The organism is Streptomyces sp. 796.1 (assembly GCF_047525675.1).
In the GTDB taxonomy this organism is placed as follows: Bacteria; Actinomycetota; Actinomycetes; order Streptomycetales; family Streptomycetaceae; genus Streptomyces.
In genome coordinates this window covers 62361-120031 of sequence record NZ_JBLIWA010000014.1, presented here as the reverse complement: position 1 = coordinate 120031, position 57671 = coordinate 62361, and the positions used below count along the sequence as shown (strand labels likewise).

Here is a 57671-nt window from a genome sequence, read left to right as displayed (position 1 = left end):
ATCGCGCCGCCACCTGCCAGCTTGCGGAGAGCCTTGCTGCGCAGGGCGACGACCTTCGCACCGTCTTCCAGCGACAGCGCGCCGGCGACGACGGCTGCGGCGATCTCACCTTGGCTGTGTCCGACGACCGCGGCCGGTGTCACACCCTGATCCGCCCACACCGCAGCCAGCGACACCATCACCGCCCACAACACCGGCTGCACCACATCAACCCGACCAAGGTCAGCAGCATCTACACCACCGCTCAGGACGTCGGTCAGCGACCAGTCCACGTACGGCGCGAGCGCCCGCTCACACTCGGCAACCCGTGCCGCGAAGACGGGTGAGGCTTCGAGCAACCCTGCGCCCATCCCCACCCACTGCGACCCCTGACCAGGGAAGACGAGTACGGGGCCGTGGTCGGTGGGGGTGGGGGTGGTGTCGGGGGTGGTGAGGTGGGGGTGGGGTTGGTCGGTGGCGAGGGCTTTGAGTGCGGTGGGGAGTTCGTCGGGGTGGGTGGTGGTGATGAGGGCACGGTGGTCGAAGGTGGTGCGGGTGGTGGCCAGGGACCAGCCCACGTCCAGGGGTGAGAGGTGGGGGTGGCGGGTGAGGTGGTCAGCCAGGGCCTGCGCCTGGGCCCGTAGCGCCTGGGGCGTACGGGCCGACAGCACCCACGGCAACAGCCGACCCGCGACCACGGCGGAGCCCTGCGGCGCGGCTTCCCCTTCCGGAGACGTTCCGGGCGCCTGAGCTGCTTCGAGAGCCTCGGGTGTCTCGGGTGCCTCTTCCACGATCACGTGCGCGTTCGTCCCCGAGATCCCGAACGCGGAGACACCCGCCCGGCGCGGCCCGTCGGCCCGCTGCCACGGCACCTGTTCGGTCAACAACCGTACGTCGCCGGCGCTCCAGTCCACGTGCGGGCTGGGTGCGTCGATGTGCAGCGACTCGGGCAGCACGCCGTGCCGCATGGCCATCACCATCTTGATGATGCTGGCCGCGCCGGCCGCCGCCTGGGTGTGTCCGATGTTGGACTTGATGGAACCCAGCCACAGGGGCCGTCCTTCGGGCCGCCCCTGACCGTAGGTGGCGAGCAGGGCCTGCGCCTCGATCGGGTCACCCAACGTGGTGCCGGTGCCGTGCCCCTCGACCACGTCCACCTCGGCCGTGGACAGCTTCGCGTTGGCGAGTGCCTGGCGGATGACGCGCTGCTGGGAGGGGCCGTTGGGGGCGGTGAGGCCGTTGCTCGCGCCGTCCTGGTTGATCGCCGAACCCCGGATGACGGCCAGCACGTGGCGACCGTTGCGGCGTGCGTCGGACAGCCGCTCCAGCACGATGAGCCCCGCACCCTCACCCCAGCCGGTGCCGTCGGCAGCCGCCGCGAACGGCTTGCACCGCCCGTTGGGTGCGATGCCGCGCTGCCGGGAGAACTCGATGAACGCACCCGGCGTGGCCATCACCGCGACGCCACCGGCCAGCGCCAGATCGCATTCGCCGTGCCGCAGCGCCTGACTGGCCAGGTGCAGCGCCACCAGCGACGACGAGCAGGCGGTGTCCACCGTGACCGCCGGGCCCTCAAGCCCCAGCGTGTACGCCACCCGGCCGGAGACCACACTGCCGAGGTTGCCGGCGCCGACGTAACCCTCCACGTCGCTGGTGATGTTCCCGATGACCGACAGGTAGTCGTGGGCACCCACACCGGCGAAGACCCCGGTGTTGCTGCCGCTCAGCGCGTCACGGCTGAGCCCGGCCCGCTCGAACGCCTCCCAGGCTGTCTCAAGGAGCAGTCGCTGCTGGGGGTCCATGGCCAGCGCCTCGCGCGGGCTGATGTCGAAGAACGCCGCATCGAACGCGACCGCGTCGTAACAGAAGCTGCCCTGGTCCACATAGGTCTTCCCGTACTGCTCCGGGTCCGGGTCGAACAGTTCCTCGGTGTTCCAACCCCGGTCGGTCGGGAAGTCGGAGATGGTGTCGCCGCCGTCGCGTACGAGCTCCCACAGGTCCTCCGGCGACCGTACGCCGCCCGGGTAGCGGCACGCCATGCCCACGATGGCGATCGGCTCAGGCTCGGCCGACTCGGCGGCACGCAGCCGCTGCCGCGTCTCGCGCAGTTCGGCGGTCACCCACTTGAGGTGATCGAGCAGCTTCTCTTCATTGGACATCTGGCTCAGGCTCCTTGGCACGGCACGGAGGGTGGGAACATCGGGCTCAGGACTTTCCGAACTCGTCGGAGATGAGGTCGAAAATGTCTTCCGCGGTCGCGGTCTCCAGGTCGCTGTGAGCCGTCGTGCGTGGGGTGTGGGATTCCGGCTCGCTCCACTTCGCCAGCAGCAGTTGGAGGCGCCCGGTGATGCGCCGCCTGGCCGCCTCGTCCACCTCGGCCGAGGCCGACGCCGCGTCCCACCGGTCCAGCTCCGACAACAGCCGGCCCTCCGACGCCACCTCCTCGTCGACGAGTTGCTCGCGTACGAAGTCGGCCAGCTCCTTCGGCGTGGGGTGGTCGAAGATGAGCGCCGGTGACAGGTCGAGGCCGGTGGAGGTGGCCAACTGGTTCCGGAACTCGACCGCGGTCAACGAGTCGAACCCGAGCTCCTGGAAGGGCTGGCTGGCCGGTACGGCATCGACGCCGGCATGGCCGAGCACCTGCGCCGCAGTGGTCTGGATGTGGTGCAGCACGATGTGGTGGTGCTGGCCCGGCGAACTCTCGGCGAGCTGCTGCCGCAGCGCGTTGTCGACCGCCCCGGGCTCCGCCCCGCCGTCGCTGTCGGGCGTGGTGGGTGTGAGGTCGGCGAGGAGGGGGCTGGGACGGTGTGCGGTGAAGCTGGCCGGGAACTTCGCCCAGTCGATGTCCGCGACGGCCAGGTTCGTATCACCCTGGCTGAGCGCCTGCTGGAGGGACCGCACGGCCAGCTCCGGATCGAGCGGGTTCATGCCGCGCCGGTTGTAGTACGTACGCGCCGCTTCGTCCGCGGCCATGCCCGTCTCACCCCACGGGGCCCAGGCGATGCTGGTGGCGGGGAGGCCGAGGGCGCGGCGGTGTTCGGCGAGTGCGTCGAGGTAGGTGTTGGCGGCGGCGTAGGCGCCTTGGTGGCTGCCGCCCCAGGTGGCGGCGCCGGAGGAGAAGAGGACGAACGCGCTGAGATCCAGGTCCTTCGTCAACTCGTGCAGGTGGTACGCGGACAGCGCCTTCGACCGCAACACCTCGTCCATGTGCGGCAGGTCCAACTCGGTGAACGGCGTGTTCTCCGCGATACCGGCGGCGTGGATGATGGTGGTGAGGGGGGTGTGGGTGGGGATGGTGTGGAGGAGGTTTTGGAGTTGTTGGGGGTTGCTGGTGTCGCAGGCGGTGATGGTGAGGGTGGTGCCGAGTTGGTTGAGTTCTTGGGTGAGTTGTTGGGTGCCGGGTGTGTTGGGTCCGGTGCGGCTGGTGAGGTGGATGTGGGGGGCGCCTTGGTGGGCGAGCCAGCGGGCGATGTGGGTGCCGAGTGCTCCGGTGCCGCCGGTGATGAGGGTGGTTCCGGTGGGTTTCCAGGGTGTGGTGTGGGGTGTGGTGGGGGTGTGGTGGAGGCGTCGGGTGTGGGGGGTGGTGCGGATTGCTGTTTGGTCCTCGGGTTGGTGGGGGTTGAGGAGGGTGGCGAGGTGGTGGGTGGTGTGGTGGTTGGGTGTGGTGGGGAGGTCGATGAGTCCGCCCCAGCGGTGGGGGTGTTCGAGGGCGGCGACGCGTCCGAGGCCCCAGATGGGTGTTTGTTGGGGGTGGGGGAGTGGTTCGTTGGGGTGGGTGGTGATGGCGCCTTGGGTGAGGCACCACAGGGGTGCGTTGGTGTTGGTGTCGCCGAGGGCTTGGATCAACGCGGTGGTCCCCGCCAACCCCACCGAAACAGCCTCGTACGTGGGGTGCGGCTCCATGGCCAGGGCCAACAGGCTCACCACGCCGTCCCACTCGGCAGCCGTCTCCGTCGCCTCCTGCAACTGACGGGCCAGGTCACGCCTGCCCACCGTGGAGCCGTCCACCACCACGTCGGTACGCAGCGCACCGTGGCCGTCCAGGGCCTCGCTCGCCATCAGCACCGCGGGGTGCTCCTCGTGCCCGCTCGGCACCACCAACAGCCAGTTGCCGGCCAGCACCGGGGCGGCGGCCTCCGGGAGCGGCACCCAGTCGATCCCGTACCGCCAGGAGTCGATGACCGACTGTTCCCGGTTGGCCCGCCGCCAGTCGGACAGCACGGGCAGCGCCGGCAACAGCGCCGCGAGGCTCTCGCTGTCCCGCTCCACGTTCAACGCCGAGCTCACCGCGTCGACGTCGAGCTCCTCGATCGCCTGCCACAGCCGGTCGTCGGCACCGCCCGAACCCTGCCCCGCACCGGCCCGTACGGCCGGCGGCTCCACCCAGAAGCGCTGCCGCCGGAAGGCGTACGTCGGCAGCTTCACCACCTGCGGCTTGGGTGCCGCCGGGAACCAACCCGTCCAGTCCACCTGAGCCTCGGCCCGGTACAACTGCCCCAACGCAAGCCCGAACGCTTGGTTGTCGGGTCGTTTGCGGGTGAGGGTGGGGATGGTGTGGGGGGTGGGTTGGGTGTCGGTTTCGGGTTGGGTGTTGTTGTGGGTGGTGGTGTGGTGGTGGAGGGTGTGTTGAGTGGCGGTGGTGAGGGTGGGGTCGGGTCCGAGTTCGAGGTAGGTGTGGGTGGTGGGTGTGGTGTGGGTGATGGCGGGGTGGAAGTGGACGGGTTGGCGGATGTGCTCAGCCCAGTAGGTGGGGGTGGTGATGTGGTCGGGGTCGGCGGGTTGTCCGGTGAGGTTGCTGATGAGGGGGATAGAAGGCTGGTGGTAGGTGAGATGGCTGATGGCCTCGGTGAACGGTGCCAGGATCGAGTCCATCAGCGGTGAGTGGAAAGCATGGCTGACCGTAAGAGAGCGTGTTTTGCGTCCCTGGTCTGCCCAGTGTGCGCGGATGGTTTCTACGCGGTCGGCTGGGCCGGAGATGACCGTGTTGCCGGGGGTGTTGAGTGCGGCGATGCTCACGTACCCGTCATGGGCTGCGAGATCGTCTGCCAACTCTTCGGGGGTGACGGCGAGTGTCGCCATGGCACCCCCGGTGGGCAGGCTTCCCATCAGGGTGGCGCGGTGGGCGACGAGGTGGCAGGCGTCGGGGAGGGAGAAGACGCCCGCGATATGGGCGGCGGCGATCTCGCCGATGGAGTGCCCGATCACCGCGTCCGGTCGTACTCCGAGGGAGTCGAGGAGTCGTGCCATCGCGACCTGCAACGCGAAGAGGCCGGCTTGTGCATAGGTGGTGTGGTCGAGAAGCCCATCCGGCCCGCCAGTGAAGACAACTTCGCGTAGGGGGTGGTCGAGGTGGGGGTCGAGGAGTGAGCAGATCTGGTCGAAGGCTTCCGCGTAGACGGGGAAGCGTTCGTACAACTCGCGCCCCATACCGGCCCGTTGGCTGCCTTGGCCGCTGAAGAGGAAGACCGTGTCGCCGCCGGTGGGGGCTTCTGTGGTGCTGGGGCTCACCAGCGTGGGGTGGGTGTCGCCGGTGGCGAGGGCGGTGAGGCCGGCGATCAGTTCTTCGCGGTCGTTGCCGACGACCACGGCCCGCTGCTCGAAGTGGGTGCGGGTGGTGAGGAGGGACCAGCCGAGGTCGGTGGGGGAGAGTTCGGGGTCGGTCGTGACCCGTTCCACCAGGGACCGTGCCTGGGCCCGCAACGCCTCACCACTACGCGCCGACACCAACCACGGCACGGCTCCGTCGTCGTGCGATGGACCGAGCGGTGCGGGAGGCTGCGGTGCCTGCTCAAGCACGAGGTGGGCGTTGGTGCCGCTGATGCCGAACGAGGAGACGGCTGCCCGACGCGGTCGGTCCGCCGCCGGCCACGCGGTCGGTTCGGACAACAGGCGGATCTCTCCGGACGCCCAGTCGATCTTCGACGAGGGTGTGTCGATGTGCAGCGAGGCGGGCAGCAGACCGTGCTGCATGGCCAGCACCATCTTGATGACGCTGGCCACGCCGGCCGCGGCCTGGGTGTGTCCGATATTGGACTTGATGGAACCCAGCCACAGCGGTCGGCCTTCGGGTCGGTCCTGGCCGTAGGTGGCGAGCAGGGCCTGTGCCTCGATCGGGTCACCCAGGGTCGTACCGGTGCCGTGCGCTTCGACGGCGTCGACCTCGGCCGGGGTGAGGTGGGCGTTGGCGAGTGCCTGGCCGATGACCCGCTGCTGCGAAGGCCCGTTCGGCGCGGACAGGCCGTTGCTCGTACCGTCCTGGTTGACGGCCGAACCTCGGAGGACCGCGAGCACCTGGTGCCCGTTCTTCCGCGCGTCCGACAGGCGCTCCAGCAGGACGAGACCGGCCCCCTCGCCCCACACCATGCCGTCGGCGGCATCCGCGAACGGCTTGCACCGGGCATCCGGTGCGAGCCCGCGCTGTCGTGAGAACTCCACGAAGGCACCCGGTGTGGCCATCACGGTGACACCGCCGGCCAGCGCCAGACTGCACTCACCCTGGCGCAGCGCCTGGGCCGCCAGGTGCATCGCCACCAGCGACGACGAGCAGGCCGTGTCCACCGTCACCGCCGGGCCCTCAAGCCCGAAGGAGTACGCGATGCGCCCGGTGACCACGCTGCCGATGTTCCCGGTGGCTACGTAACCCTCGACGTCGCTGGCCGTGTCGCCGGTGAGCGACAGGTAGTCCTGCGAGGTGACGCCGGCGAACACACCCGTGTTGCTGCCGTGCAGCGCCTCGCGGTCCAGGCCGGCGTTCTCGAAGGTCTCCCAGGCCGTCTCCAGGAGGAGTCGCTGTTGGGGGTCCATGGCCAGCGCCTCGCGCGGGCTGATCCCGAAGAACCCGGCGTCGAACTCGGCCGCGTCGTGGAGGAACCCACCCTCACGGACATAGCTGGTGCCGTGGTGCTCGGGGTCGGGGTGGTAGAGCGCGGTCAGGTCCCAGTTCCGGTTGGTGGGCATCTCGCTGATCGCGTCCCGCTGGGCCACCACCAGGTCCCACAACTCCTCCGGGGAACCCACGTCACCCGGGTAGCGGCAGGCCATGCCCACGATCGCGATCGGCTCGTCATGGGCCGCCGCGCTGGCCACCGGGGTGGCGGTGGCGCCCTGCTGGCCGGTGAGCTCACCGCGGAGGAAGCGCGCCAGTGCGGTCGGCGTGGGGTGGTCGAAGATGAGTGCCGGTGACAGGTCGAGGCCGGTGGAGGCGGCCAACTGGTTCCGCAGTTCGACCGCGGTCAGCGAGTCGAAGCCCATCTCCTGGAACGGCTGGGCCGCCGGGATCGACTCCGGGTTCGCATGTCCCAAGATGGCCGCGGCCAGCGTCTGGACGTGCTCCACGACCACCGCGACCTGGGCCGTCGGATCGGCGCCGGCGAGTCGCTGCCGCAGCGCGTTGGTCGCCCCTGACGTCTCAGGGCCCGCCTGCGGTGCGGCGGCGGCCGGCGTGAGGTCGGCGAGGAGGGGGCTGGGGCGGTGTGCGGTGAAGCTGGCCGGGAACTTCTCCCAGTCGATGTCCGCGATGGTCACCGTGGCGTCGTCCTGCCCGAGCGCGTGCTGGAGCGCCTTGACGGCCAGCTCCGGGTCGAGCGGTGTCATGCCGCGCCGGCGGTAGAAGTCGACGGCCGTCTCGTCCGCCGCCATGCCCGCATCGGCCCATGGACCCCAGGCGATGCTGGTGGCGGGGAGGCCGAGGGCGCGGCGGTGTTCGGCGAGTGCGTCGAGGTAGGTGTTGGCGGCGGCGTAGGCGCCTTGGTGGCTGCCGCCCCAGGTGGCGGCGCCGGAGGAGAAGAGGACGAACGCGCTGAGATCCAGGTCCTTCGTCAACTCGTGCAGGTGGTACGCGGACAGCGCCTTCGACCGAAGGACGTGCTGGAGCCGGTCCGGGCCCAACCCTTCGATGTACTCGGTGTCCGTCGTCCCGGCGGCGTGGATGATGGTGGTGAGGGGGGTGTGGGTGGGGATGGTGTGGAGGAGGTTTTGGAGTTGTTGGGGGTTGCTGGTGTCGCAGGCGGTGATGGTGAGGGTGGTGCCGAGTTGGTTGAGTTCTTGGGTGAGTTGTTGGGTGCCGGGTGTGTTGGGTCCGGTGCGGCTGGTGAGGTGGATGTGGGGGGCGCCTTGGTGGGCGAGCCAGCGGGCGATGTGGGTGCCGAGTGCTCCGGTGCCGCCGGTGATGAGGGTGGTTCCGGTGGGTTTCCAGGGTGTGGTGTGAGGTGTGGTGGGGGTGTGGTGGAGGCGTCGGGTGTGGGGGGTGGTGCGGATTGCTGTTTGGTCCTCGGGTTGGTGGGGGTTGAGGAGGGTGGCGAGGTGGTGGGTGGTGTGGTGGTTGGGTGTGGTGGGGAGGTCGATGAGTCCGCCCCAGCGGTGGGGGTGTTCGAGGGCGGCGACGCGTCCGAGGCCCCAGATGGGTGTTTGTTGGGGGTGGGGGAGTGGTTCGTTGGGGTGGGTGGTGATGGCGCCTTGGGTGAGGCACCACAGGGGTGCGTTGGTGTTGGTGTCGCCGAGGGCTTGGATCAACGCGGTGGTCCCCGCCAACCCCACCGACACGGCGTGGTAATCCGGATGCGGCTCCTCGGCCAGCGCCAACAGGCTCACCACACCCGAAAGAGGTGAACCGGCCGTCAACTCGGCTAGTGCATCAGCTAGTTCGCCGCGTTCTCCCTCCCCAGCACCAACGACCTGCCGCACCACCGACACACCCTGCTCGGCCAACGCCTGCGCCGCGATGTGTACGGCAGGGTGATCCGTGAACCCGTCGGGAACCACGAGCAGCCAGGTCCCGGTCAACCCCGTCGGCGCCGGCTCGACCGTCAATGGCGGCCAGACGACCTGGTACCGCCAGGAGTCGATGACCGACTGTTCCCGGTTGGCCCGCCGCCAAGCGGACAGCGTGGGAAGCACCGCCCCGAGCATCGACTGCTGCTCCTCGGGGGAGTCCAGCGTACGGGCCAACGCCGCCAGGTCCTCACGCTCCACGGCGTCCCACAACTCGGCCTCGGCCGCATCGTGCCCACCCTCGGCACTGGACCCGGAGACCTCCGCCGGCGCCAACCAGAACCGCTGGTGCTGGAAGGCGTACGTCGGCAGCTCCACCACCGTCGGCCGCGGGCTCGTCGGGAACCAGCCCGTCCAGTCCACCCGTACGCCGTGCACATGCAGCTTCCCCAACGCCTGAGCGAACGCCTGTGCCTCGGGCTGCTTCCGGCTCAACGCCGCCACCACCACGGGCGCCACCGCGTCCACGGTCGCGGTTGTTTCGTCTTGGGTGGTGTGGTGGTGGAGGGTGTGTTGGGTGGCGGTGGTGAGGGTGGGGTCGGGTCCGAGTTCGAGGTAGGTGTGGGTGGTGGGTGTGGTGTGGGTGATGGCGGGGTGGAAGTGGACGGGTTGGCGGATGTGCTCAGCCCAGTAGGCGGGCGTGGTGATGTGGTCGGGGTCGGCGGGTTGTCCGGTGAGGTTGCTGATGAGGGGGATAGAAGGTTGGTGGTAGGTGAGATGGCTGATGGCCTCGGTGAACGGTGCCAGGATCGGGTCCATCAGCGGTGAGTGGAACGCGTGGCTGACCGTAAGAGAGCGTGTCTTACGTCCCTGGTCTGCCCAGTGTGTGCGGATGGTTTCTACGCGGTCGGTTGGGCCGGAGATGACGGTGTTGCCGGGGGTGTTGAGTGCGGCGATGCTTACGTACCCGTCATGGGTTGCGAGGTCGTCTGTCAACTCTTCGGGGGTGACGGCGAGTGTGGCCATGGCGCCGCCGGTGGGGAGGTTGCCCATCAGGGTGGCGCGGTGGGCGACGAGGTGGCAGGCGTCGGGGAGGGAGAAGACGCCCGCGATATGGGCGGCGGCGATCTCGCCGATGGAGTGCCCGATCACCGCATCCGGTCGTACTCCGAGGGAGTCGAGGAGTCGTGCCATGGCGATCTGCAAGGCGAAGAGGCCGGCTTGTGCGTAGGTGGTGTGGTCGAGGAGGCCATCTGGTCCGCCGGTGAAGACGACTTCGCGTAGGGGGTGGTCGAGGTGGGGGTCGAGAAGAGCGCAGACCTGGTCGAAGGCTTCGGCGTAGACGGGGAAGCGTTCGTACAACTCCCGCCCCATACCGGCCCGTTGGCTGCCCTGGCCGCTGAAGAGGAAGACCGTGTCGCCGCCGGTGGGGGGTTCTGTGGTGCTGGGGCTGACCAGTGCGGGGTGGGTTTCGCCGGTGGCGAGGGCGGTGAGGCCGGCGATCAGTTCTTCGCGGTCGTTGCCGACGACCACGGCCCGCTGCTCGAACTGAGTACGGGTGGTGAGGAGGGACCAGCCGAGGTCGGTGGGGGAGAGTTCGGGATCGGTCGTGACCCGTTCCACCAGGGACCGTGCCTGGGCCCGCAACGCCTCACCGCTACGCGCCGACACCAACCACGGCAGCACCTGGGCCGGCGGGGTGGTGGCGGTCGCGTCCTGCTCCGCGTTCCGCTCCGGCGTGCTCGCCGCGACCGACACCGGTGCCGGGGCGGGTGCCTGTTCCAGGATGATGTGGGCGTTGGTGCCGCTGATGCCGAACGAGGAGACGGCCGCCCGACGCGGCCGGTCCGCCGCCGGCCACGCGGCCCGCTCCGTGAGCAGCCGTACCTCCCCCGACGCCCAGTCGACGTGCGGCGTCGGCTCGTCGATGTGCAGCGAGGCGGGCAGTACGCCGTGCCGCATCGCCAGCACCATCTTGATCACACCCGCCACACCCGAAGCCGCCTGGGTGTGTCCGATGTTGGACTTGATGGAACCCAGCCACAGCGGTCGGCCTTCGGGTCGGTCCTGGCCGTAGGTGGCGAGCAGGGCCTGTGCCTCGATCGGGTCACCCAGGGTCGTACCGGTGCCGTGCGCTTCGACGGCGTCGACCTCGGCCGGGGTGAGGTGTGCGTTGGCGAGTGCCTGGCCGATGACCCGCTGCTGCGAAGGCCCGTTCGGGGCCGTCAGGCCATTGCTCGTACCGTCCTGGTTGATCGCCGAACCTCGGAGGACGGCGAGCACCTGGTGCCCGTTGCGCTGGGCGTCGGACAGCCGCTCCAGCAGGATGAGGCCCGCTCCCTCGCCCCAACCGGTGCCGTCGGCAGCCGCAGCGAACGGCTTGCACCGGCCGTCGGGCGCCAGCCCGCGCTGCCGCGAAAACTCCACGAACGTGGTGGGCGTGGCCATCACGGTGACACCACCGGCCAGCGCCAGACTGCACTCACCCTGGCGCAGCGCCTGGGCCGCCAGGTGCATCGCCACCAGCGACGACGAGCAGGCCGTGTCCACCGTCACCGCCGGGCCCTCAAGCCCGAAGGAGTACGCCAGCCGCCCCGACATCACGCTCGGCGTGCCACCTGCCAACAGGTAACCCTCGACCTCCTGCGCGGACGCCGTACCCGTCGCCCCGTAACCCTGGAACGTACCGCCGGCGAACACACCCGTGTTGCTGCCGTGCAGCGCCTCGCGGTCCAGGCCGGCGTTCTCGAAGGTCTCCCAGGCCGTCTCCAGGAGGAGTCGCTGTTGGGGGTCCATGGCCAGCGCCTCGCGCGGGCTGATCCCGAAGAACCCGGCGTCGAACTCGGCCGCGTCGTAGAGGAACCCGCCCTCGCTCGCGTAACTGGTGCCCAGGTGCTCCGGGTCCGGGTGGAACAGGGTCGCCAGGTCCCAGTTCCGGTCAATGGGCATCTCGGCGACGGCGTCCCTGCCGTCGGCGACCAGCTCCCACAGGTCCTGCGGCGTCCGGACACCGCCGGGGTAGCGGCAGGCCATGCCGACGATGGCGATCGGCTCGTCGCTGCCGACCGCACTCGCCGTCTGCGCGGCGACCGCGACCCGCTGCCCGGTGAGCTGACTCCGCAGGTGGCTGGCGACCGCCTGGGGCGTCGGGTGGTCGAACACCAGCGTCGGCGCGATGGCGATGCCCGTACTGTTGGCCAACTGATTGCGCAGCTCAACCGCGGTGATCGAGTCGAACCCGAGCTCTTGGAAGGGCTGGCTGGGCGACACGGAATCCGGCGACGGGTGCCCGAGGATCGTCGCGGCGTGCCGCTGTACGAGCTCAAGCAGGAACCGCTGCTGCTCGGCGGGCGTTCCCTGCGCGAGCTGCTGCCGCAGCGGGCTGCCGGCCGCCTCCTCCGCTCCGCCGCCGGACCCCGCGGCGACCGGAGCCACCTCGCTCAACAGCGGGCTCGGCCGCTGCGCCGTGAACCCGGTACGGAACTTCTCCCAGTCGACGTCCGCCACCGTGACGACCGTGTCACCCTGCTCCAGGGCAGCCTGGAGCGACTTGATGCCCAGCTCGGGGGCGAGCGGGGCGAGCCCGCGGCGCTTGAGGTAGGCGAGTCCGGCATCGTCGGCGGCCATCCCGGCGCCACCCCACGGGCCCCAGGCGATGCTGGTGGCGGGCAGGCCGAGGGCGCGGCGGTGTTCGGCGAGCGCGTCGAGATAGGTGTTGGCCGCGGCGTAGCCGGCCTGGTGACCACTGCCCCAGGTGGCCGCGTTCGACGAGAACAGGACGAACGCGCTCAGCCCCAGACCGCGCGTCAACTCGTGCAGATGGGAAGCGGACACCGCCTTGGACCGCAGCATCCGGTCCAGGTCCGCCAGGTCGAGCTCGGCCAGGGTGCCCGCCGCCAGCACGCCGGCCGTGTGGACCACCGCGGTCAGCGGCTGCTCGTCCGGTACGTCCGCGAGCAGCCGGGCCACCTGGTCCCGATCGGCGACGTCACAGGAGACCACGCTGACCGCGGTCCCCAGAGCGGTCAGCTCGTCGGCCAGCTCCGTCGCCCCGGACGCCTGCGGCCCGCTCCGGCTGGCCAGCAGCAGCCGCGGGGCGCCCGCGCGCGCCAACCAGCGTGCCACCTCCGCACCCAACCCGCCGGTGCCACCCGTGATGAGGGTGGTGCCGGACGGCGCCCAGGAGGCACCGCCGGACGTGCCCGACGCCTGCCGTAGCCGCCTGGTGAACAATCCTCCACGGACGGCCACCTGGTCCTCGCCCGCCTCGGCGGCCAGTGCCGCCGCGACGCGTTCCGCCGTGTGGTGGTCGATGGCCGTGGGCAGGTCGACCAGCCCGCCCCAGCGGTGCGGGTGCTCCAGCGCGGCGACCCGACCCAGACCCCACACCTGTGCCTGATCGGGATGGGGCAGCGGATCGGCAGCCGAGGCGGCCACCGCCCCCTGGGTCAGGCACCACAGCGGTGCCGCCACCTCCGCATCACCCAACGCCTGCACCAGCCCGACGGTGGCAGCGAGCCCAGCCGAAACACCCGAATGAACCGGATGGGCCGCCCCGTCCAGCGCCAACAGGCTGACCACACCGGAAACCCCGACGTCCCCGATGCGCTCCAGCAGACCCGAGGCAAGCGCCGCCCGCTCCACGCCGCCCGCCGCCACCACCTGGTCGATGACCGTGGCACCGTGCCCGGACAGCGCCTGTACGACGGTGTCCACGGCCGGGTGATCCGTGAACCCGGCGGGCACCACCACCAGCCAGCTACCGCTCAGCACCGGCCTGGCCGGATCGGCGAGCCGCTGCCAGGTCGCCTCGTACCGCCAGGAGTCCACCACCGACTGCTCACGGTGCCCCCGCCGCCAGGCGGAGAGCACGGGCAGGGCGGGCAACAGCGCATCGAAGCCCGGGCTCTCCCGATCCAACCCCAGGGTGCTGGAGAGCGCATCGACGTCGAGCTCCTCGATGGCGTGCCAGAGCTGCTGCTCGGTTGCGTCCAGCAGCTCCGTACCCCCCACGACCCGCGGCGCCGGCGCGTCCAACCAGAACCGCTGGTGCTGGAAGGCGTACGTGGGAAGCTTCACCACCTGCGGCTTGGGTGCCGCCGGGAACCAGCCCGCCCAGTCCACCGACACACCCACCGCGTGCAGACCGGCCAGGGCATGGGTGAACCCTTGGTTGTCGGGTCGTTTGCGGGTGAGGGTGGGGATGGTGTGGGGGGTGGGTTGGGTGTCGGTTTCGGGTTCGGTGTTGTTGTGGGTGGTGGTGTGGTGGTGGAGGGTGTGTTGGGTGGCGGTGGTGAGGGTGGGGTCGGGGCCGAGTTCGAGGTAGGTGTGGGTGGTGGGTGTGGTGTGGGTGATGGCGGGGTGGAAGTGGACGGGTTGGCGGATGTGCTCAGCCCAGTAGGTGGGGGTGGTGATGTGGGTGGGGTCGGCGGGTTGTCCGGTGAGGTTGCTGATGAGGGGGATAGAAGGCTGGTGGTAGGTGAGATGGCTGATGGCCTCGGTGAACGGTGCCAGGATCGAGTCCATCAGCGGTGAGTGGAACGCGTGGCTGACCGTAAGAGAGCGTGTCTTACGTCCCCGATCTGCCCAGTGTGCGCGGATGGTTTCTACGCGATCGGCTGGGCCGGAGATGACGGTGTTGCCGGGGGTGTTGAGTGCGGCGATGCTCACGTACCCGTCATGGGCCGCGAGGTCGTCCGTCAACTCTTCAGGAGTGACGGCGAGTGTGGCCATGGCACCCCCGGTGGGCAGGCTCCCCATCAGGGTGGCGCGGTGGGCGACGAGGTGGCAGGCGTCGGGGAGGGAGAAGACGCCGGCGACGTGGGCGGCGGCGATCTCGCCGATGGAGTGCCCGATCACCGCGTCCGGTCGTACTCCCAGGGAGTCGAGGAGTCGTGCCATCGCGACCTGCAAGGCGAAGAGGCCGGCTTGTGCGTAGGTGGTGTGGTCGAGAAGCCCATCCGGTCCGCCGGTGAAGACGACTTCGCGTAGGGGGTGGTCGAGGTGGGGGTCGAGAAGAGCGCAGACCTGGTCGAAGGCTTCCGCGTAGACGGGGAAGCGTTCGTACAACTCCCGCCCCATACCGGCCCGTTGGCTGCCCTGGCCGCTGAAGAGGAAGACCGTGTCGTCCCCGGCGGGGGCTTCTGTGGTGCTGGGGCTCACCAGTGCGGGGTGGGTTTCGCCGGTGGCGAGGGCGGTGAGGCCGGCGATCAGTTCTTCGCGGTCGTTGCCGACGACCACAGCCCGCTGCTCGAACTGGGTACGGGTCGACACCAGTGACCAACTGACGTCGAGCGGCGACACCTCCGGGTCACCCGCTACTCGCTCGACCAACGCCCGAGCCTGGCCGCGCAGCGCCTCCGGGGAGCGGGCCGAGACCAGCCACGGCACGGTGCCGTCCACCAACCCTGCCGACGGGCCAGCATCGGACGCGGCCTCCGCCGCCGGGGCCTCGTCGGCGATCTGCTCGCCCGCCACCTGCTGGTCCGGCCCGTCGGTCGCGTCACCCTCCGGCACGTCGCCCGCGGGCGCTTGCTCCAGGACCACGTGCGCATTGGTGCCGCTGATACCGAAGGACGACACGCCAGCCCGGCGCGGGTGGTCACCCTGCGGCCACTCGACCGCCTCGGTCAGCAGGTGGATGGCGCCCGACGACCAGTCCACGTGCTGTGTCGGCTCGTCGATGTGCAGCGAGGCGGGCAGCAGCTCGTGCTGCATCGCCAGCACCATCTTGATCACGCCGGCGGCGCCCGCAGCCATCTGCGAGTGGCCGATGTTGGACTTGATGGAACCCAGCCACAGCGGCCGGTCGGCGGGCCGGTCCTGGCCGTAGGTGGCGAGGAGGGCCTGTGCCTCGATCGGGTCACCCAGCGCGGTGCCGGTGCCGTGCGCCTCGACGGCGTCCACGTCGGACGCGACCAGTCGGGCAGCCGCCAGCGCCTGCCGGATCACGCGCTGCTGGGCCGGGCCGTTGGGGGCGGTCAGACCGTTGCTGGCGCCGTCCTGATTGACGGCCGTGCCCCGGATCACGGCGAGCACACGGTGCCCGTTCCTGCGGGCGTCCGACAGTCGCTCCAACAGCAGTACGCCGACGCCCTCGGACATCGAGATGCCGTCGGCGGCCTGCGCGAACGGCTTGGACCTGCCGTCCGGAGCCAGCCCACGCAGATCGCTGAAGCCGACGAACGGGGCCTTGGACGACATGACGGCGGCGCCGCCGGCCAGCGCCATGTCGCACTCGCCCTGCCGAATCGCCTGACAGGCCAGGTGCATCGCCACCAGCGACGAGGAGCAGGCGGTGTCCACGGTGACGGCCGCGCCTTCGAGGCCGAGGGTGTACGCGACCCGGCCCGAGACGACGCTCGCGGAGTTGCCGATCGTGAAGTAGCCGGCCGAACCCTCGGGCACCTGCGACTCGTCCGACACGTAGTCCAGGTGGTCACAGCCGATGAAGGTGCCGGTCTGGCTGCCACGCAACGACTCCGGGTCGATCCCGGCGTGCTCGATGGCCTCCCACGACGCTTCGAGCGCCAACCGCTGCTGCGGCGCCATGGCCAGCGCCTCGCGCGGGCTGATCCCGAAGAACCCGGCGTCGAACCCGGCGGCGTCGTCCAGGAAACCGCCCTCGCGGGCGTAGCTCGTACCCGGGTGCTCGGGGTCGGGGTCGTAGAAGTTGTCCAGGTCCCAGTTGCGGTCGGTCGGCACCTCCGAGACGGCGTCCCGGCCCTCGGCCACCAACTCCCACAGCTCCTCGGGGGACCGTACGCCCCCGGGGAAGCGGCACGCCATGCCGACGATCGCCACCGGCTCGTGGCCGGCCGACTCGACGTCCTTGAGACGGCGTTGGGTTTGACGCAGGTCCGCCGTCACGCGCTTGAGGTAGTCGAGAAGTTTCTCTTCATTGTTCGCCATTGGCGGCGTACCCACTTCCCTCGGCGATCACCGGCGGCCCGTGCCTTTGCTGAACGGGGCGGGCGTCAGGCGCGAACGGCTCGTGGTGCGGCGAAGGGCGGCTTCGCTCAATCCAGGGATGGTGCAGTGCGTCGTTCGCAGGCCCGCCTGCCTGTCAGCGTCGTGGACCGCACTAAAGTCGACCTAATCCGAGTCGGTGGGCGCTATTTCACGCCGCGAAAGGGCCAGACAATCGCTGCCGAACCAATCCGAGGAGCGGTTCGGAGGATCGGATCCGGTATCGGAGAACGGCGGCGGAACGACCGGTACCGGCCCGGCCGATAACGCTGGCCGGGCCGGTGGGTGGCGCTCTTTTTCGAGCGGTTACTTACGACGACAGTCGTAGCTACCGCGCAGCACGGTGCCGTCGGAGAACGTCATCGTCTGGTGGTTGGTGAAGTGATTCCTGTTCACCACCTGGTAATCGTCCCGAAGGTCGATCGGGACGCCCGTGGTCTCCCCGGTCGGGCTCGGCTTCACGACCTGGCTGAGGGCCCCGTTGAAGACCAGGTGACCGTCCTTCCAGGGCTCGGCCGCATAGTTCCCGTGGCTGCCCCAGTTGTCGTGGTACTGGTTAATGAATTTCTTCGCCACCGGGTCCCAGCCGAAGGTGGCGCGGCCGACCACGTCACCGGGCTGCATCGTCGCGTCGGTGTAGTAGTAGTGCCCGCCCATGGCGCGCTTCGTCGTCATCGTCATCGTCGCCGGCTTGGAGCCCGGCGGCGGCGCGTAGCTGCACGCGAACGTGCCGAGCAGGAAGTCGAGGCCCTTGACCTGCGGGGGCGCGGCCAACGGGCCCGGCTTTACGGGCCGCACGTGCTGCGACGGGGCGCTGGCCCCGTCCTTGTCCTTGTCGGCGGGCTCCGCGCCCACCGGGCCGACGGCGACGAGGGCCAGGCCCACCGCCGCGGCGCCCGCGATGCCGATGGGGACGCGCCGCCTGCGCAGGGCCGGGGCCAGCCGACGCTGCTCCCGCCCCTGAGGTTTCTCGGTACTCACACTCAACTCCAGCGATGCTCGTGCGTTGACCTGCGGCTTGCGGGCCGCGGGTGACCCACCGGCCGGCAGCGCGGGGCGGTCTGCCGGGCACCGGCCGCGATGGGGCGGGGTGGCCCGGACGGCCGGTCACATCGCTGCTGCGGGCGGGCACGTGGGGCTCATGGTTCGGCCCGTCGCTAAAGGTGTTCTAAGGCGTGGCTGGAACTGCCCGGTGACCGTACCGGGCGGCCCACACCCGCGATGCGCCCCGTTCCGCCACCGGCCGGTGAGCCTGGTCGCGCCCGTCACCCGCACCCGAACCGGGTCTGTCGTACGCGCCCGACACCGCCCGTACGCACCCGTCTGCGCCCACCTTCAGGAGCCGCCCACGGGGCCCGCGACCCGCGCGCCTGAACGGCACTGCCGGTAGGAAGCCCCGGGCGTCGCGACCGCAGGACGCGGCGGGAAGTGTGGCAGACGGACGCCGCGGAGAGCAGCACCGCAGCCGGCGGAAGCGGGAGGAATAGGGGGATCGCAGCGCCGTGGAGGTAAGCGGTCCTGACGCATTCCTGCAAGATCGAAAGCGAACGTAGCACCCCCCACGGCAACGGCCAGAGCCTTTTCGGACATCGACTGCGCCTTAGGCCAACTTTAGCCACACCGTTCACGCTGAACCCGGCGCGGAGCCGGTGTCCGCGGCCGGTGTTCTCGGTACGTGTTCGTGATAAGGAGATGGCGATGAGCGAGACTGGCGACGTTGGAGAATCCCCTCTCACGAGCAACTGGCCGGCCGTGGAAAAGTATTTCGAGCAGGCCCCCACATCGCAGGAGATGATGGGCTGGATCGAGAACATCTACCAGCAGGGAATTCGCCGCGCAGGATATCCGGCCGATAGCTGGATCGAGGAGTGGGCGGCCGAACAGTTCCGCGAGACCGGCCTTGAGGACGTACGGCTCGAACCGCTGGAAACGCCCGTGTGGCGCCCGAAGTCCGCACACTTCGAGATCTGGCCGATCGGAAAGCCGGAAGAGGTCACCCGATTCTCCGGCTTCGGCCTGCCGTACTCGACGCCCACCGACGGCACCGAGGGCCGGCTCGCGCGCATGGAAGACGGCGAGGTGAAGGGCGGCATCGCGGTCCAGGAGATCACCTTCTCGCACGTACCGCAGTCGCAGATGGCCGCGCGCGCCACCGACCTGTACGACCCCGAAGGCGTCCTTCCCGACCTGGTGCAGGCCGTGCCGTTCGACCTCGCGCACGTGCTCGACTTCGACGTCGCCGCCAAGAACGGCGCCACCGCCTACGTCGGCCTGCTGACCGGCGTGCCGTGGGAGACCAGCGACTTCTACTGGCCCTACGACGCCGAGCAGCGCCCCATCCCCGGCATCTGGCTCAGCGGCAACGACGGGCGCGTGGTGCGCGAGCTGATGGCCTCGGGGGAGTGCGAGGGCCGGATCGTCTCCGACGCCACCCGCACCCGCGAGACCACGCACAACGTGGTCGGCACGCTGCCCGGCGCGTCCGACCACTGGGTGATCATCGGCTCGCACCACGACGGCCCGTGGGCCTCCGCAGTCGAGGACGCCTCCGGCGTCTCACTGGTCCTGGCGCAGGCCAAGTTCTGGGCCTCGGTGCCACAGGAGCTGCGCCCGCACAACCTGCTGTTCCTGCTGACCTCCGGCCACATGGCGGGCGCCGCCGGAACCCAGGCGTTCATCGCCGACCACCAGGACCTGTTCCCGAAGGTGGTCCTGGAGATGCACCTGGAACACGTGGCCCGCCGCGCCGACGTGATCGACGGCGAGGTCGTGCCCACCGACGACCCCGAGGTGCGCTGGTGGTTCGCCACCCAGGCGCCCGCCCTGGAGAGCCTGGTGCTCGACTCGCTCGCCGCGGAGGACATCAAGCGGTCCTGGCTGCTGGCCCCCAACGCGCTGGCCCCCAACCCGGCCACCGACGGCGCGTACTTCTACTACACGGGCGTCCCGCTCGTGCAGTACATCTGCACCCCGATCTACATCTTCGACCCGCGCGACACGCCCGACAAGGTCGACGAGCCGAGCCTGGTGCCGATCTCCAAGGCCGCGGCCCGCATCGTCGCCGGAACCGTCGGCTGCGACCCGGACACCCTGCGCGTCCCGCTGGAGAACACGCAGCCGCCGGGCAGCGCCAGTGAGGGCTACACGCCGCCGGAGGACTGACCCCGTCTCCGTACGCGGCTGCGCCCGCACGGGAGGCCCACAGCGCCGCACCGCTGTGGGCCGCACACCGAGGGTGGTGCAGGCCCGGGACCTCTCTCCCGGGCTCGCACCACCCTCGACCCTTGCCAGCGGCCGGCGGGCCCCAGCGGCCGGCGGACCTGCGGCCGGCCGGTGACGGCAGGCGGGGCACGCTCCCCACGCCGGACGAGGCACCCGTTGCCGCGGGCCCGCCGCAGAAAACGCGACGGTGGTCCGCCCGGCGCGCACCTCGTGTGCGCCGAACGAACCACCGTTCACTACCTTCAGCCCTGCATCAACCCGCGGGCCGGCCCGCCGGGCCTCACACCAACTCGGGCTGTGGCTTCGCCTGCGGCTTGAGGGACGGCGCGGGCTGCGCGTCCCAGAGCCGGGTGGCCCGCAGATAGCCGTAGATCACCGAGAGCATCGCGAGAACCAGCAGCGGGCCGAACAGCCACGGGTAGTCGGCCATCTGCTCCGGCAGGTAGCGGTACGCCACCAGGAAGGCGGCGAACACGGCCGTGCCGTACGCGACCAACTGGATGCGCGAGCGGTCCCAACCGCGTTCCGGCGCGCGCAGCGCCGCCTCGATCGTGACCGCGAAGACCACGCCGGCCACGATGTCCGCGCCGTAGTGGTAGCCGAATCCCAGGGTGGCGGCGAGCGTGGCGATCAGCCAGAACGTACCGGCGAAGCGCAGCACGCGCGGACCCTGCCGGGAGTGGATGAAGATCGCGGTGGCCCAGGCCGTGTGCAGGCTGGGCATGCAGTTGCGCGGCGTGATGTCGTCGAAGGGCATGCGCTGCGGCGGGTCGAGCGGCGGCGTCGTGTTCGGCCACAGGTTGGCCACCGCCCAGTGCCCACCGTCCGCGCCGTACGCGAAGATCGGGCCGACCACCGGGAAGAGCATGTAGATGCCGGGGCCGAGCAGGCCGATCACCATGAACGTGCGCACCAGGTGGTGGCTCGGGAAGCGGTGTTCGGACGCCACGTTGCGCAGTTGGTAGAGGGTGAAGATGACCGCGGCCACCGCGAGTTGGCCGTAGACCCAGCCGAGCACGTGTCCGCTGATCGGATCGGTCGCCCTGACCATCCGCCCCACCAGCCACGACGGGTTGCCCAGCGCCTGGTCGGCCGTGGCCACGTACTGGTCGAGGACGGTCGGGCGGGTCTTCCACGTGATGAGCAGCCAGGCGTCACCCGTTTTCCGCCCTGCCACCAGCAACAGGCCGAGCCCCACACCCTTCAGCAGGAGGACGCGCTCGCGCCCCGTGCGGTGGGTGAAGGCGAGGACCCCACACGCCAGGACCACCCACAACGCTCCGTTGCCGAAGCCCATCCGGGCGTCACACACCCACCTCACCAGCGCGAAGACGACGTCGATGCTGACCGCGGCACCCACCGCGATGAACCGTTGCCGCCAGGTGAGCACCACCATCATCAGCGCCATGCAGGCGTACAGCAGCGGCCCCGACTTGGGGGCGAATATCACCTCGCGCACCTGATTGCTGATCGGTCCCCGGACGCCGTAGTGGCGCGCTGCGATCTCCAACGCCACGAGGAAACCGAGGGCCACCACCGTCACCGCGGTCCACAGCAGCGCCCGGGGCTTGCGCCAGGCAGCAAGCACGTTCTTGAGATGTATTCGCGGAGCTATTCGCGATTCTTTAGATATCAATTGTTTGGCCGATGTGTTAGGTGTCAGGGAGTGGGTCCCCTTCATGCCGGATTGCATGCTTTCCCGGCGAAGGGCAGGCAATGAGGGTGATCGCCGTGGGCGCAAACATGCTAGCGGAGCGGCCCGCCGGGATTTCCCTGGTCACGTGCGGTGTCCGGACCGCACGATCCTGTACTGGTCGCCGCCGTGTCGGACGCGGGTCGGAAGGATGTCACCTGGCGGCCGACGGGGGTGGGTGGGACGGCCCGCAGGCCATACGTGGGGGGTACCCGGCGCGTCAGGCCGCCCGGCGTGACGCGGATGGTCGCCGGCGCCGTCCCGTACAGGCCCTGGCCGGCCGCCTTCCCGGTGGCAATGCCGGACGGCAAGCGGTGCCGCGGGGCGGGGCGGGGTTGGCGGGTGCTCCCGCGGGTCCCGCTTCGCCGCGGGCTACCCGGCCGTCCGGATGGCGCGGAAAGCGCGGAGGGGGCGACGCGCGGTCTGCTGTCGGGTGGCGTGCGGCGCGGGCGGGGGTGGGACTGCTGCCGCGTCGACGAGCTCGCCGGTTGGCCCGTGGTCACCGTGGGTGAGGGAGGGGTTGCCGCTACGGTCCTGGCCGGTACAGGGCGACATGTCGCCACATCATGGGAGACGGGCATAGGGGATTGGTTGATGGCCTCGGTGGCTCCGGTGGCCCCGGCAGGTCTGGGGCCCGGCGCTCCAGTGGTTGCGGCGGCGCCCACGTTCGTACGGGGTGCCGCCGTCGCGTTCGAGGCGCCGCATCGGCCGCCGGGGCCTCCCCGGTCAGCGCTTGGCGAAGGCGAGCACGGCGACCAGGGTGTGCGGCTGGCGGGTCGACAGGTAGAGGTACGGCGCGTGGTAGTCGGGTGCCTTGATCTCGATCCGCAGCGCGGTCGGCACATGGCTGCGCAGCAGCATCAGCGCATGGGCGTCGGCCCGCCGGGTCCGCCAGGCCAGCGCCTCCTCCGGGTCCAGGATCTCCGGCATGCCCAGGGCGTCGATGGGTAGCCGGATCGTGCCCGCGGTGAGGAACCCGATCGTCACCTCGATCCGGGACCTGCCGTACGCGTACGTCGCAGCCCCCGCGGCGGCCGAGCCCAGCAGCAGCCCGCCCAGCGCCGCGGGTACCCCGAAGGGCAGCAGCACCAGCGCCACGGCGAGACCGAACAGAGGCACGCCCAGCCACCACGCGGGTGGCACGCTCAGCCGCTCGTCGTAAAGAGACATGACCCCAGAATGACAGTTCCGGGCGACGGAACGATCTGCGGGTGAGGGCGAGGCCCGGTGCCCGCTGCGCCGCCCGGGGCCGTCGCCAGGTGCCGGCGCGGGCCCCGGGCGCATGATGGAGGGGACGGGCCCGTCCGCACAGCCGAGCGCCACCGCACCGGAGAGCAGCACGTGGAGGAAGCATGAGCGACGAGATGGCGGATGACGTGTACCAGCCGATGGGCACCGGCGACGAGCGACAGGACTCCACCCGGTGGGACCCGCAGGACGCGCTGGGCGAGCGCAGCTACGACGAGGTGCTCGACGAGGGGTACTCGCCGCCGGAGAAGCCACTGGGCGTCACGAAGTTCGGCACCACGGCGGCCGAGCAGCAGCGCGGCGAAACCCTGGACGAACGGCTGAGCCAGGAGCTGCCCGAGGTGCGTGCCGCGGACGGCGACGGGGTGGGTGACCTGGCGGACGGCGACGGCGAGCCAATCGACGGCGAGGTGGGCGGCGCCCGCGCCGGCCGACTGCTCGCCCCCGACGAAGGCGCACACCCCGACACCACCAAGGACCTCATCGCCCGCGACGTGGGCATCGACGGCGGGGCGGCGGGCGCCGAGGAAGCCGCCATGCACGTCGCCGTGGAGCCGGAGGAATTCACGGACGAGGAACCGGACGCGGGCCGGAGCTGACCGCCCCGCGGCCCGTACGGGGAGGCCAGCCCGGCCCGCCCCCAGCCTCCCGCCCCGCCCAGCCCCGGCCCGTACGCAGCGCCAACCCGGATCGCCCGGGGCCCGTACGAGACGCCACCGCCGGGCCTACGACCGCGCCGCGGACAATCGTTCACCAGGCGAACCAGCCGTTCGCGGCCCCTCCGCGTCGCCGCGCCTCCGTATCAAGAATCCCAAGAACCGCTACGGAGCCAACTAGCCTATGGATATGGGAAGTTAAGGGGAGCAGGGAGTGCCCTGTGCCGCGTACCGGCCGCCCTTCACGTAGGCCCCGCACACCACAGCGGTCCGCGGACCCTTCGGCGTCAGCCGCAGCACCACCAGCGTCTTGTCCTTGGGCGGTGCGTTGCTCCCGGAGGCGTACTCGACCCACCCGGTCGCCCCGTCGAAGGCCACACCGGACCTGAGGGCCGTGGTGACCGCGCTCATGCCGACGCTGTTGTCCGCTCGCGCCAGGTCCACGGCCTGGGACAGGACGTGCAGCGCGTCGTACGCCACCGCCGCCTGACCGTCGTCGTGCCACGGGTCCTCACCGCGCTCCCCGGCCACGAAAGTGTTGTAGGCGTTCACGAACCGATCCGTCTGCCGACTGATCCTGGTGTCCGCGTCGGGCAGCCGGTGCGCCGCGTAGTACAGCCGCAGCCAGCCGCGGCCCTCGAACTCGCCGGTCTGTGCCACGTTCGTCAGCTCATTGCCCGCCAGTACGGTCACCGCCTCCCGGCCGCACGCGTCCCGGGCGTCCAGCGCATCGACGAACGCGGCGAAGTCGCGGGTGCGACCGGCCCAGTACACGACCGTACGGCTCTCCGCGTCCAGCGACTCGCAGACCCGATCGGCCAGGTCCCGCGGGCGCGCGTACCTGGCCACGCCCGGGTCGCCGGTGCCGAAGTCACCTTCCTGCGAGAAGTTGACCAACTCGGCTGTGCCGTTGGGCACATCGGTCCCGGCGTTGCTGGTGAAGTTGCTCATGAACTGCACCGCGATGCTGCGGCTGTACAGGTCAGCCGAGCTCTGCACCACGATCGCGTGCTGCGCCGCCGAGCAGCCCGCCCCATTGGACCTGGCCACCAGCCGCTTGTTGCGGGCCAGCGAGGCGACCACCCTGGCCTCCGTGCTGTTGACGGGGGTGGTCGGCCAGTAGTAGTCACCCACCTGCATCTCATCGGCCGTCGCCGTCGTCCCCACGGCCGGGATGCGCGCCTGGGCGAGGATGCGCAGGGCCTTGCGCGTCGAATCCCGGCTCTGCGCGAAACCCAGCACCCCGGAGATCTCCCGGGCACCGGTGCGGCTGCCCGAACGCACCTCGTCGGCCAGCCTCTGAGCCTCCTGGGGGGCGCGGGCGAAACCCCGCCCGGTGCTGCGCACCTCCACCCGCAGCGGCACCCGCGAGTCGTCGGAGAACGCCTCGCTGTTGAGCCGCCGCTGCCACAGGGCGATGCCCCGCAACTCCGGGACGATGCCGTCGAAGAGCGTGCCCGCATTGGTCTGCGGCCCCTCGGACGTGAAGTAGACGATCGTGCGCACCGGCCTGCCGCGGGCCGCCAGAGCCTCGGCCCGCCGGTTCTCCGCCTCGACGGCCCGCTGCGCGCTCCGGTACCACTCGACCGGGTGGACCTCCCCGTGCAACGCGCGCCCGGGCGGCGTGGACCCACCGGCCACACAGCTCGTGTCCGAACCGTCCGCACGCAGCGGGAACTCCACGATCAACGCGGCGATCAGCAGTACCGGCAAGCTCGTCGCCAGAACGGTCTGCGAGCGCCAGCCGCGCCGGAACCGGCGCGCCGTCGGCTTGCGGATCGGCAGCCCCGGACGGCCGAAGGGCTCCGCGTGGAAGGTGACAAGCACCGGCTTCTCGCCGCCCTGCCGCAGCACCTTGCTGGCCTGGGTGAAGCCCATCGGCTCCGGACCCAACTCGTCCAACAGGGCCGTCGAGAAGCTGCCCACCGCGATCACCAGCGGCCCTGGCGCCGGGGCCTGCGCCTGGGCCTGGACGTACACGCGCAGGAAGCGCTCCACGGTCCGGGCGCCGGGCTCCTCCGGATGCGGCACCTGGAGCAGCAGCACCGGGCGGGCCGTACGGCGCCGTCGCTTGGGCAACAGGGAACCGACCAGGGGCTGCGCGAGATCGGCGAGCAGGGCCAGGGTGAGGAGTTGTTCCAGGACCGCGGTGCCCTCCTCGCGCTGCCGGTGCCCGGCGGGCAGCCCCAGCCGGCTGGTCTGCCGGGTGGCGACGTCGGCCATCACCTGGAACAGGTCCTCCCGCCCACCGGTGACGTTCAGCTCCCGACCCAGCCAGCCGCGCCGCCCCTGCGCCCGCTGGCGCGGACGTCGGATCAGCCGCCGGGTCACCCGGCGCGCCCACCACCAGCGCGGCAGGGTGTGCAGCAGCGAAAGCCAGAACGTGCGCAACAGCCACCCACCCAGACCCGCCCCGTCCGGTGCGCCCTTGCCCCCCAGCGACCACAGGGTCTTGGCGATCCCACCGCGCGCCACCCTGCCCTGGTAGGCGTAGTCCCGCAGGTTGCCCGGACTGTCGGCGGCCGTCGCCGCGGTCACCTGGGGCGGCCCGTCCGCCGGCGCAGACCCGCCCGCTGCGCCGTCGCCCGGAGCCCCCGCCTGCGCCTTCACCGCCGTCACCAGGTCCTGCATCAGCGCCGCGTCGCGGAACCGGTCCGGGGTCATCCGCGGCGGCACACCGAACGCGAGGTCGCGCGCCGCCGCCTCGCCCACCAGGTCGTCATCGGAGGTGGGGTGCACCAGCGCGTACGGGACGAGCTTCTCGCCCTGCCCCTCGTGGGACTCCCGCAACGCCATCACCACCCGCTTGACCCGGGCCTGATGGACGCTCACCGCATCCGGACCGTCCGGGTCGCCCGGCACCTGGAGCAGAAAGACCGGCATCCGCAGGGAAAGGTGTTCGGTCTGGGCAGGGGCGATGGCCAGTGGATATTCGCGGACAAAGTCGTCCGCACCGCCATCGTCCGGGAAATCGCTGAATACTTCATCGGGCATGGTGGTCCCCCCGAGGACCTCAATAGGCCGCACATGCAGATGGAGGGTCAGGTTACACCCGCACTGCGGGACCCATCCCGTAACGGATTCGACGACCGGGAATCGGATGGGAACACCGGTTCGGCAATTCTCCGGGTATTTTCGGCGCGCTCACCGGATATCCGGGACGCCGAACTCCACGACGCGATCCGTGAGTGGAACGCCCATCGGCCGGCCAGGCGCCGCGGGGCGCACGGGCCAGGGGGCGATTGCCCGGTGTGCCCTTCGACGGTTGCCCGACCGCTAGTCACCGGGGCGCGCCGGTACGGAAATGAGGTGACCGCCGGCCGGAGGTCGGCACGTACGGACCGCTCCGTAACCGTGGGCCGCACCGCAGACCCGTACGTGATTTCGTGACCCCCGCACCGCAAAATCCACATTCCGCTTATCAGAATGAGCGATCATGCTCGGACGGAAATCAACTGGCCGGCCCGTGGCATATCTCAGAAATCCAGGAACCGGAGTCTCCCGCGGGGCGAAGGAGAGCGCAGGTGGCGCCGGACGCCACACCGGGAGCGGCGGAAGGAAAGGAGATGATCGATGATCGGTCACCGGAATGAAGGGCAGCGGCGAACGGACGGCCCGCTGCCCGCCCGGGCCTTCCGCACGCCCTCCACACGGAAGCCACACCGCACCACACCGTGCCACGCGGTGCTGGGCCGCGCCCCGGCCGCGCCGTGCCGGTCCCGCACCGTACGCGCGACCCGCGCCGCCGTCGCCCGCCCCGCGCCGCACACACCCCGCCCGGCCGACACCGGGCACCGAGGACAGCCACCCCCACGTGCTGGCCACACCGCACCGCAAAGGTGCAGCGCGCACCGGCCGGTCGACGGGCGAGGGGCCGACCGGCCGGCACACCGCTACCGGGGCAGCGGCACCCCCGTGTAGTTGTCCGCCAACTCCGCCGCGGCGTGCGGCGAGGACGCGAAGCGGGCCAACTGCGCGAGCTGGAGACGGGTGTCGAAGGGCGAGTGCGCCGGGTCGGCGTGCAGCGTGGTGGTCATGAGGTACGAGAAGTGCTCGGCCCGCCACACCCGACGCAGACAGGTGTCGGAGTAGGCGTCGAGGAGCCCGCTGGAACCGGTCTCCTGCTGCTCGATCAACGCCCGGGCCAGCACCGTCACATCGGCCGCCGCCAGGTTCAGCCCCTTGGCGCCCGTCGGCGGCACGATGTGCGCCGCGTCGCCGGCCAGGAACAGCCGCCCGTACCGCATGGGTTCCGTCACATGGCTGCGCATCGGCAACACCGCCTTGGAACGGACCGGCCCGCGCGCCAACCGCCACCCCGGGTCAGCCTCCAGCGCGAAGCGGGCGTCCAACTCGTCCCAGATGCGCTCGTCGGACCAGTCGGCCGGATCGGTGCCGTTCGGCACCTGGAGGTAGAGCCGGCTCACGGTGGGCGAACGCACACTGGCCAGTGCGAACCCACGCTCGGAGTGGGCGTAGATCAACTCGTCGTACACCGGTGGAGCATCGGCGAGTATGCCGAGCCAGGAGTACGGATAGGCCCGCTCGTAGTGCGTGCTCACCTCCGCCGGCACCGCCTGCCGCGCCACCCCGTGGAAGCCGTCGCAACCCACCACGTACGAGCAGTGCAGCGCCTGCTCCGCACCCTGGTGCCGGTACCTGATGACCGGACTCTCCCCGGCCACCCCCTCGACGGCGTCCACCTGCGCGTCGAACAGCAGCGGGCCGCCCTCCGCGAGCCGCAGCGCGATCAGGTCCTTGACCACCTCGGTCTGGGCGTAGACCAGCACGCCACGACCGCCGGTCAGGGCCGGGAAGTCGATCCGGTGGGAACCGCGCGCGAACCGCAGCTCGATGCCGTGGTGCACCAGCCCCTCGCGGTCCATGCGTGCACCCGCGCCCGCCGCGCGCAACGTGTCGGCGGTCGACTGCTCCAAGATGCCCGCCCGCTGCCGCTGCTCCACGTACGCGCGGTCACGGCGTTCGAGCACCACGTTGTCGATGCCCGCGTTGTCCAACAGCCTGCCGAGCAGCAGCCCGGCCGGGCCGCCACCAACGATGCCGACGGTCGTACGCATCAGGGTGTCTCCTTGTCTTCACCTGTCATCGACGGCCGACCCGGGGCGGTCGGCGCCGCGGACCCCAGCTCGCCGTCGGACCCCGCCCTGCTGTCGGGCTCTGCCTCGCCGTCGGACCCCGCCGCCACCTCGCGCAGCACCCGATCGGCCACCTTGAACGCAGAGTTGGCCGCCGGCACGCCCACGTACACCGCGCTCTGCAACAACACCTCGCCGATCTCCTCCGGCGTCAACCCGTTCCGCAGGGCCGCCCGCACGTGCATCGCGAGCTCCTCGTCATGCCCGCCGGCGACCAGCGCGGTCAGTGTGATGCAACTGCGGGTGCGCCGGTCGAGCACCTCACTCGTCCAGATCTCACCCCACGCGTAGCGGGTGATGAAGTCCTGGAACCTGGCGGTGAACGCGGTGGTGCCGGCAACGGCCCGGTCCACGTGCGCGTCGCCCAGCACCGCCCGCCGCACCGCCATCGCCGCCGAACGCGAAAACCTGCCGCAGGTGTCCAACTCGCCAGCCGCCGCCGAAGAACTGGCGGACGCGTACAGATGCGTGCGCAGCGCGACCAACACCGCCGCCGGCTGCTCCACCCCGGCCAGATGCCCCGCGCGCGCCACCTCCACCAGACTGGCGCCCGCGATGCCGTCGGCGAGCGCCCTGGCGTGCGACGGCGGCGTCGCCACGTCCTCCCGCCCGCCGATGACCAGCGTCGGGGCGGTGACCCGCGCCAACTCCGCGCGTAGGTCCAGCGTGGCGAGCAGATCACAACAGGCCGCGTACGCCCCCGGGTCGGCCGCCCGGTGATCGGCCACCAGCGCCGCCACCGCCGGCTGCCCACCGGCCGCGAACGCGGGCGTGAACCAGCGCCCCGGAGCACCGTCGGCCAGCGCGTCCACCCCCTGCTCGCGCACCGCCCGCGCCCGCTCCCACCAGGGCTCGGGCGGCCCGAAGCGGGCCGAGGTGCACACCAGCGCCAGCGAACGCACCCGCTGCGGATGGTGCGCGGCCAACTGGATGCCGACCGCGCCACCCAGCGACACACCCGCGTACGCGAACGCGTCGATGCCCAGCGCGTCGGCCACCCCGAGCACCTGCCCGGCCAACTCGGACAGGGTGGGATCGGCCGGCAGCGCATCGGCGGGCGAACCGCCGTGCCCCGGCAGATCCCAGCGGACCACCCGGAACTCCCGGGCCAACTCGGCCACCTGCGGATCCCAGACGGACAGCGACGTGCCGAGCGAGGGCCCGAGCAGCAGCGCGGGCGCGTCGTCGGGGCCGTCGATCCGGTAGTGCAAGGAAGTAGTCATCGCGGCTCCTGCCGGGGTGGGTGGGCGGTGCGCCGTAGCGCGCGGTCGGTGAGGGCGCCGGCACAACCCAGGTAGCCGGCCGGCTCGACGAGCTCACGCAGCCGGTCCGCCGTAAGCACCGCGGCCAACTCGGGCTCCGCGCCCACCGCGTCCACCAGCGCCACACCCTGCTCCGCGGCGCGCCGCACGGCCCGGCCGAGCAACGTCTTGGCTCGGTCCCGCCCCAGTTCCTGCGCCAGCTCGGCAGCCAGCCGCTCGGTGAGCAACTGCCCGCCGGTCAATGCCAGGTTGGCGCGCATCCGCTCAGGTCGTACGACCAGCGTGGCGGTCAGTTCGGCCGCGGCGCGGGCCGCCCCACCGGTGATGCGCAGCGCGTCGCGCAACGGCTGCCACTCCGCGTGCCACGGCCCGGCCGGCCGCTCGTCGGGGGCGACCAAGGAGGACAGCAACACCGAAGCCAACGCGGGTACTTGGCGCGCCGCCGCAGCGATCAGGGTGGCCCGAACCGGATTGGCCTTGTGCGGCATGGCCGACGAGCCACCCCCGGCGCCCTCGGCCAACTCGCCGACCTCGGTACGCGTCAGCACCAGCACATCGGCCGCCAACTTGCCGAGCGCACCCGTACAGAAGGAGAGTGCTGCCCCTACATCGGCAACCGGCGTGCGCAACACGTGCCACGGCAACTCTGGTGCAGCCAGGCCGAGTTGGGCCGCATACTCGGCGACGAGGGTCAGCCCGACGGACTCCGCGACCGCCTGCCGCCGTTCCGCGGGGGCGAAGGCCACGAAGGCCGCGAGCGTGCCGGCCGCGCCACCGAGTTGCACCGGCAGCTCGGCCCGTACCCGGTCGATCCGCTCCCCGGCGTCGAGCACCAGGGCCCGCCAACCGGCCGCCTTCAACCCGAAGGTGGTGGGCACCGCGTGCTGGGTCAGGGTACGTCCGGCCATCGGCGTGTCGCGGTGCCCGGCCGCCAGGTCGGCCAGGTGCGCGGCGGTCCGCGCCAGGTCGGCGCGGACCACGTCCAAGCTGGCGGCCGTCACCAGCATGCTGGCCGTGTCCATGATGTCCTGGCTGGTGGGCCCGCGGTGCACGTACGCGGCGTGCTCGGGCGCGGTCTCGGCGACCGCCCGCGTCAGGTCGGCGACCAGCGGGATCACCGGGTTGCCGCCGGCCGCCGCCCGGGTGGCCAGCGACGCGAGGTCGTACCGGTCGGCGCGGGCGGCGGCCGTGACCGCATCGGCCGCGGCCGGCGGCGCGAGCCCCACGGCGGCCTGCGCCCGCACCACGGCCGCCTCCGCGTCCAGCATGGCCGTGAGGAAAGCACGGTCCGAGGTGAGGGCATCGACGCCGCTCGCGACCCGGACCGGGGCGAGCAGTCCGACGTCCCACGGATCGGCCAGCGCCCCGGGCGGGCCGGCGGCCAGGGCGGGGCCCGGCTCCGCTGCGGGGCGCTGACCGGACGGGGGACCCGCGTCCGGCCGCCCCGCGTCAGCCGCGGTGCCAGGCCGGCCCGGGTCAGTGGGTGAAGTCAAGGAAGACCGTCTCCTTCTCCCCCTGGATGTGCAGGTCACGGCGGTATACCCGATCACCGTCCGGCTGCGCCAGCAACGTCGCCCGGCGCGCCGCGGGCAGCTTGGCCAGCAGCGGGTCGGCGGCCGGCTCGGCCAGATAGACGCGGGTGAACAGGTGGTGCAGCAGCCCGCGGGCGAACAGGCACACCGACAGGTACGGCGCGCTCGCCGGCGGGCGCAGGGTGTGCACGCTCCAGTGCCCGTCCGCGTCGGTCGCCACCCGAGCGAACCCGGTGAAGTGCACGCCGTCCCGGCCGAGGTACCCGCCGGTGACCGGGTCGCGGCGCAGCGAACCCGGTCGGCCGGTGCGCGAACCGTCGGGCGCCGCCTGCCAGAACTCCACCAGCGCGTCGGGTACGGGCTGCCCGGCCCCGTCGTACACCGCGCCGTGCACCGTGACCGCGTCCGCATGGCCGGGGGGCGCCGGCTGCGACCCGCCGGGGAAGGGCAGCGCGTACCCGTAGAAGGGGCCGACGGTCTGGGAGGGAGTGGGGTGCGGCATCAGGAGCCCTCCTCGGGGTCGGGGAGCGTGGCGGCCGGACCGTCGAGCACGATGTCCCAGCGGTAGCCGAGGGACCATTCGGGCACCGACAGCGCATGGTCGTAGGCCGCGACCAGGCGCTGTCGGGCGGACTCGTCGGTGACCGACTGGAGGATCGGGTCGTAGCGGAAGAGCGGGTCGCCGGGGAAGTACATCTGCGTCACCAGTCGCTGCGTGAACGCGGTGCCGAACAGCGAGAAGTGGATGTGCGCCGGCCGCCAGGCGTTGTCGTGGTTGCGCCAGGGGTAGGCACCCGGCTTGATCGTGGTGAACCGGTAGCGGCCCGCGTCATCGGTGAGGCACCGGCCGACGCCGGTGAAGTTCGGGTCCAGCGGGGCCGGGTGCTGATCGCGCTGGTGCGCGTACCGGCCCGACGCGTTGGCCTGCCATATCTCCACCAACTGTCCGCGCACCGGCCGTCCGGCCCGATCGGTGACCCGCCCGCTGACCGTGATCCGCTCGCCCAGCGGCTCCCCGATGTGCTGCCGGGTCAGGTCCGCGTCCGTCTCGGTCACGTCGGTGACCCCGAAGACCGGCCCGTACCACTCGACCGCCTCCGGGTCGCCCACGCTCACCAGCGGCTGTTTCGGGTGGCGCAGCACGCTGCTGCGGTACGGGGCGAAATCGCGCGGGGGATGGTCGGGGGAGGCGGCACCGGCCGCGACCTCCGCGCGCACGCGCGCCTGGGTGACGCTGATGTCCGCGTCGATCTCCCGCTGGGTGGGCGGGGCCGTACCCGGGCCCGCGGGACGGGCCGCGGCGGCGGTCGAACCGGTGCGCTGGGAGGGCAGGGAAGCGGGGGACATGGGGTTGATCACCTCTCCAAGACGAGGGCCAGGCCCTGACCGACGCCGATGCACAGCGCGGCCAGACCGGTTCCGGAGCCCGCGGCGGCGAGCTGGTGGGCGATGGCGCCGGTGATGCGGGCCCCGGAGGCACCCAGCGGATGACCGATCGCGATGGCGCCGCCGCGCGGATTGACCACGGCCGGATCCAACTCGGGCCACTCGCCGAGGCACCCCAGCGCCTGGGCCGCGAACGCCTCGTTCAGCTCCACGGCCCGCAGGTCAGCCAGGCGGCGCCCGGCCCGCTCCAGCGCGCGCCCAACGGCGGTGACCGGACCGATGCCGAAGTACTGCGGCTCGACGCCGGTGACCGCCGACGCGGCGATCCGCGCCAACGGCTGCCGACCGGTGGCCCGCAACCCCGCCTCGTCGGTGAGCAACAGGGCGGCGGCCCCGTCGCTCAGTGGGGAGGAGTTGCCGGCGGTCACCGTGCCGTCCGGGCGGAAGACCGGCTTGAGCTTGGCGAGCGCCGCCGCGCTGCTGTCGGGGCGGATCGTCTCGTCCCGCTCCAGCGCGGCGCCCGCCACCTGCACCACCTCGGCGTCGTACTGCCCCTGCTGCCAGGCCCGCACCGCCTTCTCGTGGCTGGCCAGCGCGAACGCGTCCTGGGCCGCACGGTCGATGCCGTACCGGTCGGCAACCAGTTCGGCGCCCTCACCGAGCGGCACCGTCCATGCGTCGGGCAGCTTGGGGTTGACCATCCGCCAGCCCAGGGTGGTGGAGTACAGCTCCTGGTGGCCGGCCGGGAAGCCGCGCGCCGGCTTGGGCAGCACCCACGGCGCCCGGCTCATCGACTCCACGCCACCGGCCACCGCGATCGACGCGTCCCCGACCGCAATGGCGCGGGCCGCCTGGATGACCGCTTCCATGCCGGAGCCGCACAGCCGGTTCACGGTGGTGCCGGGCACGGTGACCGGCAACCCGGCGAGCAGCACGGCCATCCGCGCCACGTCCCGGTTCTCCTCACCGGCACCGTTGGCATTGCCGAAGAACACGTCGTCGATACGGGCCGGGTCCAGCTCCGACGTACGGTCCACCAGCGCCCGCAGCACCCCGGCGGCGAGGTCGTCGGGACGCACGCCGGACAGCGCGCCACCGTACTTGCCGATCGGGGTGCGCACGGCATCGACGACGTAGACATCGCGCAGACGGTCGGTCATGGGCTCAACTCCTGGTGCGCTGGCCGGCGGGCCGGAGCGGCGCCGCACCCGGCCGACTGCTTCGTACGGTGGATGGGGGAACGTTCATCAGGCGAACGCTCGGGGGGTGGACGGTGGTGGGGTCGGTGATGCCCGCGGGGTGGGCGTTCGTCGGGCGAACGGTCGCGAGGTGGGTGCTCGTGGAGTGGGCGACCCTGGGGCGGGCGCTCACGAGGTGGGCGCCGGAACGTGGACGGGCGCGGCCGTGTGCTGCTTGAGCTCCGCCACGCTGACTCCCGGCGCGGTCTCGACCAGCACCAGACCGCCCGCGGTCACATCCAGCACGCCCAGGTCGGTGATGATGCGGTGCACGCAGCCGGCGCCGGTCAGCGGCAGCGTGCACCGCTCGACGATCTTCGGCGTGCCGTCCTTCGCCCGGTGGTCGGTCAGCGCGATCACCCGCCGGGCGCCGTGCACCAGGTCCATCGCCCCGCCCATGCCCTTCACCAGCTTTCCCGGCACCGACCAGTTGGCCAGGTCACCGGCGGCCGAGACCTGCATGGCACCCAACACGGCCACATCGATGTGCCCGCCCCGGATCATGCCGAAGGAGAGCGCGGAATCGAAGAACGCGGCGCCCGGAGTCACGGTGACCGTCTCCTTGCCCGCATTGACCAGGTCGGGGTCCACCTCCTCGGGCGTGGGGTAGGGACCGACGCCCAGGATGCCGTTCTCCGAGTGGATCACCACGTCCACCCCCGCCGGCAGCAGCCCGGGGATGAGCGTGGGCAGCCCGATGCCCAGGTTCACGTACGCGCCGTCGGTCAGCTCGGCCGCGGCCCGCGCCGCCATCTCCTCGCGTGTCCACGCCATCGGCTCACACCGTCCCTTGTGTCACGGGCGCTGAGGTGGTGCGCCGCTCGATGCCCTTGGCCGACGCCTGCTCGGGCGTCAGTTCCACCACGCGCTGGACGAACACGCCGGGCACGTGGACGGCGTCCGGGTCCAGCACCCCGGGCTCGACCAGCTCTTCCACCTCGGCGACGGTGATCCGGCCGGCCATCGCGGCCAGCGGGTTGAAGTTGCGCGCCGCACGCCGGAAGACCAGGTTCCCGTGCCGGTCCCCGCGGGCCGCCCGCACCAGTGCGAAGTCCGTGGTGATGCCGCGCTCCAGCACGTACGAGCGCCCGTCGAAGTCACGGACCTCCTTGGCCGGCGAGGCCACGGCCACCTCACTGGCGCCCGCCCCCGAAGCGGCCTGCTCCGCCGTGCGCCGCGCGTACCGCAACGGCAACCCGCCGGCCGCCACCTGGGTGCCGACGCCGGCCGGGGTGTAGAAGGCCGGGATGCCACAGCCCCCGGCGCGCAGCCGCTCGGCGAGCGTGCCCTGGGGCACCAACTCCACCTCCAGCTCGCCACCGAGGTACTGGCGGGCGAACTCCCGGTTGTCACCGATGTAGGACCCGGTGACCTTGGCGATGCGGCCCGCCGCGAGCAACACGCCAAGGCCACCGCCGTCCACACCACAGTTGTTGGACACCACGCTGAGGCGGCCGACGCCACGCGCGTGCACCGCTTCGATCAGCACGTTCGGTACGCCGCTGAGCCCGAAGCCGCCCACCGCGAGCGAGGCCCCGTCGGGCAGGTCCTGGACCGCCTCCGCGGCAGTCGCTCTGACTTTGTCCATGCAGGGGGTTTCCTTGTCCCGAACTGGCGCCTCGCCACGGGCGCCGGATGACACCCTCGTCTGCGTTCGCCAGGTGAACTAAAGTTCATTGATGTGGGTCAGTCTGCGTGCCGCCGCCAGGCATGTCAACGCCCCGTTATCCACAGCCCACCGGGGGCGGTTACGCTCTGTCACCACGACCGCTACCCTGGGGCGCCCAGGCCGCCACAGATCCCTTCGGAGTACCCGATGCCAGCCAACCGACCCACCGGCTCCACCGCCCCCCACCCGCCCGCCGAGACGGTCGGGCCACTCCTGCGGGGCATCGCCGTACTACGCGCCCTCAGCGCGGCCGGCGGTCGGCTCAGCCTGAGCGACCTGGTGCGCGACACCGGATTCGCCCGCTCCACCATCGACCGCGTGGTGGCCACCCTGGCCCGCATGGGCTATCTACGCCTCGACCAGTACACCGCCGTGCTCGCACCACGCCTGATGGAACTCGGCAACGCCTACCTGGCCGCCCTCGCCCTGCCCGGCCCCCTCGGCCCGCTCGCCGACGAACTCGCCGAAGAACTCGACGAATCGGTCTCGCTCGCCGTCCCCGACGGCGACGGCATCCGCTTCGTCCACCAGGCGACCCGCCGCCGCGCCATGTCCCTCACCTTCCGCATCGGCGACCTCCTGCCGATCGAGCGCACCGCCCCCGGACCGCTGTTCGCCGCCGAATGGACCAGCGCCCAGTGGGAACAGTGGCGCGAGGGCCGACGCGCCGGCGACCGGCACACCGACTTCTCCCGCGTACTGCCCCCCACCCCCGAGGGTCACGGAGCGGGCGACCTGGCGGACTTCGCAGAGCGTGCGGCGCAGGCCGGCCGCCGCGGCTGGGCCGAGGACGACCAGCGCATCGAACCCGGCCTCATCGCCATCGGACTGCTCGTCCGCGCCCCCGACGGGCAGCCGGCCTGCGCCCTCAGCGTCGTCAGCCACACCAGCAGGCACAGCGCCGCCTCGCTACGCCGCTCCGTACTGCCCCGCGCCCGCGCCACGGTCCGCGCCATGGAACAGGCACTGCGCAGCGGAGCGACCGCAGCCAGCGAAACCACCTCGGCCCACCCGGGCAGCGCGGCGCCCACCACCGGACTCGCTGACTGGACCAACGCGTCCAAGCAGGAACTCGGCGCCGAATTCGTGGAGTCCCTGGCCCGCGGGCTGACCGTGCTGACCGCCTTCGACGCGGGCCGCGACCGACTCACCCTGGCCGCCATCGCCACCGCCACCGGCCTGGCCCGCGCCACCGCCCGGCGCGCCCTGATCACCCTGACCCACCTCGGCTACGCCACCGCCGAGGACGGCACCTACCGGCTCACCCCACAGGTGCTCGCCCTCGGCTACCCTCCGCTGTCGCGCACCACCCTCGCCGAGATCGCCACCCCGCACCTGGCGGCCCTCGTCCACGAGGTGCACGACTCCGCCTCGCTGGCCGTACTCGACGGCGACGACATCCGCTACACCGCCCGCATCGCCACCAGCCGCGTGATGAGCGTCAACATCACCCTGGGCACCCGCTTCCCCGCCTACGCCACCTCGATGGGGCGGATCCTCCTGGCCGACCTGCCGCCGGCCGAGCGCCGCGCCCACATCGCCCGCGCCACGCCCCGAGCCCTCACCCCGCACACCATCACCGGCCAGGCCGACCTGCTCACCCTGCTGGCGAAGGTGGCGCGCCAGGGTTACGCCCTGGTCGACGAGGAGTTGGAAGAAGGGCTGCGCTCACTCGCCGTGCCGGTCCGTGACCGCGCCGGGCGTACGGTGGCCGCGGTCAACGTCGCCATGCACACCAGCCGCCGCACCCTGGACGCCTGCGTACGGGACCTGCTGCCCACCGTCCGGGACACCGCCCGGCGCATTGAAGCCGACCTACACATCGCCGAGCGCTTCGTCCGCATCCCGGCCCTGTGATGCGACCAACGTCCTTCATCTAGTGGGAAGTTGATGGCAGTGCAGAAGGCGGGGTCGGTGGCGCGGCAGGAGTGGGGCATCGTGGTCCTCGGGCGCGCACGGATCGCTGCTGTTCGCATAGTGAACTTTATTTCGTTGGGCGAAGTAGCATGAGTATCCGGACGACGCGGACGGCTGTCAACGGGGGCAGGCACCGCCCGGCCAGCCCCGCCGGCCCAAGTTCCGTCCCGCCGGCCAAGCCCCGTCCCGTCCGTGGTCGGCCGGATGCGCCACCAGCGACGCAGCAGCAACGGCGCAGCGTGCTGTGGAACACGCCACCGGGCGGGCCCCCTCCCGTAGAAGGCGCCCGCCCGGCCACTGTTCATGCAGGTCAGATGGGGTAGCTGGCCTCCTGTGCGCGTACCGTGATCCAGCGCGTCTCGGTGAACGCGTCGATGTTGGCCACACCGCCGAAGCGGACGCCGGTACCGGAGGCGCCCATGCCGCCCATCGGGGCCAGCGCCTCGTCATTGACCGTCTGGTCGTTGATGTGCACCAGCCCCGTCGGGATGCGTTCGGCGACGTGCAGCCCGTGCATCACGTCGCGGGTGATGATGCCGAGCGACAGCCCGTACTCGCCGGCGGTGGCCAGCCCCACCGCCTCGTCGACGTCGGCGAAGGCGCGTATCGGAGCGACCGGACCGAAGACCTCCTCGGCGTAGGCCGGCGTGTCGTCGGTGACCTGGGTGAGCACCGTCGGCCGGTAGAACAGGTCCTGGTGCGTACCGCCGGCCGCCAGCCGGGCGCCGCCTTGCACGCTCGCGGTCACCAACTGGTGGATCTTGTCGCGTTGGGCGGCGTCGATGATCGGTCCGAGCGCCACCTCGTCCGTCGCCGGGTTGCCCACGGTCAACTGCTCGGCCTTGTGCGCCAAGCGCTCGGCGTACTCATTGGCGATCGAGGCGTGCACCAGGTGCCGCCCCGTGGTCATGCAGATCTGCCCCTGGTGGAAGTACGCGCCCCAGGCGGCCGTGGTCACCGCGCGCTCCAGGTCGGCATCGGGCAACACGATCAGCGCGGAGTTGCCGCCGAGTTCCAGGTGCACCCGCTTCAGCCGCTCGGCCGCCACCGCCCCGACCTTGCGGCCGACCGCCGTCGAACCGGTGAAGGAGATCACCCGGGTGTGCGGATCGACCACCAGCGCATGCCCGGCCTCGGCCCCGCCCGGCACCATCGAGAGCACCCCCGCCGGCACCCCGGCCTCCTCGAAGACCCGCATCACCGCCACCCCGCCGCACACCGCGGTCCGCGGGTCCGGCTTGAGCACCACCGCATTGCCCAACGCCAGCGCCGGCGCCACCGACCTGGTGGCCAGCACCAACGGCGCGTTGAACGGCGCGATCACACCCACCACGCCCACCGGTACCCGGCGCACCATGCTCAGCCGCGGCTGGGCCGACGGCAACAACTCACCGAACGGACGCGACACCAGCGCCGCCGCCTCGTAGCACTCCTGGGCCGCAAGATTCGTCTCAAAAGCAGCCTTTCCCGGCACGCTGCCCGCCTCGCGGACCAGCCACTGGTGTATCTCATCGGCGTGCTTGACGAACAGGTCACCAGCCCGCCGCAACACGGCCGCCCGCTCGACGTAGGGCGTGGCCGCCCATTCCCGCTGGGCCGCGGCGGCCCGCTCGGCGGCGCGTGCGATGTCCTCGGCGCTCCCGGAGCCGATGTGCTCCAGGGTGTCCCCGGTGGCAGGTTCGACGACGGGGCGCTGGCCGCCGGCGGCGCTGACCCAGCCGCCGATGCCAACCTTGCCGGACCACAGGGACGGGTCGAGAAGAGACATCACAGACTCCTTGATGAGCGGAAACGGGCGGGACACCGGGCCCCGGCAATCACGGGCGAAAGGCCGGATCGGGCTCGACGACGACCTCAAGCACGAGCGGCTCCGTACGCGTTCCGAACGACGTGGCCAGCGAGCTTAGCTCTCCCACCAGCTCTTCGTAACGGGTGATGCGACGCGCGGAGCAACCCAGCGACTCGGCCAGCGAGCAGACGCTGACCTCGTCGAATGCGGGCCAGGGTGCCTTGCCACCCTGCTGTTCGGCAAGCCTGTCCATGATGGCGTAGCGTCCGTTGGCCAACACGATGAAGACCGCGCCGACCCCGTAGTGGGCGGCCGTCCACAGGGCCTGGATCTGGTAGAGCGAGGAGCCGTCGCCGACGACGGCGACCACCGGCCGGTGCGGCACGGCCATCCGTACGCCGATCGCCGCGGGCAGTGCGAAGCCGAGCCCGCCCATGGCCGCGCTGAGGAAGTCGAGCGGCTGCCGGGCCGGCACCAGGGCGTGCAGTTCGGGGCGGCTGGACGGGGTCTCCTCGACCAGCACCGTATCGGCGGGCAGCCGGTCGGCGAGGGCGGACAGCACATGGGCGGCGCGCAGCGACTCGCCCGGCAGCGGCGGACTCGGCCGCTCGGCCCGGGCGGGGATCGCCGGCGCCTGCTCGCGCGCCGGCACCCGCTGCGCCAGGGCGGCGCAGAAGGCGGGCAGCGGGGCGAGCACGGCGAGTTCGGCCGGGGCGCGTTGGGCCTCCTCGGCGTCGTCGGTGATCAGCGCGAGCCGGGTGCCCTGGTGCACCAACGGGCCCGGCACGTAGGCGTATTGACGGAGGATCGGGGCGCCGACGGCGAGTACGAGATCGTAGGGGGCAAGGGTGTCGCGCAGTCGGGTGCGGTCCGCCGGCAGGTGGCCGGCGAACAGCCGGTGGTCCTGCGGGAAGCCGGCGCGGGCGCCGAACGACTCCTGCCACACCGGGCAGTTGAGCCGCTCCGCGAGCGCGACCAGCGCGGCCCAGCCGGCGTCGGTGTCCGCGGCGGCCCCGGCGACCAGGGCGGGGGAGTGGGAAGCGGCCAGCATGTCCGCGAGGTGGTCGACGGTCTCCGGATCGGCGCCGGTGGCCTGGCGCAGGACGGTCGGCGCCGGCAGCGGCAGATCCTCCGCGGGCTCCGCCCAGTCGTTCATGGGCACGATCACCAGCGCGGGGCCGCGTCGGACGCGGGCGGCGTGCGCGGCCCGACCGATCGCACCGGGCACGTCCTGGGCGCGGGTCGGGGTCTCCACCCGCACCGGATAGTCACCGCCCAGCCCCTCCAACCGGCCGGTGAGAAAAGGTACTTGAGTCAGATGCCGGCGGTCCTGCTGGCCGACGATGACGACCAGCGGCGCCCGGTTGACCCGTGCGGTGGCCAGCGCGCCGACCGCGTTGCCGAGCCCGGCCGTGGTGTGCAGCAGGACCAGCGCCGGCTCCTCCCGTGCGATGGCCCAACCGGTCGCGGCCCCCACCACCGAACCCTCGTGGAGGGCGAGGACGAAGGAGAGGTCGCCGGGGAGATCGGTGAGGAGCGACACCTCGGTGGAGCCCGGGTTGGCGAAGAGGGTCGTCATGCCGTGCTGACGCAGGACGTCGAAGGCGGCGTCGCGGACGGTGCGCATCGTGGTGGTTCCTTTGTTCTGGTGTTTCTGGGAGGGAAAGGCCCCGGCCGGGCACCGAGGTGGTCCGGCGGGCCCCAGAGGCCCACGGGTGGGCGCTGTGACGGCGGGTTACCCCGGCAAGGATTTACGGGTGCGAACACCGGTGAGGAGGCAGAAGCCGGCGACGACGATGGCCGCGTCCAGCCACACGGCCGCGGTCCAACTCCCGGTGGAGTCGCGCAACACCCCGCCGACGGCCGGCGAGAGCACCGCCCCCGTCTCGCCGATGAGGTTCTCCATGCCGAACGCCGAGCCACGCAGCTCCGGCGGCGCGAGCTCGGCGGTCAGGGCGTGGCCCACCGGTTGGAGGGCGTTGAAGAAGAGGCTGGCGGTGAACAGCAACACCCCCATCACCCACAGCGAGGGCCGCTCGGCGGCGCCGAGGTACCACGCGAAGGCAACGGTGAGCAGGGCCTGGACCGCGGTGCAGGACAGCATGATCGACTTGCGGCTCCAGCCGCGCCGCACCCCGTAGTCGGAGAGCCAACCACCTGCGGGGAAACCGAGGATGCCGGCGCCGGCGTTGAAGCCCGCGGTCAGTGCCGCGCTCGCGAAGGAGGAGTGCGCGGCGCCCGCCACGATCGAGACGGACCAGAAGCTGAAGAACCACAGGTTCCACAGGATCGCGATGTTGGCGAGGTAGAGCAGGAACAGATCCCGGTTCTTCAGCACGGGCCCGAGCTCTTCCCCCTTGCGGGCCAACGCGAACAGCACGAGCCCCGCGGCCAGCGCGACTTCGAGCACCGCGATCCACAGGTCGGACAGGCCCGAGCGGTCCCCGATCACGTACACGGCCATCACCAGGATCAGCGAGACGGCGGCGTAGGCACCCAGGTGCGCGGTGGCCAAGCAGACGGTGCGCAGTTGCAAGTGCGTACGGAAGTACCAGGTGGTGGCCAGGCCCACGAGCAGGGTGGCGACCCCGAGTATCCAGAAGGCCATCCGCCAGGCTTCGACGTCGGGCAGCACCCACTTGCCCATGTCGATGAAGTGGGGAGTGCCGACGATGGCGATGGTGATGCCGAACGCGAGACCGGTGATCACCACCCCCATGGCCAGGCTGCGGTCGCGCGGCGGGGTGGTCGCGGTGACCAGGGTCCGGTCGTTGGAGTAGAAGGCGCCCTCGCCGAGCCCCGTCACCACGCGGACCACGATGAACGCGATCAACCCACCCAGGAATCCGGTCACGATGGTGGCGATGCCGGCCCACAACAGGCTCACCACGATGAGCGTGCGATGGCCGTACCGGTCCCCGAGGTAGCCGCCAGGGAACTGGGTGAGCATGTAACCAGCGAAGAACAGTCCACCGATCAACCCGCCCAGGGCGTGCGGATCGTCGGCGTCGGCGAGGAACCCCACCCCGTTGTCGATCATCCAGGAGACCACGGGTCCGGTGACCGCGCGGTCGGCCGCGCTGACCGTCCAACCCAGGAGCAGCAACAGCCACAGGGAGTGCCAGGGGCGAAGGCGTCCGGCCACGCCGACCGCGCCCTTGCGGGGTCGGTCACCGGTCACCGGTTCTGGGGCCGGAACGTCCTCCGGTGCAGCCTTCATCGGATCTCCTTGCTCGGGAGCGGGGCCTGGCGGCCCGCGGCGTGACGTCCAAGGGGGCGCCCCGATCGCATCGCCCCGCGTGGTGGAACGTGCCGAAGCCATAGGGGTTGGTACCCCGTGCGCCGCCGCCTACCACAGCCCGCGCGGATCGCGGCGGCCACGACCGGCGCGGCGCTGTCAGGACCTTCAATGTAGAGACGATGCCCGCACAGTGGAATGGGTGTCAGCCTGTGTTCTGCTCTGTCGAACAGTGGCCCTCTCCCGCGGGATGCGCAGTGGGCGCGTAGTGGGTGCGCGCCGCGTCGAGCGCTCCTGTCCGGAACGTCAACACCGCGTACGAGGGGGGGTGTTGACGAGGTGCGTGCCGACGGGGCGCGGCCCGCACGAGGGTTCCTTCGAATCGGGCTAGCTATTGGAGAGTGCTGCTCTCTATTATAGATAGTGAAACTTGCTGCTTACGGGGGTGTGTCTGCCGTCGTGGGTGCCGCGCACGACGAACCGTGCCGGTGCCGCACGGCGGAGGGACACCGCGGAGAGGCGGCAGCCGGCCCGCCGACGGGCCACCGGCGCGTGCCCCGCACGCCCGCTGACCCCGTCGACCCGTGGCGTACGGCACCACAGGGCGACCGCTGCGCCCGTCGCGATCGACGGGCCGGCCGCACCCAGGGGCCGTGCCCCCGCGGCCGGCTGAGCCGCCGTCACGAGGAGATGCTGCTCGATGTTCACCTGGATCGCCCGCGTCGCACTCGCGCGGGCCCGACTGATGCTCACGCTGGCCGCCGTGGCCGTGGTCGCCATGGCTGCCGTGGGCGTGGGTGCGTTCGGAAAGCTACAAGGCGGCGGGTTCGACGACCCGGACGCCGACTCCACCCGGGCCCAGACCCTGGTCGACACCCGCTTCGGGGGCGACGCCAACCTCGTCTTCCTGATCCAACCCGCACCGGGCGACACGGGGAGCGACCACGCGCCCGACGGCCCGCCACCGGCCGTCGCCGAACGCGGCCGGGCCATCGCCGCCGGCCTGCGGAATGAGCCGCACGTCACCCAGGTCCGCTCCGCATGGGACGCCGGCGGCACCGCCCTGACCTCGAAGGACGGACACAAAGCGCTGGTGGTGGCCCATGTCCAGGGCAACGACAGCCAGACCGAGGACCGGGCGAAGGAACTCGTGGACCGCTACGGCGGCGAGCGAAGTGGCGTCCGGGTCCAGGCAGGCGGACAGGCCGCCGCCGGCAACGACATCACCGCCCAGGTCGGCAAGGACCTCGCCCTCGCCGAGGCCATCGCCATCCCCGTCACCCTCATCCTGCTGGTCCTGGTCTTCGGCAGCCTGGTAGCCGCCGCGCTGCCGCTGGTCGTGGGCCTGGTCGCGATCGTCGGCACCTTCGCGGAACTCTTCGTCCTCGGCAGCCTCACCGACGTCTCCGTGTTCGCGATCAACCTGACCACCGCACTCGGCCTCGGCCTGGGCATCGACTACGCACTGCTGCTCGTCAGCCGGTTCCGCGAAGAACTCGCCGCCGGCGCCCCGGTGCCACGAGCGCTGCACACCACGGTGCGCACGGCCGGCCGCACCATCGTCTTCTCGGCCGCCACCGTGATGGCCGCCCTCGCCGCACTCCTACTGTTCCCACCCTTCTTCCTACGCTCCTTCGCCTACGCCGGCATCGGCGTGGTGATCATGGCCGTACTCAGCGCCCTGCTGGTCGTCCCGCCCCTGCTGGCGCTCCTCGGCCCCAAGGTGAACAGCGGACGGGTGCCCTTCACCTCGGCCCACTGCGGCGCCGAAGCACCCTGGTGGGGACGGCTGGCCGGCCTCGTCATGCGCCGGCCCGCGCTGACCGCGCTGCCGGTCCTCGCCGTCCTGCTGCTCGCCGCGAGCCCGCTGCTCGGCGTCTCCTTCGGCACCCCGGACGAACGCGTCCTGCCCCAGGACTCGGCCAGCCGGCAAGTGGCCACCCAGATGCAGCGCGACTTCCCCGAGAACGGCAGCGACGCCCTCCAGGTGATCGCCACCGGACCGGTCACGGGCGCGCCGCTGCGCACGTACGCCGCGCAGTTGTCCCGACTGGACGGCGTCGTCCGGGTGGACACCAGCGCCGGCACCTACCGGGCGGGCGACCACCAGCAGGCCACGCCCGCCGCCCGGGCGCTCGCCAGCCCAGACGCCCAGCGCCTGGTTGTCGTCGGCGCGCCCGCCCCGAAGTCATCGCAGGCCAGAGACCTGGTGCGGGCCGTACGCGCCGTGCCGCCGCCGGCCGGCGCCGAGGTGCTCGTGGGAGGTACGGACGCGCAACTCGTCGACACCATCCACGCCATTAACTCCCGGCTGCCGCTGGCCGGCGGACTCATCGCGCTCACCACGTTCGTACTGCTCTTCCTGTTCACCGGCAGCGTGGTGCAACCGTTGCGCGCCCTGCTCCTCAACGCCATCAGCCTGGCGGCGGCGCTCGGCGTCATGGCCTGGATCTTCGCCGACGGCCACGGCGCGGGGGTGCTGGACTTCACCGCCCAGCCGCTGGACACCTCCATGACGATCCTGTTGCTCTGCGTCGCCTTCGGACTCTCCATGGACTACGAGGTCTTCGTCACGAGCCGGATGAAGGAGCTGCACGACGCCGGCGTCACCGGCCACCGCGTGGTCACCGACGGGCTGGCCCGAACCGGCCGCATCGTCACGGTCGCCGCCGGCCTGCTCTCGGTGAGCTTCTTCGCCTTCGGCACCAGCAAGATCAGCTTCCTGATGATGTTCGGCCTGGGGAGTGGCCTGGCGATCGTCATCGACGCCCTCCTGGTCCGCGGCGTCCTGGTGCCCGCCGCCATGCGCCTGCTCGGCGGGGCGGCCTGGTACGCGCCGAAGGCGCTCCGCACCCTGCACTCCCGCATCGGCCTGTCCGAGGCCGACGCCACCCCGGCCCCACCGGGCGCGCCCGAGCAGACGAACCCGATGGACGCCACCGCCCTCACCGCCCCCACCAGCGCCGGGACGAAGGAGACCGCCACCCGCGCGGGCGCGCGCTAACCCCGGCCGCACCCGCCCCAACCGTCGGCCGGCACGCAAAGGCCCCGTGCCGGCCGACACCCCACCGCTCGTGCCAGCCCCCACCCTTCCGTACAACAGAACGCCTCGGATTAAGCTTTCGGCCATGCAGAACACTCCGGAAGGCGACGTCTACGGCGCGAGCTCGGTGGCGAACGCGCTGCGCACCCTGGTCTACCTGGGCGGCCGGGACGCCGTCCGGGTCACCGACGTCAGCGAACACCTCGGCGTCGCCCGCTCCACCGCACACCGGCTGCTGTCCACGCTCCGCGGGCACGGCTTCGTCGAACAGGTCCCCGACGGCCGGCAGTACCGGCTCGGCCCCGTACTCCTCGGCCTGGCCCACGGCCGGGCCGTGGTGGAGTCCCGGCGCCGCATCGGCACCAGGGAACTGGTCCGGCTGGCCCGGCCACACCTGGAACGGCTGCGCGACGCCGCGGCCGAGACCACCAACCTGCTCCAACTCGACGGCCCCGACGCGGTGTTCCTGGACGGCGTCGAGGGCCCACAGCCGCTGCGCGTCGCCCCGCGCACCGGTGACCGGCTCCCGGCCTACTCGACCGCCGGCGGCAAGGCCCAACTGGCCGAACTCCCGGGCGAGACGGTGCGCATGATCTACCCCGCAGGTCTTGAACACCTGACGACGTCGACGCTGCCCGACCTCGCGGCGCTGGAGCACGACCTGGCCGAGTGCCGCAAGCGCGGCTACGCGCTCAACATCGACGAGAGCGTGCCCGACGTGCACGGCATCGGCGTCGGCGTGCACGACCGCGAGGGCGCATGCGTGGTCGCCGTGACCATCTCGGCGCCCAGCACCAGGATGGGCGCCGAACGCGCCGCCCGCTTCGCCCCCCTGCTGCGCGAGACCGCCGCCGCGATCGAAGCCGAACTCTAGGCAACCACCCATCCGGTCCCACCCGACCCCACTCCAACCCAACCCGCCGCAACACACCCCACTCCAATCCGCGCCACACCTGCCCGTCACACCCACCACGCGCCGCCGCCCCACCCTTCCCGCCCCAGTGGTGCCACCCACGGGCCCACCGGATGGCGGTGTCGTCACTGCCCGGCCCCGGCGCGCCGGGAACGGAAGACGGCGCTGTGCCGGGCCCCGGGGCGCGACCGCCGGGGTGTGCTGGCCAGCCGTACGGGTACCCGCCACGCGTCCCGCCGCGGAACGGGCCCGCCCGCAGGCGCCGCGCACGCCGCCACCGAAGCCGTGCGCATACCCCCGCGGGGTTGCCGCCCGGCCGGTGCGCACCGGCCGCCGTGCCGGCCGGACGCCACGCCCGGCCGGGCCCCGGCACGGGCCAGTGGCCCGACGACGGGCCGACCGACGAGGAGGGCGTGATGGGCCAAACCGAGACCGAGCCGGGCAACACCGCGTACGGGAGGAAGCCCTTCCGCCGTTCCGCGAGCCACTTCACCGACCGCATCACCGCCGACGGGGCCGACGGCTGGCCCGTCGCGGCCGGCCGCTACCGGCTGGTCGTCAGCCGCGCCTGCCCGTGGGCCAGCAGGGCGGTGATCTCCCGCCGGCTGCTCGGCCTCGAAGAGGCCCTGCCGATGGCGATCGTCGACCCCATCCAGGACGACCGGAGCTGGCGCTTCACGCTCGACCCGGACGGGCGCGACCCGGTGCTCGGCATCCGCTACCTGAGCGAGGCGTACGACGCGCGCGAACGCGACTACCCGGGTGGCGTGAGCGTGCCCGCGGTCGTCGACGCGGCCAGCGGACGCCTGGTCACCAACGACTACCAGCAGCTCACGCTCGACCTGGCCACCGAATGGCGCGCCCTGCACCGGCCCGGCGCCCCCGACCTCTACCCCGCCGACCAGCGGGACGCGATGGACGAGCTGATGGCCACCATCGGCCGCGACCTCAACAACGGCGTCTACAAGGCCGGCTTCGCCACCGAGCAGGAGGAGTACGAACGCGCCTGCCTGGCCCTGTTCCGCTGCTGGGAACGGATCGCGCAACGCCTCACCGACCACCGCTACCTGATGGGCGACACCCTCACCGAGGCCGACATCCGCCTCTTCACCACCCTGGTCAGGTTCGACGTGGTCTACCACGGCCACTTCAAGTGCAACCGGTGGAAACTGGCCGAGGACCCCGTGCTGTGGGCCTACGCACGCGACCTGTTCCAAACCCCCGGGTTCGGCGACACGGTGGACTTCGACCACATCAAACGCCACTACTACCAGGTCCACACCGGCATCAACCCCACCCGCATCGTCGCCCTCGGCCCCGACCTCGCCGACTGGCTGACCCCGCACCACCGCGAGCGCCTCGGCGGCCGGCCGTTCGGCGACGGCACCCCGCCGGGGCCGGTGCCGGCGGGGGAGGAGGTCGGCGCGGCGGGCCGGCCGTGAACCGGTGGCGCGCCCGCGTCACCGCGTACGCCGGACGTACTACCCCCGCCGCAGCCGCGCGGGGGCGGCGCCCCGGAGGCGACGCACGGGGAATCGGTCAAGTTCCACCGCTGCCCCCCGGCCGCGCCGCCTCGCCACCACGAGCCAGCGCCGGACGCTCCACCGCTGGTGGGGGACTTCGCGCCGGCTCGCCGTCCGCGTCGCACATCGGCGACACGCCGGCGGGCACGGGGCCAATCCGCGAGCCTGCCCGGCAGCGCGCCCACCCGGACCGCAGACAACCCGGGACCCGGGTGGCACGCTGACGTGACGGGCCGGACACCGGCGTACGCGTCGCCGCCGCCCTCCCGGCCCGCTCGCCCCACCTCCACCCGCGCCCGCCGGCGCCAGCACACACCGCACACCACACCGTCCCGGGGCCGAACCCGTGGCCCCACGCCCCCGCGGCACCCTCCCGCCCCCACAAGCGGTGCACGGCCTCCCACCCACCCCATCGGCAACTTGTGCAGAAGGGACCCACGACGGCCATGGCTGACCTCGACACCACCCCCACCCCGACCCCCTCCCCGACCCCCTCCACGGACCCCGCCACCGAATCGACCACCCCCGACACACCCACGGCGCTGACGCCCGACGAAGTGGGGGCCATGTACGACGAGTCGGGCGATCTCATCGCCATGACGCTCGGTACGGCCGCCATCCACGTGGGCCTGTTCGTCCCGCACGACACGCCCCGCCGCTCCCCCTCCCTGATCGACCTCGCCGACCTGGCACAGGAGCGCCAGACCGACTTCCTCATCGACACCCTGGCCCCCGTCGCCGACTCCGACCTGCTCGACATCGGCTGTGGCACCGGCGGTCCCACGGTACGGCTGGCCGAACGCTCCGGTGGCCGGGTCACCGCGGTGACGGTCAGTCAGCAACAACTGCTCCGCTGTCGGCAGCGGGCCCAGGACGCGGGGCTCAGCGAGCGGATCACCTTCGAGTACGGCAACGCCATGGACCTGGCCTACCCGGACGCCACCTTCGACGCCGCCTGGTCCATCGACTGCTTCGCCCACCTCTCCGACCGGCCGGCCGGATTCCGCGAGGCGCGCCGGGTGCTCCGCCCCGGCGGTCGCTTCCTGATGACCGAGTTCTGCCGGCGCGGCACGCCCCCGGTGGAACAGTCGACCGCCTTCGCCCGCCTGTGGGCCAGCCCGCCGCCCAAGCCGTTCCCCGACCTGCTCGCCGAGGTGCACGAGGCCGGGTACGAGATCCTCCAGGTGCAGAACATGACGCCGAACATGGTGCTCTGTAGCGATTTCATGACCGTGCTGTACAACGACCGGCGCGCGGAGATCGAGGAGCGGTTCGGCAAGGAGGCCACGGCCCAGACCGACGCCGTCATGGACCTCTACCGCGCCTTCTCGCGCGACCACCTGGCGTACTACCTGCTGGTGCTCGGCGCCCCGCAGGAGTGAGGCGGATCCGCCCGCGCGGGCTGAGGGGCCTGCGGCCGGCCGGGACCGGGTGGGCCACCCACGACGACCCCGCCCCGGCCGGTCCGCCCCACCGGGCCCGCCGCTCCCGCGCCGGGCTGCCCGGCGCTCGCCCCGCCGCCGCGGGAGCGGGCGCCTACGGCAGCCGCGGGTAGCCGCCGCTCCGGCCGGTGCCACCCTGTCGCGAACGCCACCCCACCGGCGGCAACCCCCCCGGCCGCGCCCCGCGCCCCCACCCGTCGCTCACTACCCTGGTGGTCCGCGCCGGCCCCACCCTGGCGACACCCTGGCGACGAGGTGAGCATCGATGGACCACCCCCCCTACGACTACAGCCCCATCGTCGGCCGCGAGCCGATCCGTTGGCCCACGGGCGCCCGGATCGCCTTCTACGTCGCCGTCAACATCGAGCACTACCCCATCGACCGGCCCGGACTGAGCATCACCGCGCACACCACCGGACTCACCCCCGACCCGCTCAACCACGGCTGGCGGGACTACGGCCCCCGAGTGGGGGTGTGGCGGCTGATGGAGTGCCTCGACCGCTACGGGCTACGGGCCAGTGCGATGGTCAACTCCGCGGTCTGTACGGAGTATCCGCAGATCATTACCGCCGGAATGGACAGAAACTGGGCCTGGGTCGCGCACGGCGCGGACAACTCCCGCCACCAGTCGACCATTGCGCCCGAAGCGGAGCGCGACTACCTGCGCGAGGTGGTCGACACCATCGAGCGGGCCACCAGCAGGCGTCCCCGCGGCTGGCTGGGGCCGGCACTCACCGAGACCTTCCGCACCCCGGCCCTCCTCGCCGAACTGGGCCTGGAGTACGTCCTCGACTGGGCCAACGACGACCAGCCGTACTGGCTCAGGGTGCCCGGCATGCTGAGCGTGCCGTACCCGATCGAGGTCAACGACATCACCCTGTTCGTCGGCAAGCACCTGTCAGGGCCCGACTTCGTCCGCCTCGTACGCGACCAACTGGACCAGCTCTACGCCGAATCCGCCGACAGCGGCCGGGTGATGGCCCTGGCCCTGCACCCCTTCGTCATCAGCCAACCCTTCCGCCAGCGCTACCTGGCACAGGCCCTGGAGTACGTGGTGGGTCACCCGGGCGTCTGGCTGACGACCAGCGACGAGATCGCCGCACACTACGCCAGCACTCACCCGCAAGACACCGCCTGACGGACCCCGCCAGCCCGGCGGTGGCGTACGCGCCAAGCGGCCCGGCCAGCGCGAGGCGCGGGCCGGGCCGAGGGCGCTGGGGCGGGAACCTGCCCCACCCCAGCGCGGGTGGTACGAGGTGCTAGGGGTCCGCCGGGGCAGGAGCGCCCCCGGTGGCGTGACGCGGGCCGGGGCCCTGCGCCGCTACTTCAGACCCTTGTCGATGGCGTTCATCAGACTGCCGTTGGGGGTGTCACCTGACATTTCCCAGATCATCGCCCCGAGCAGGTTCTTCTGCTTCATCCAGGCGGTCTTCTTGGCGATCGACCACTCGTCGTCGAACGACCACCACTGACCGCCGGGGCCGGTGTAGCCGTACGTCGAGATGGACTGCTCGTCGTGGTGGATCGTCATGTTGGGCACGCTGGACAGCATGTTCTGGTACCCGCGGATGCCGGCTTCCTCGGCGAACTGGCCGGGCGCGGCCCCCTTCGCCGACTGCCACTCACCCTTCTTGCCGCCCTCTTCCACACCCTGCCAACCACGCCCGTAGAACGGGAACCCCATGGTCAGCTTGCGCGGGTTGACCCCGGCGTCGATGTAGGGCTTGAGGGCTTCCTCGATGCTGAAGTGCGTCGGGTACGGGTCATCGGTGTCGGTGAACAGGTTGCCCTGGTGGCCGGTGCGGTTCGGCTCCCACGAGTTGTCGCTGCCCGAGCCGTGGAAGTCGTAACCCTGGACGTTGGCGAAGTCCAGGTAGTTGAAGATCTTCGACAGGTCCCAACCCTGGTCGATCTTGACCGGGTCGGCCGGCGTGAAGGCGGTCAGCAACTTGCGCTCGCCACCCGTCGCGTCGAGCTGCTTGCGGAACTCGGCCAGCAGCGCCGTCAGGTTCTCCTTGTCCTTGACGTTGTAGTGGTTGCCCGGGTGGCCACCGTCAGGCGAACCCGGCCACTCCCAGTCGACGTCGATGCCGTCGAAGACGCCCGCGCCGGTGCCCGGGCCGCCCGCGCCGTTGTAGGCGGGCAGGTTGCCCTTGATCCAGACGTCGACACAGGACTTCACGAACTTCTCGCGCGACTCGGGCGTGGCCGCCGCGTCGGAGAAGAACTTGGAGAACGTCCACCCGCCGAGCGAGACCAGCACCTTGAGGTGCGGGTGCTTGGCCTTGAGCTTCTTGATCTGGTTGAAGTTGCCGCGCAGCTTGCCCCAACCGTCGTCGGCCACGCCGTCCACCGACTGGGCCGCCGACATGGGCCGCCCGTAGTCGGCGTCCGCGTCACCGGCGCCGGTGCCCTGGTCCGGGTCCTGCGGGTCGGTCGTGGTGCCCTTGGTGACGCCGGCCATGCAGGTCAGGTTCTTCGGGTCGAGGTTCTCGAAGGCGTAGTTGATGACGTCGAGCTTGGCAGCCGCACCCGAGGTGTCCAGGTTCTTGACGAAGTACTGGCGACCGTAGATGCCCCACTGGACGAAGTACCCCACGTTGAGGTGCTGGCCTTCGCCCGCCAGGTCATCGGTGGTGACCTTCACGGTGTTGGAGGCGGGGGAGGAGTTCTCCGCCGCGTCCCGGGCCTTGACGGTGAAGGAGTACTGGGTGACCGGTGAGAGACCGCTGATGGTGGCCGTGGTGGTGTCCGCTGCCACCGTCTTGGCCAGCTTGCCGCCCTCGTACACGTCGTACGCGGCCACGCCCACGTTGTCCGTCGCCTTCTCCCAGGCCAGCGTGACCGTGGAGGAGGTCTTGGCGGTGGAGCGCAGGTTGCCGGGGGCGGTCGGCGGGGTCGGGTCGCTGGCGGGGTCCACGGTGGTGGCCGTCACCGGCGCGCTGAGCGGGCTGAGGTTGTCCCGGCGGTCCTTGGCCCGCACCGCGAAGGTGTAGCTGGTGGCCGGGGTGAGGCCGGTGACCGTCGCCGAGTTGGTGTCCGAGGTGGCGACCGTCTTGCCGTCGCTGACGACCTCGTACGACTTGACCGGGTAGTCGCCCGCGGAGGAGGCCGGCCAGCTCAGCGCGATGCTGCGGGCGGTGGCCGTGGTGACCTTGGGCGTGCCGGGCGCGGTGGGCGGCACGTCGGGCGTGCCGTCGCACTTGTCGCCGTTGATGGTGCACGTCGTCGGCGCCTTGGCCGGCCCGTTGCCGATGAACCAGTAGCTGAACGGGTCGCTGCTGCCGCCGGCCGGGATCGTGCCGTTGTAGTGGGCGTTCTTCACCGAGACGTGGTTGCCCGTGACGGTGGCGTCGCCGTAGTAGTGCCCGTTGGTCGTGGTCCCCGCCGGCAGGTCGAACTCAAGCTGCCAGCCGTTGACGGCCGCGGAACCGCTGTTGTGGATGGTGTACGTGCCCTTCCACCAGGAGCCGTTGTCCTGGATGGAGAAGGTCGCGGTCAGCGTCCCGGCCGCCTGGGCGGAGCTCGACAGACCGGTCAGCAGGGCGAGGGGTAGGACGAGGACGGTGAGCAGAGCGGCAACTCTGCTCCGAAATCTGCGATGGTGTTGAGACATGGCTCTCTCCCTGTGGGGGGTTGTACAGGGGACGTGCAGAACCGAGCACACGCGCTACCTGGGGGCCGTGGTGCGCGATTCGTGGGGCGTCGGCGGCCAGGGAAGCAGTCGTACGGTAAATGGTCTGGACCAAGCCGTCAACGGTTCTGGACGTGGTGGAGCGGGCCGGGGGCAGAAGCTGCCACGACCGCCGGCCACTGACCGCGAAGACGCCGCACTAGGCGGACGGATGGTGGCCGCGCGCTGCCAAGGACCTGGTCAGACGGGTCCCCGCGGCACACCCCGCGATCGCGCGGGTCGCCGCGGACGAGCGAATGGTCGGTGGCCGCCCGAGGGCCCCGAGCGCCGCGTCCGGGAGCTGACGCACCGTCAATGCCTGGTCAGCGGTCGGATCCGCGCGGGTGGTCTGGGCCAGTGACCGGGCCGGGGCCCCGCCGGCGACCGTGTCCGCCGCCGGCGACCGCGATCACGGGAGACGGGGCGGTACGCGAGGGCGCCGGCGTCCGGTGGCGCGATCGCCGTCCCGGGGTGGGCAGGCTCGACGGTCGGTCAGATGGAGGGGGCGGCTGGCGAGTGGGGGTGGGGTCGACAGGGTTAGGGGTGGGGGAGCGCCCGACTGGGGTTCTCCGCGGCCCCCAGGGGGGGCGCTGACGGTGTGTCAGGGGCGCCAGTACAGGGCAGGGTCGGGGTGGTCGGCGAAGCCCAGTGCCCGGTAGAGCGGCTCCCCTTCCGGTGAGGCGTGCAGGTCCACGCGTGCGACGTCGCGTCCCGCGAACCAGTCGAGCAGCCCGGTCATGATCGCCCGGCTGTGCCCGCGCCGGCGGTGGGCCGGCTCGGTGATCACCCCGAGGACGGTGCCCACCCGGCCGTTGGGCAAGTGCGGGCTGGGCAGGCGCTGCTCGACCACGCCGATGCCGCAGGCCGCGAGCCCGCCACCAGTACCGTCGACGACCAGCACGTGCACGTCCGGCGCCGACAGGTGCCCGACCAACACCGTGGCGAGGGCGTCCCGCCATCCCTGCTCCGCCGGCGAAGGGTTGAAGAACTCACCGCCGAGCGTTTCGAAGAGCAGCGCCCGTAGGTGTACGAGCTCGGGAATGTCGGCTTCGGCGGCCTGCCGCGTCACGGTCATGTAATGAGCCTAGAGAGAATGCGACGCTTACAGCAAGAGGGGTGGGAGGTGGAGGCGGGGCGGGTGGTGCGCCTGTCGAGGGTGTGCGGCCGTCCTGCGGTGCACGTCTGGTGCCGGTCCGGGATGGGGTGGGTGGGCGGGGTGCTCCCGCAAAAGTGCAATGGGTCAACTTATGGATTCGGTCAGGCTCCGCTGTAGGGTGACCCCATGGTTGATGCGACGATGGGGCGCCGCGAGCGCAAGAAAGCGGCCACGCGACAGGCCCTGGCCGATGCCGCCCTCGCGCTCTTCCTGGAGCGCGGCTACGACCGGGTCTCCATCCGTGACGTGGCCGAGGCCGCGGACGTATCGACCACCACTCTCTTCAAGCACTTCCCGGGCAAGGAGGCGCTGGTCTTCGACGAGGAACCGGAGCGGGACGCCGCCCTGGTGGCGGCGGTACGCGAGCGGGCCCCGGGCCAGTCCATTCCGCAGGCCCTGCGCGAGCACGTGCGACAGGCCAGGGGCGGCCGGGACAGCGACGAGCGCTTCGCCGCCTTCCGCGAGTTGGTGCGGAACACGCCCGCACTATCCGCCTACGCCCACCGCATGTGGGTGCGCCATCAAGGCACGCTGGCCCGGGCCATCGCCGCCGAGGTGGGCGCCGCCGCCGACGACCCGTACTGCGCCGCCCTGGCCCGGTTCGCCCTGGAGGCCCCCGACATCGACCCCGCGGCAGGCCCCGACGCCCGCTCCCTCGACGCCGCCTTCGACCTCCTCGAACAGGGCTGGAACGCCCTCCCGTACGGCTCCGCCCCCCGCCCGAACGCCCCTGAGACGGAAGCCGACTGACGCCGCCTCACCTACGCGCCGGCCCGTGGCCGCAGGCGAGCGCGCCTGCGGTCACCGCGCGTAATGCGCCCTGGCTGAAGGCCAGATGGAGTGTCCGGGACCGCAGCGCCACCCCCGCTGACCGCCGTACGGCCCGGCCGGGTGCCCGTGACGCGTCGGATGGTCGATGGCGCAGCTAGGTGGCGCCTTGGGGGAGGCTGGCGGCGCAATTCCGCCGCCGGCGGTCGATGGGGTGAGGCCCGCGGCGTCGCGCTGAACCCGGACCGGTGGGCCGGCGCCAGAGGAACGAGCAACTCAATGAGGGGCGTTCCGGGGTGAGTTGGGGGCGTGCACAGCGCAAAACGCTACCCCCGCTATATGGCGATTTGGGCGCTAACGGCGACCGATGTCGACCGACTATCGCCGAATGAGCTCCGCATGTTGTGGATGTGAACATCCGGGAACCGCGAGCAACCCATTTACGGACGGTAGTGATGGTCGATGGTATGAGTGAGCGGGTAGCGTCATCGAGACCACGGAGGTCCCGGCACCGGCGCCAACCATGCACCGGGACCCTCCGCTCTTGTCGGAACTCCACGATCAAGGAGGGTGTTGTGCCTCCCGACCTTTTCCGCGGCCCGGCCATGACGTCTGTCAGTCCGCGGGAGTCCGAAATTAGCATCCCGCGCGACCCGGGTCATGAAACCCCCCTGGAGCTTGACAGCCGAGGCAACAAGCACGAATTCGCCCTGCTGGAAGCCGTGTTGACGCAATGGCAGCGGGACTCGCTCGCTGACGCCCACGGCGAGCGGGCCACCGCGGGACGGCGGCTGGAACGTGCCGGGACCCCCTCGTTCCCTTGTCATCGACGCCTTCGCCGTACCTGTGGGCTCCCCACAGCAGTCGGCCCTTGTTGACACTGATGTCGATCGGAGGCACTCGGATGTCGCGCGTCCCGGAACCAGACTCGAACCGGAAGGCATTTTCCGCCCCGCACCGCGGAAAACTCTCCGATTCCGCACCCCGTTACTCGTTTCACACTCCCCTCGAAAGGGCGACACCCATGGACCCGAAGGCGCAGGGAGACGCCGATTCCTGCCGCAACTGCGGCAAACCCGTTGGCCAGAACGGCGGCGTCGGTCGCCCGCGGCAGTACTGCAACGACGCGTGCGGCAAGGCGTACCGCAGCTCTCAGCAGCGCGCCCGTCAGGCCAGGACCCAGATGGTCGACCACGAAGCACTGGCGATCGCCGAGCAAGCGGTGCAGCACTTCCAGGAGATCGAACGGCTGATCCGCGGCGGCCACTGCTTCGACAGCCTGGCGCTGCTCACCCAGAGCCACTCCGTCACGGTCGACCTGACCGCGGTCGTCGTCCAACAAGCGCGCGTCCGCAAGAGCAAGTCGGTGGACATCGCCGCGGCGCTCAGCATCAGCGTCGACAAGCTCTCCCGCCACTACCCCACCGGCCGCTACCAGCGGAGCGTCACACGGCGGAAGAGCGTGCCGGTGGACGCGCCCCGCGCCCGCAAGGCCCGGCCCAGAAGCGACAGGACGGAGGAGGGCGCGCGGGGCGCCGGCGCGGACGGATGCACCGGGTTAGCGGGACTGGCCGGCCCCGACGGGCCGTTGACCAGGGCGCTGACCCACCTGCACCAGGCCAGCGGCATGACCCTGCGCGTCGCAGGCAACAAGAGCAACGTCACCGCCTCCTACCTGTGCCGCATCCTGACCGGCGAACGCGTGCCGTCCTGGACCGTCACCCGCCGGTTGGGCGAGGTCTACGGCGTGGACCCGGCCGACCTCCACCCGCTGTGGGCGGCGGCCCGCGGCTACTGCACGCCGGAGCCGCCGGGCCTGGACGCCGCACTGCGCGGCCTGCGCCTGGCCGCCGGCAGCCCGACCGACGCCGAGATCAGGAGGCTGAGCGGCGACCGGCTCGCCCTCGACGTCATCCGGGACGTGTTCGACGGCACCCGGGTGCCCGAGTGGGAGCCCGTGCAGTGGCTGACCATCGCGGTCGGCGGCCAGCCCGACCTGATCCGCCCGCTGTGGCAGACCGCCAGGCGGGAGGGCCGACACGAGGGCCGTCCCGAGGGTTGCGCCACGGGCGCCCCCCTCCCGTTCACCACCCCCACCGGCCCGCACGCCCTGCCGGCCCAGGCGTTCGGATGAGCCTGCCCGGCCCGCCGCCGTCCCCCGGCCCCGGCTGCGGCCCCGTGGTGTTCGAGGGCTTCCGCACCCTCTACACCGGCCCCTACCTCGGCTACGCCCGGGTCCACCTGGGCACGCGCCGGGCGCCGGACGCCGTCCGCTCCACCTTCGCCGCCGTCGCCTGCCAGTGGTCGACGGTGGTCAGCAGCAGCAACCCCACCGCAGCCGGGTGGGCCCAGTTGGTGGCACACACGGGCAGCCGGCTCCAGCCGCTGCCCGTGCCCGCCCACTCACCGCTGGAGTACGACGCCATGGTGCTGCACCACGTCCTCGGCTACAGCGTCGGGGGGGGGGGGGGGGGGGGGGGGGGGGGGGGGG

29 protein-coding genes and 1 pseudogene (1 of these 30 only partly in view) are annotated in these 57671 nt (G+C 71.6%); 10 read left to right on the top strand and 20 right to left on the bottom strand.

The window, feature by feature from the left end; all coding sequences use genetic code 11:
• The 3 genes and pseudogenes from ACMA1D_RS12175 to ACMA1D_RS12165 form a co-directional block, all read right to left on the bottom strand.
• A pseudogene (locus ACMA1D_RS12175) lies at nt 1-2138 on the bottom strand (SDR family NAD(P)-dependent oxidoreductase) (its annotated part extends 4501 nt beyond the left edge of the window); the annotation flags it as partial.
• 46 nt (nt 2139-2184) lie between these two features.
• Complete coding sequence (locus ACMA1D_RS12170; RefSeq protein ID WP_414723918.1) at nt 2185-16599, bottom strand: type I polyketide synthase; 14415 nt, start codon at nt 16597-16599, stop codon at nt 2185-2187.
• Nucleotides 16600-16962: 363 nt separating this feature from the next.
• The gene (locus ACMA1D_RS12165) at nt 16963-17637 is read right to left on the bottom strand and encodes a DUF1579 family protein (protein ID WP_414723917.1); all 675 of its coding nucleotides are present in this window, start codon (nt 17635-17637) and stop codon (nt 16963-16965) included.
• 717 nt (nt 17638-18354) lie between these two features.
• Between ACMA1D_RS12165 and ACMA1D_RS12160 the strand changes: the two genes are divergently transcribed.
• Nucleotides 18355-19818, top strand: a complete 1464-nt coding sequence (locus tag ACMA1D_RS12160) for a M28 family peptidase (protein WP_414723916.1) — start codon at nt 18355-18357, stop codon at nt 19816-19818.
• Nucleotides 19819-20158: 340 nt separating this feature from the next.
• On the opposite strand, the gene ACMA1D_RS12155 is transcribed toward ACMA1D_RS12160, so the two are convergent.
• Together ACMA1D_RS12155 and ACMA1D_RS12150 are read right to left on the bottom strand one after the other, a co-directional pair.
• Nucleotides 20159-21514 carry a phosphatase PAP2 family protein gene (locus ACMA1D_RS12155; RefSeq protein WP_414723941.1) on the bottom strand — a complete coding sequence of 452 codons (1356 nt, stop codon included), beginning with the start codon at nt 21512-21514 and terminating at the stop codon, nt 20159-20161.
• Between the two features lie 783 nt (nt 21515-22297).
• On the bottom strand, nt 22298-22741 hold the full coding sequence (locus ACMA1D_RS12150; protein ID WP_414723915.1) for a DUF3093 domain-containing protein: 444 nt from the start codon (nt 22739-22741) through the stop codon (nt 22298-22300).
• A gap of 182 nt (nt 22742-22923) precedes the next feature.
• Between ACMA1D_RS12150 and ACMA1D_RS12145 the strand changes: the two genes are divergently transcribed.
• Nucleotides 22924-23418: a DUF5709 domain-containing protein gene (locus ACMA1D_RS12145; RefSeq protein ID WP_414723914.1), complete on the top strand. Its 495-nt coding sequence runs from the start codon at nt 22924-22926 to the stop codon at nt 23416-23418.
• 255 nt (nt 23419-23673) lie between these two features.
• Here ACMA1D_RS12145 and ACMA1D_RS12140 read toward each other — a convergent pair whose 3' ends face one another.
• From ACMA1D_RS12140 to ACMA1D_RS12100, 9 genes are all read right to left on the bottom strand, one after another.
• Entirely contained in the window at nt 23674-26469 is a 2796-nt protein-coding gene (locus tag ACMA1D_RS12140) for an ABC transporter substrate-binding protein (protein WP_414723913.1), read from the bottom strand.
• Nucleotides 26470-27368: 899 nt separating this feature from the next.
• Nucleotides 27369-28553, bottom strand: a complete 1185-nt coding sequence (locus ACMA1D_RS12135; RefSeq protein WP_414723912.1) for a 4-hydroxybenzoate 3-monooxygenase — start codon at nt 28551-28553, stop codon at nt 27369-27371.
• Nucleotides 28553-29854, bottom strand: coding sequence for a 3-oxoadipate enol-lactonase (gene pcaD / locus ACMA1D_RS12130; RefSeq protein WP_414723911.1), 1302 nt, complete (start codon nt 29852-29854; stop codon nt 28553-28555). The genes ACMA1D_RS12135 and pcaD overlap by 1 nt, the downstream gene beginning before the upstream one ends.
• The gene (gene pcaB / locus ACMA1D_RS12125; RefSeq protein WP_414723940.1) at nt 29851-31278 is read right to left on the bottom strand and encodes a 3-carboxy-cis,cis-muconate cycloisomerase; all 1428 of its coding nucleotides are present in this window, start codon (nt 31276-31278) and stop codon (nt 29851-29853) included. The genes pcaD and pcaB overlap by 4 nt, the downstream gene beginning before the upstream one ends.
• A gap of 91 nt (nt 31279-31369) precedes the next feature.
• Entirely contained in the window at nt 31370-31927 is a 558-nt protein-coding gene (gene pcaG, locus ACMA1D_RS12120; protein WP_414723910.1) for a protocatechuate 3,4-dioxygenase subunit alpha, read from the bottom strand.
• Nucleotides 31927-32772: a protocatechuate 3,4-dioxygenase subunit beta gene (pcaH, locus tag ACMA1D_RS12115; RefSeq protein ID WP_414723909.1), complete on the bottom strand. Its 846-nt coding sequence runs from the start codon at nt 32770-32772 to the stop codon at nt 31927-31929. The genes pcaG and pcaH overlap by 1 nt, the downstream gene beginning before the upstream one ends.
• A gap of 8 nt (nt 32773-32780) precedes the next feature.
• On the bottom strand, nt 32781-33971 hold the full coding sequence (locus tag ACMA1D_RS12110) for a thiolase family protein (protein ID WP_414723908.1): 1191 nt from the start codon (nt 33969-33971) through the stop codon (nt 32781-32783).
• Nucleotides 33972-34178: 207 nt separating this feature from the next.
• The gene (locus tag ACMA1D_RS12105; protein WP_414723907.1) at nt 34179-34823 is read right to left on the bottom strand and encodes a 3-oxoacid CoA-transferase subunit B; all 645 of its coding nucleotides are present in this window, start codon (nt 34821-34823) and stop codon (nt 34179-34181) included.
• Nucleotides 34824-34827: 4 nt separating this feature from the next.
• Nucleotides 34828-35637, bottom strand: coding sequence for a CoA transferase subunit A (locus ACMA1D_RS12100; RefSeq protein ID WP_414723906.1), 810 nt, complete (start codon nt 35635-35637; stop codon nt 34828-34830).
• 228 nt (nt 35638-35865) lie between these two features.
• On the opposite strand from ACMA1D_RS12100, the gene ACMA1D_RS12095 reads away from it, so the two are divergent.
• Nucleotides 35866-37575 carry an IclR family transcriptional regulator C-terminal domain-containing protein gene (locus ACMA1D_RS12095; RefSeq protein WP_414723905.1) on the top strand — a complete coding sequence of 570 codons (1710 nt, stop codon included), beginning with the start codon at nt 35866-35868 and terminating at the stop codon, nt 37573-37575.
• A gap of 370 nt (nt 37576-37945) precedes the next feature.
• Here the strand turns inward: ACMA1D_RS12095 and ACMA1D_RS12090 are convergent, their stop codons facing one another.
• The 3 genes from ACMA1D_RS12090 to ACMA1D_RS12080 all read right to left on the bottom strand — a co-directional run bounded on the left by ACMA1D_RS12090 (nt 37946) and on the right by ACMA1D_RS12080 (nt 42644).
• Nucleotides 37946-39403 carry an aldehyde dehydrogenase family protein gene (locus ACMA1D_RS12090; protein ID WP_414723904.1) on the bottom strand — a complete coding sequence of 486 codons (1458 nt, stop codon included), beginning with the start codon at nt 39401-39403 and terminating at the stop codon, nt 37946-37948.
• 49 nt (nt 39404-39452) lie between these two features.
• On the bottom strand, nt 39453-41051 hold the full coding sequence (locus ACMA1D_RS12085) for a thiamine pyrophosphate-dependent enzyme (protein WP_414723903.1): 1599 nt from the start codon (nt 41049-41051) through the stop codon (nt 39453-39455).
• 108 nt (nt 41052-41159) lie between these two features.
• Nucleotides 41160-42644 carry an MFS transporter gene (locus ACMA1D_RS12080; protein ID WP_414723902.1) on the bottom strand — a complete coding sequence of 495 codons (1485 nt, stop codon included), beginning with the start codon at nt 42642-42644 and terminating at the stop codon, nt 41160-41162.
• Nucleotides 42645-43362: 718 nt separating this feature from the next.
• Between ACMA1D_RS12080 and ACMA1D_RS12075 the strand changes: the two genes are divergently transcribed.
• The 5 genes from ACMA1D_RS12075 to ACMA1D_RS12055 all read left to right on the top strand — a co-directional run bounded on the left by ACMA1D_RS12075 (nt 43363) and on the right by ACMA1D_RS12055 (nt 50721).
• Nucleotides 43363-45666 carry an MMPL family transporter gene (locus ACMA1D_RS12075; RefSeq protein WP_414723901.1) on the top strand — a complete coding sequence of 768 codons (2304 nt, stop codon included), beginning with the start codon at nt 43363-43365 and terminating at the stop codon, nt 45664-45666.
• Nucleotides 45667-45790: 124 nt separating this feature from the next.
• Nucleotides 45791-46579: an IclR family transcriptional regulator gene (locus tag ACMA1D_RS12070; RefSeq protein WP_414723900.1), complete on the top strand. Its 789-nt coding sequence runs from the start codon at nt 45791-45793 to the stop codon at nt 46577-46579.
• 455 nt (nt 46580-47034) lie between these two features.
• A complete protein-coding gene (locus ACMA1D_RS12065) occupies nt 47035-48060 on the top strand; it encodes a glutathione S-transferase family protein (protein WP_414723899.1) in 1026 nt (341 codons plus the stop codon).
• Between the two features lie 527 nt (nt 48061-48587).
• On the top strand, nt 48588-49523 hold the full coding sequence (locus tag ACMA1D_RS12060) for a methyltransferase domain-containing protein (protein WP_414723898.1): 936 nt from the start codon (nt 48588-48590) through the stop codon (nt 49521-49523).
• A 325-nt stretch (nt 49524-49848) separates the two neighbouring features.
• Nucleotides 49849-50721, top strand: coding sequence for a polysaccharide deacetylase family protein (locus tag ACMA1D_RS12055; protein WP_414723897.1), 873 nt, complete (start codon nt 49849-49851; stop codon nt 50719-50721).
• Between the two features lie 183 nt (nt 50722-50904).
• Here the strand turns inward: ACMA1D_RS12055 and ACMA1D_RS12050 are convergent, their stop codons facing one another.
• Both ACMA1D_RS12050 and ACMA1D_RS12045 read right to left on the bottom strand, forming a co-directional pair.
• Nucleotides 50905-53199 carry a glycosyl hydrolase family 18 protein gene (locus tag ACMA1D_RS12050; RefSeq protein WP_414723896.1) on the bottom strand — a complete coding sequence of 765 codons (2295 nt, stop codon included), beginning with the start codon at nt 53197-53199 and terminating at the stop codon, nt 50905-50907.
• Nucleotides 53200-53857: 658 nt separating this feature from the next.
• The gene (locus ACMA1D_RS12045; protein ID WP_414723895.1) at nt 53858-54331 is read right to left on the bottom strand and encodes a GNAT family N-acetyltransferase; all 474 of its coding nucleotides are present in this window, start codon (nt 54329-54331) and stop codon (nt 53858-53860) included.
• Nucleotides 54332-54538: 207 nt separating this feature from the next.
• On the opposite strand from ACMA1D_RS12045, the gene ACMA1D_RS12040 reads away from it, so the two are divergent.
• Together ACMA1D_RS12040 and ACMA1D_RS12035 are read left to right on the top strand one after the other, a co-directional pair.
• Nucleotides 54539-55162, top strand: coding sequence for a TetR/AcrR family transcriptional regulator (locus ACMA1D_RS12040; protein ID WP_414723894.1), 624 nt, complete (start codon nt 54539-54541; stop codon nt 55160-55162).
• Between the two features lie 1042 nt (nt 55163-56204).
• Nucleotides 56205-57314, top strand: a complete 1110-nt coding sequence (locus ACMA1D_RS12035; RefSeq protein ID WP_414723893.1) for a helix-turn-helix domain-containing protein — start codon at nt 56205-56207, stop codon at nt 57312-57314.
• 91 nt (nt 57315-57405) lie between these two features.
• On the opposite strand, the gene ACMA1D_RS12030 is transcribed toward ACMA1D_RS12035, so the two are convergent.
• Nucleotides 57406-57606: a hypothetical protein gene (locus tag ACMA1D_RS12030; RefSeq protein ID WP_414723892.1), complete on the bottom strand. Its 201-nt coding sequence runs from the start codon at nt 57604-57606 to the stop codon at nt 57406-57408.
• Nucleotides 57607-57671: the final 65 nt, after the last annotated feature.

Excerpts from the sequence above, each read along its gene's own strand:
- ACMA1D_RS12090 (WP_414723904.1), bottom strand. The coding sequence starts at position 39,403 with ATGTCTCTTCTCGACCCGTCCCTGTGGTCCGGCAAGGTTGGCATCGGC.
- ACMA1D_RS12040 (WP_414723894.1), top strand. The coding sequence starts at position 54,539 with ATGGTTGATGCGACGATGGGGCGCCGCGAGCGCAAGAAAGCGGCCACG.
- ACMA1D_RS12105 (WP_414723907.1), bottom strand. The coding sequence starts at position 34,823 with ATGGCGTGGACACGCGAGGAGATGGCGGCGCGGGCCGCGGCCGAGCTG.
- ACMA1D_RS12080 (WP_414723902.1), bottom strand. The coding sequence starts at position 42,644 with ATGAAGGCTGCACCGGAGGACGTTCCGGCCCCAGAACCGGTGACCGGT.
- ACMA1D_RS12065 (WP_414723899.1), top strand. The coding sequence starts at position 47,035 with ATGGGCCAAACCGAGACCGAGCCGGGCAACACCGCGTACGGGAGGAAG.
- ACMA1D_RS12045 (WP_414723895.1), bottom strand. The coding sequence starts at position 54,331 with ATGACCGTGACGCGGCAGGCCGCCGAAGCCGACATTCCCGAGCTCGTA.
- ACMA1D_RS12060 (WP_414723898.1), top strand. The coding sequence starts at position 48,588 with ATGGCTGACCTCGACACCACCCCCACCCCGACCCCCTCCCCGACCCCC.
- pcaG (WP_414723910.1), bottom strand. The coding sequence starts at position 31,927 with ATGCCGCACCCCACTCCCTCCCAGACCGTCGGCCCCTTCTACGGGTAC.
- ACMA1D_RS12070 (WP_414723900.1), top strand. The coding sequence starts at position 45,791 with ATGCAGAACACTCCGGAAGGCGACGTCTACGGCGCGAGCTCGGTGGCG.
- pcaH (WP_414723909.1), bottom strand. The coding sequence starts at position 32,772 with ATGTCCCCCGCTTCCCTGCCCTCCCAGCGCACCGGTTCGACCGCCGCC.
- ACMA1D_RS12150 (WP_414723915.1), bottom strand. The coding sequence starts at position 22,741 with ATGTCTCTTTACGACGAGCGGCTGAGCGTGCCACCCGCGTGGTGGCTG.
- ACMA1D_RS12035 (WP_414723893.1), top strand. The coding sequence starts at position 56,205 with ATGGACCCGAAGGCGCAGGGAGACGCCGATTCCTGCCGCAACTGCGGC.
- ACMA1D_RS12140 (WP_414723913.1), bottom strand. The coding sequence starts at position 26,469 with ATGCCCGATGAAGTATTCAGCGATTTCCCGGACGATGGCGGTGCGGAC.
- ACMA1D_RS12050 (WP_414723896.1), bottom strand. The coding sequence starts at position 53,199 with ATGTCTCAACACCATCGCAGATTTCGGAGCAGAGTTGCCGCTCTGCTC.
- ACMA1D_RS12095 (WP_414723905.1), top strand. The coding sequence starts at position 35,866 with ATGCCAGCCAACCGACCCACCGGCTCCACCGCCCCCCACCCGCCCGCC.
- ACMA1D_RS12100 (WP_414723906.1), bottom strand. The coding sequence starts at position 35,637 with ATGGACAAAGTCAGAGCGACTGCCGCGGAGGCGGTCCAGGACCTGCCC.
- ACMA1D_RS12160 (WP_414723916.1), top strand. The coding sequence starts at position 18,355 with ATGAGCGAGACTGGCGACGTTGGAGAATCCCCTCTCACGAGCAACTGG.
- ACMA1D_RS12135 (WP_414723912.1), bottom strand. The coding sequence starts at position 28,553 with ATGCGTACGACCGTCGGCATCGTTGGTGGCGGCCCGGCCGGGCTGCTG.
- ACMA1D_RS12085 (WP_414723903.1), bottom strand. The coding sequence starts at position 41,051 with ATGCGCACCGTCCGCGACGCCGCCTTCGACGTCCTGCGTCAGCACGGC.
- ACMA1D_RS12075 (WP_414723901.1), top strand. The coding sequence starts at position 43,363 with ATGTTCACCTGGATCGCCCGCGTCGCACTCGCGCGGGCCCGACTGATG.
- ACMA1D_RS12055 (WP_414723897.1), top strand. The coding sequence starts at position 49,849 with ATGGACCACCCCCCCTACGACTACAGCCCCATCGTCGGCCGCGAGCCG.
- ACMA1D_RS12030 (WP_414723892.1), bottom strand. The coding sequence starts at position 57,606 with ATGGCGTCGTACTCCAGCGGTGAGTGGGCGGGCACGGGCAGCGGCTGG.
- pcaD (WP_414723911.1), bottom strand. The coding sequence starts at position 29,854 with ATGACTACTTCCTTGCACTACCGGATCGACGGCCCCGACGACGCGCCC.
- ACMA1D_RS12110 (WP_414723908.1), bottom strand. The coding sequence starts at position 33,971 with ATGACCGACCGTCTGCGCGATGTCTACGTCGTCGATGCCGTGCGCACC.
- ACMA1D_RS12145 (WP_414723914.1), top strand. The coding sequence starts at position 22,924 with ATGAGCGACGAGATGGCGGATGACGTGTACCAGCCGATGGGCACCGGC.
- ACMA1D_RS12170 (WP_414723918.1), bottom strand. The coding sequence starts at position 16,599 with ATGGCGAACAATGAAGAGAAACTTCTCGACTACCTCAAGCGCGTGACG.